The organism is Streptomyces sp. NPDC058470 (assembly GCF_042721055.1).
Taxonomy (GTDB): domain Bacteria; phylum Actinomycetota; class Actinomycetes; order Streptomycetales; family Streptomycetaceae; genus Streptomyces.
The window spans coordinates 1-55988 of sequence record NZ_JBHXMF010000051.1 but is presented as its reverse complement, the minus strand read 5'-3'; the positions used below and the strand labels follow the sequence as shown (position 1 = coordinate 55988).

At 69.4% G+C, this 55988-nt stretch carries 50 protein-coding genes, 6 pseudogenes and 1 riboswitch (1 of these 57 running past the window's edge); of the genes and pseudogenes, 29 read left to right on the top strand and 27 right to left on the bottom strand.

The features are described from left to right. Positions 1 to 380, top strand: partial view of a DNA polymerase IV gene (locus ACFWP7_RS31470; protein WP_384388251.1) — the final stretch only. Its footprint begins 991 nt before the window's first position; only the last 380 of its 1371 coding nucleotides appear in the window; its start codon lies beyond the left edge, outside the window; the stop codon is at positions 378 to 380. A gap of 36 nt (positions 381 to 416) precedes the next feature. Here ACFWP7_RS31470 and ACFWP7_RS31465 read toward each other — a convergent pair whose 3' ends face one another. Further along, positions 417 to 788: a PRC-barrel domain-containing protein gene (locus tag ACFWP7_RS31465; RefSeq protein WP_384388249.1), complete on the bottom strand. Its 372-nt coding sequence runs from the start codon at positions 786 to 788 to the stop codon at positions 417 to 419. Positions 789 to 902: 114 nt separating this feature from the next. Beyond that, positions 903 to 999: riboswitch (glycine riboswitch) on the top strand. A 183-nt stretch (positions 1000 to 1182) separates the two neighbouring features. On the opposite strand from ACFWP7_RS31465, the gene gcvP reads away from it, so the two are divergent. Then, a complete protein-coding gene (gene gcvP / locus ACFWP7_RS31460) occupies positions 1183 to 4068 on the top strand; it encodes an aminomethyl-transferring glycine dehydrogenase (protein ID WP_384388246.1) in 2886 nt (961 codons plus the stop codon). A 276-nt stretch (positions 4069 to 4344) separates the two neighbouring features. On the opposite strand, the gene ACFWP7_RS31455 is transcribed toward gcvP, so the two are convergent. Continuing rightward, a complete protein-coding gene (locus tag ACFWP7_RS31455; protein WP_384388244.1) occupies positions 4345 to 4551 on the bottom strand; it encodes a DUF5999 family protein in 207 nt (68 codons plus the stop codon). A 355-nt stretch (positions 4552 to 4906) separates the two neighbouring features. Then, positions 4907 to 5491 carry a hypothetical protein gene (locus tag ACFWP7_RS31450; RefSeq protein WP_384388241.1) on the bottom strand — a complete coding sequence of 195 codons (585 nt, stop codon included), beginning with the start codon at positions 5489 to 5491 and terminating at the stop codon, positions 4907 to 4909. Between the two features lie 543 nt (positions 5492 to 6034). Here ACFWP7_RS31450 and ACFWP7_RS31445 point away from each other — a divergent pair. Further along, positions 6035 to 7552: a glutamate--cysteine ligase gene (locus tag ACFWP7_RS31445; protein WP_384388239.1), complete on the top strand. Its 1518-nt coding sequence runs from the start codon at positions 6035 to 6037 to the stop codon at positions 7550 to 7552. Positions 7553 to 7658: 106 nt separating this feature from the next. Here the strand turns inward: ACFWP7_RS31445 and ACFWP7_RS31440 are convergent, their stop codons facing one another. Beyond that, positions 7659 to 9422 carry a substrate-binding and VWA domain-containing protein gene (locus ACFWP7_RS31440; RefSeq protein ID WP_384388236.1) on the bottom strand — a complete coding sequence of 588 codons (1764 nt, stop codon included), beginning with the start codon at positions 9420 to 9422 and terminating at the stop codon, positions 7659 to 7661. Between the two features lie 185 nt (positions 9423 to 9607). Here ACFWP7_RS31440 and ACFWP7_RS31435 point away from each other — a divergent pair, with 185 nt between their 5' ends. Beyond that, positions 9608 to 10408: a CPBP family intramembrane glutamic endopeptidase gene (locus ACFWP7_RS31435; RefSeq protein ID WP_384388234.1), complete on the top strand. Its 801-nt coding sequence runs from the start codon at positions 9608 to 9610 to the stop codon at positions 10406 to 10408. A gap of 70 nt (positions 10409 to 10478) precedes the next feature. Here the strand turns inward: ACFWP7_RS31435 and ACFWP7_RS31430 are convergent, their stop codons facing one another. The 5 genes and pseudogenes from ACFWP7_RS31430 to ACFWP7_RS31410 all read right to left on the bottom strand — a co-directional run. Next, positions 10479 to 11348 (bottom strand): PhzF family phenazine biosynthesis protein, encoded by an 870-nt coding sequence (locus ACFWP7_RS31430; protein WP_384388232.1) that lies wholly within the window; start codon positions 11346 to 11348, stop codon positions 10479 to 10481. Positions 11349 to 11496: 148 nt separating this feature from the next. Beyond that, positions 11497 to 13593, bottom strand: a complete 2097-nt coding sequence (locus tag ACFWP7_RS31425; RefSeq protein ID WP_384388230.1) for a SpoIIE family protein phosphatase — start codon at positions 13591 to 13593, stop codon at positions 11497 to 11499. A 262-nt stretch (positions 13594 to 13855) separates the two neighbouring features. Beyond that, positions 13856 to 14434 (bottom strand): annotated as a pseudogene (locus ACFWP7_RS31420) (class I SAM-dependent methyltransferase); the annotation flags it as partial. 28 nt (positions 14435 to 14462) lie between these two features. Continuing rightward, positions 14463 to 14996, bottom strand: coding sequence for a hypothetical protein (locus ACFWP7_RS31415; protein ID WP_384388227.1), 534 nt, complete (start codon positions 14994 to 14996; stop codon positions 14463 to 14465). Positions 14997 to 15175: 179 nt separating this feature from the next. Next, positions 15176 to 15703, bottom strand: a pseudogene (locus ACFWP7_RS31410) (SAM-dependent methyltransferase); the annotation flags it as partial. Between the two features lie 234 nt (positions 15704 to 15937). Here ACFWP7_RS31410 and ACFWP7_RS31405 point away from each other — a divergent pair. Next, a pseudogene (locus ACFWP7_RS31405) lies at positions 15938 to 16155 on the top strand (IS110 family transposase); the annotation flags it as partial. A 99-nt stretch (positions 16156 to 16254) separates the two neighbouring features. Beyond that, a complete protein-coding gene (locus tag ACFWP7_RS31400; protein ID WP_384388223.1) occupies positions 16255 to 16680 on the top strand; it encodes a hypothetical protein in 426 nt (141 codons plus the stop codon). 263 nt (positions 16681 to 16943) lie between these two features. Here ACFWP7_RS31400 and ACFWP7_RS31395 read toward each other — a convergent pair whose 3' ends face one another. Beyond that, positions 16944 to 17804 carry a phosphotransferase enzyme family protein gene (locus ACFWP7_RS31395; RefSeq protein WP_384388272.1) on the bottom strand — a complete coding sequence of 287 codons (861 nt, stop codon included), beginning with the start codon at positions 17802 to 17804 and terminating at the stop codon, positions 16944 to 16946. Between the two features lie 289 nt (positions 17805 to 18093). On the opposite strand from ACFWP7_RS31395, the gene ACFWP7_RS31390 reads away from it, so the two are divergent. After that, on the top strand, positions 18094 to 18555 hold the full coding sequence (locus ACFWP7_RS31390; RefSeq protein ID WP_384388220.1) for a DUF6924 domain-containing protein: 462 nt from the start codon (positions 18094 to 18096) through the stop codon (positions 18553 to 18555). 193 nt (positions 18556 to 18748) lie between these two features. On the opposite strand, the gene ACFWP7_RS31385 is transcribed toward ACFWP7_RS31390, so the two are convergent. Next, a complete protein-coding gene (locus tag ACFWP7_RS31385) occupies positions 18749 to 19159 on the bottom strand; it encodes a hypothetical protein (protein WP_384388217.1) in 411 nt (136 codons plus the stop codon). 508 nt (positions 19160 to 19667) lie between these two features. Between ACFWP7_RS31385 and ACFWP7_RS31380 the strand changes: the two genes are divergently transcribed. After that, entirely contained in the window at positions 19668 to 20312 is a 645-nt protein-coding gene (locus tag ACFWP7_RS31380) for a PadR family transcriptional regulator (protein ID WP_384388215.1), read from the top strand. A 123-nt stretch (positions 20313 to 20435) separates the two neighbouring features. On the opposite strand, the gene ACFWP7_RS31375 is transcribed toward ACFWP7_RS31380, so the two are convergent. Both ACFWP7_RS31375 and ACFWP7_RS31370 read right to left on the bottom strand, forming a co-directional pair. Beyond that, positions 20436 to 20864 carry an SRPBCC family protein gene (locus tag ACFWP7_RS31375; protein ID WP_384388212.1) on the bottom strand — a complete coding sequence of 143 codons (429 nt, stop codon included), beginning with the start codon at positions 20862 to 20864 and terminating at the stop codon, positions 20436 to 20438. Positions 20865 to 20983: 119 nt separating this feature from the next. After that, positions 20984 to 21172, bottom strand: coding sequence for a hypothetical protein (locus ACFWP7_RS31370; RefSeq protein WP_384388209.1), 189 nt, complete (start codon positions 21170 to 21172; stop codon positions 20984 to 20986). A 198-nt stretch (positions 21173 to 21370) separates the two neighbouring features. Between ACFWP7_RS31370 and ACFWP7_RS31365 the strand changes: the two genes are divergently transcribed. From ACFWP7_RS31365 to ACFWP7_RS31355, 3 genes are all read left to right on the top strand, one after another. Then, complete coding sequence (locus tag ACFWP7_RS31365) at positions 21371 to 21919, top strand: Clp protease N-terminal domain-containing protein (RefSeq protein ID WP_384388206.1); 549 nt, start codon at positions 21371 to 21373, stop codon at positions 21917 to 21919. 110 nt (positions 21920 to 22029) lie between these two features. Continuing rightward, on the top strand, positions 22030 to 23055 hold the full coding sequence (locus ACFWP7_RS31360) for a DMT family transporter (RefSeq protein ID WP_384388203.1): 1026 nt from the start codon (positions 22030 to 22032) through the stop codon (positions 23053 to 23055). Between the two features lie 206 nt (positions 23056 to 23261). Next, on the top strand, positions 23262 to 24233 hold the full coding sequence (locus tag ACFWP7_RS31355) for a DMT family transporter (RefSeq protein WP_384388200.1): 972 nt from the start codon (positions 23262 to 23264) through the stop codon (positions 24231 to 24233). Between the two features lie 73 nt (positions 24234 to 24306). Here the strand turns inward: ACFWP7_RS31355 and ACFWP7_RS31350 are convergent, their stop codons facing one another. Beyond that, positions 24307 to 24999 carry a pyridoxamine 5'-phosphate oxidase family protein gene (locus ACFWP7_RS31350; protein ID WP_384388197.1) on the bottom strand — a complete coding sequence of 231 codons (693 nt, stop codon included), beginning with the start codon at positions 24997 to 24999 and terminating at the stop codon, positions 24307 to 24309. A gap of 35 nt (positions 25000 to 25034) precedes the next feature. Here ACFWP7_RS31350 and ACFWP7_RS31345 point away from each other — a divergent pair, with 35 nt between their 5' ends. Continuing rightward, the gene (locus ACFWP7_RS31345) at positions 25035 to 26366 is read left to right on the top strand and encodes an aminotransferase class I/II-fold pyridoxal phosphate-dependent enzyme (RefSeq protein ID WP_384388194.1); all 1332 of its coding nucleotides are present in this window, start codon (positions 25035 to 25037) and stop codon (positions 26364 to 26366) included. A gap of 1 nt (position 26367) precedes the next feature. On the opposite strand, the gene ACFWP7_RS31340 is transcribed toward ACFWP7_RS31345, so the two are convergent. Beyond that, positions 26368 to 27303 (bottom strand): DMT family transporter, encoded by a 936-nt coding sequence (locus ACFWP7_RS31340; protein ID WP_384388191.1) that lies wholly within the window; start codon positions 27301 to 27303, stop codon positions 26368 to 26370. Positions 27304 to 27378: 75 nt separating this feature from the next. Between ACFWP7_RS31340 and ACFWP7_RS31335 the strand changes: the two genes are divergently transcribed. Further along, entirely contained in the window at positions 27379 to 28281 is a 903-nt protein-coding gene (locus ACFWP7_RS31335; protein WP_384388188.1) for a LysR family transcriptional regulator, read from the top strand. Between the two features lie 26 nt (positions 28282 to 28307). Here the strand turns inward: ACFWP7_RS31335 and ACFWP7_RS31330 are convergent, their stop codons facing one another. Then, positions 28308 to 28775, bottom strand: coding sequence for a pyridoxamine 5'-phosphate oxidase family protein (locus ACFWP7_RS31330; RefSeq protein ID WP_384388185.1), 468 nt, complete (start codon positions 28773 to 28775; stop codon positions 28308 to 28310). Positions 28776 to 28969: 194 nt separating this feature from the next. On the opposite strand from ACFWP7_RS31330, the gene ACFWP7_RS31325 reads away from it, so the two are divergent. Continuing rightward, positions 28970 to 29620: a cysteine hydrolase gene (locus ACFWP7_RS31325; RefSeq protein ID WP_384388182.1), complete on the top strand. Its 651-nt coding sequence runs from the start codon at positions 28970 to 28972 to the stop codon at positions 29618 to 29620. A 13-nt stretch (positions 29621 to 29633) separates the two neighbouring features. On the opposite strand, the gene ACFWP7_RS31320 is transcribed toward ACFWP7_RS31325, so the two are convergent. Further along, positions 29634 to 29789: a hypothetical protein gene (locus ACFWP7_RS31320; RefSeq protein ID WP_384388179.1), complete on the bottom strand. Its 156-nt coding sequence runs from the start codon at positions 29787 to 29789 to the stop codon at positions 29634 to 29636. A 176-nt stretch (positions 29790 to 29965) separates the two neighbouring features. Between ACFWP7_RS31320 and ACFWP7_RS31315 the strand changes: the two genes are divergently transcribed. From ACFWP7_RS31315 to ACFWP7_RS31285, 7 genes are all read left to right on the top strand, one after another. Then, positions 29966 to 30757 carry a HipA family kinase gene (locus ACFWP7_RS31315; RefSeq protein WP_384388176.1) on the top strand — a complete coding sequence of 264 codons (792 nt, stop codon included), beginning with the start codon at positions 29966 to 29968 and terminating at the stop codon, positions 30755 to 30757. After that, complete coding sequence (locus ACFWP7_RS31310; RefSeq protein ID WP_384388173.1) at positions 30754 to 31137, top strand: DUF3037 domain-containing protein; 384 nt, start codon at positions 30754 to 30756, stop codon at positions 31135 to 31137. The genes ACFWP7_RS31315 and ACFWP7_RS31310 overlap by 4 nt, the downstream gene beginning before the upstream one ends. A 194-nt stretch (positions 31138 to 31331) precedes the next feature. Continuing rightward, entirely contained in the window at positions 31332 to 32093 is a 762-nt protein-coding gene (gene fabG, locus ACFWP7_RS31305; RefSeq protein ID WP_384388170.1) for a 3-oxoacyl-ACP reductase FabG, read from the top strand. Positions 32094 to 32110: 17 nt separating this feature from the next. Continuing rightward, positions 32111 to 32872 carry an SDR family oxidoreductase gene (locus ACFWP7_RS31300; RefSeq protein WP_384388167.1) on the top strand — a complete coding sequence of 254 codons (762 nt, stop codon included), beginning with the start codon at positions 32111 to 32113 and terminating at the stop codon, positions 32870 to 32872. Between the two features lie 272 nt (positions 32873 to 33144). Next, entirely contained in the window at positions 33145 to 34731 is a 1587-nt protein-coding gene (locus ACFWP7_RS31295; protein WP_384388164.1) for an ABC transporter substrate-binding protein, read from the top strand. Between the two features lie 107 nt (positions 34732 to 34838). Then, positions 34839 to 35522 carry a uracil-DNA glycosylase gene (gene ung / locus ACFWP7_RS31290; protein ID WP_384388161.1) on the top strand — a complete coding sequence of 228 codons (684 nt, stop codon included), beginning with the start codon at positions 34839 to 34841 and terminating at the stop codon, positions 35520 to 35522. A gap of 141 nt (positions 35523 to 35663) precedes the next feature. Further along, positions 35664 to 36239 (top strand): hypothetical protein, encoded by a 576-nt coding sequence (locus tag ACFWP7_RS31285; protein WP_384388158.1) that lies wholly within the window; start codon positions 35664 to 35666, stop codon positions 36237 to 36239. Between the two features lie 61 nt (positions 36240 to 36300). On the opposite strand, the gene ACFWP7_RS31280 is transcribed toward ACFWP7_RS31285, so the two are convergent. Next, positions 36301 to 36759 carry a hypothetical protein gene (locus ACFWP7_RS31280; RefSeq protein WP_384388156.1) on the bottom strand — a complete coding sequence of 153 codons (459 nt, stop codon included), beginning with the start codon at positions 36757 to 36759 and terminating at the stop codon, positions 36301 to 36303. A gap of 225 nt (positions 36760 to 36984) precedes the next feature. Here ACFWP7_RS31280 and ACFWP7_RS31275 point away from each other — a divergent pair, with 225 nt between their 5' ends. Beyond that, positions 36985 to 37896, top strand: coding sequence for a Gfo/Idh/MocA family protein (locus tag ACFWP7_RS31275; RefSeq protein ID WP_384388154.1), 912 nt, complete (start codon positions 36985 to 36987; stop codon positions 37894 to 37896). On the opposite strand, the gene lnt is transcribed toward ACFWP7_RS31275, so the two are convergent. Together lnt and ACFWP7_RS31265 are read right to left on the bottom strand one after the other, a co-directional pair. Beyond that, a complete protein-coding gene (gene lnt / locus ACFWP7_RS31270; RefSeq protein ID WP_384388151.1) occupies positions 37814 to 39388 on the bottom strand; it encodes an apolipoprotein N-acyltransferase in 1575 nt (524 codons plus the stop codon). The genes ACFWP7_RS31275 and lnt overlap by 83 nt on opposite strands. A 143-nt stretch (positions 39389 to 39531) precedes the next feature. Beyond that, complete coding sequence (locus tag ACFWP7_RS31265) at positions 39532 to 40020, bottom strand: nuclear transport factor 2 family protein (protein WP_384388148.1); 489 nt, start codon at positions 40018 to 40020, stop codon at positions 39532 to 39534. Between the two features lie 135 nt (positions 40021 to 40155). On the opposite strand from ACFWP7_RS31265, the gene ACFWP7_RS31260 reads away from it, so the two are divergent. Both ACFWP7_RS31260 and ACFWP7_RS31255 read left to right on the top strand, forming a co-directional pair. Then, positions 40156 to 41142: an LLM class flavin-dependent oxidoreductase gene (locus ACFWP7_RS31260; RefSeq protein WP_384388145.1), complete on the top strand. Its 987-nt coding sequence runs from the start codon at positions 40156 to 40158 to the stop codon at positions 41140 to 41142. Between the two features lie 62 nt (positions 41143 to 41204). After that, entirely contained in the window at positions 41205 to 42188 is a 984-nt protein-coding gene (locus ACFWP7_RS31255) for an NAD(P)-dependent alcohol dehydrogenase (RefSeq protein WP_384388142.1), read from the top strand. Between the two features lie 45 nt (positions 42189 to 42233). Here the strand turns inward: ACFWP7_RS31255 and ACFWP7_RS31250 are convergent, their stop codons facing one another. Next, positions 42234 to 44294, bottom strand: a complete 2061-nt coding sequence (locus tag ACFWP7_RS31250) for a restriction endonuclease (RefSeq protein ID WP_384388139.1) — start codon at positions 44292 to 44294, stop codon at positions 42234 to 42236. A gap of 191 nt (positions 44295 to 44485) precedes the next feature. Continuing rightward, complete coding sequence (locus tag ACFWP7_RS31245) at positions 44486 to 46156, bottom strand: ABC transporter substrate-binding protein (protein ID WP_384388137.1); 1671 nt, start codon at positions 46154 to 46156, stop codon at positions 44486 to 44488. A gap of 263 nt (positions 46157 to 46419) precedes the next feature. On the opposite strand from ACFWP7_RS31245, the gene ACFWP7_RS31240 reads away from it, so the two are divergent. Next, positions 46420 to 48819, top strand: a complete 2400-nt coding sequence (locus tag ACFWP7_RS31240; RefSeq protein ID WP_384388135.1) for a PAS domain S-box protein — start codon at positions 46420 to 46422, stop codon at positions 48817 to 48819. A gap of 741 nt (positions 48820 to 49560) precedes the next feature. Here the strand turns inward: ACFWP7_RS31240 and ACFWP7_RS31235 are convergent. After that, positions 49561 to 49740: a hypothetical protein gene (locus ACFWP7_RS31235; protein ID WP_384388132.1), complete on the bottom strand. Its 180-nt coding sequence runs from the start codon at positions 49738 to 49740 to the stop codon at positions 49561 to 49563. A gap of 341 nt (positions 49741 to 50081) precedes the next feature. After that, positions 50082 to 50957 carry an undecaprenyl-diphosphate phosphatase gene (locus ACFWP7_RS31230; protein WP_384388130.1) on the bottom strand — a complete coding sequence of 292 codons (876 nt, stop codon included), beginning with the start codon at positions 50955 to 50957 and terminating at the stop codon, positions 50082 to 50084. A 231-nt stretch (positions 50958 to 51188) separates the two neighbouring features. Here ACFWP7_RS31230 and ACFWP7_RS31225 point away from each other — a divergent pair. Further along, positions 51189 to 51613: pseudogene (locus ACFWP7_RS31225) on the top strand (DUF6807 family protein); the annotation flags it as partial. Further along, complete coding sequence (locus ACFWP7_RS31220) at positions 51610 to 52365, top strand: cupin domain-containing protein (RefSeq protein WP_384388127.1); 756 nt, start codon at positions 51610 to 51612, stop codon at positions 52363 to 52365. The pseudogene ACFWP7_RS31225 and the gene ACFWP7_RS31220, both read left to right, overlap by 4 nt. Before the next feature lie 19 nt (positions 52366 to 52384). Here ACFWP7_RS31220 and ACFWP7_RS31215 read toward each other — a convergent pair whose 3' ends face one another. After that, the gene (locus tag ACFWP7_RS31215) at positions 52385 to 52846 is read right to left on the bottom strand and encodes a winged helix-turn-helix transcriptional regulator (RefSeq protein ID WP_384388124.1); all 462 of its coding nucleotides are present in this window, start codon (positions 52844 to 52846) and stop codon (positions 52385 to 52387) included. A 102-nt stretch (positions 52847 to 52948) separates the two neighbouring features. Between ACFWP7_RS31215 and ACFWP7_RS31210 the strand changes: the two are divergent. Continuing rightward, a pseudogene (locus ACFWP7_RS31210) lies at positions 52949 to 53574 on the top strand (beta-ketoacyl synthase N-terminal-like domain-containing protein); the annotation flags it as partial. A gap of 71 nt (positions 53575 to 53645) precedes the next feature. Here the strand turns inward: ACFWP7_RS31210 and ACFWP7_RS31205 are convergent. Next, positions 53646 to 54500 carry a TVP38/TMEM64 family protein gene (locus ACFWP7_RS31205; protein ID WP_384388122.1) on the bottom strand — a complete coding sequence of 285 codons (855 nt, stop codon included), beginning with the start codon at positions 54498 to 54500 and terminating at the stop codon, positions 53646 to 53648. A gap of 49 nt (positions 54501 to 54549) precedes the next feature. Here ACFWP7_RS31205 and ACFWP7_RS31200 point away from each other — a divergent pair, with 49 nt between their 5' ends. After that, positions 54550 to 55284: a DNA alkylation repair protein gene (locus ACFWP7_RS31200; RefSeq protein ID WP_384388120.1), complete on the top strand. Its 735-nt coding sequence runs from the start codon at positions 54550 to 54552 to the stop codon at positions 55282 to 55284. A gap of 476 nt (positions 55285 to 55760) precedes the next feature. On the opposite strand, the pseudogene ACFWP7_RS31195 reads toward ACFWP7_RS31200, so the two are convergent. Further along, positions 55761 to 55988 (bottom strand): annotated as a pseudogene (locus ACFWP7_RS31195) (transposase); the annotation flags it as partial.

Sequence of the window (55988 nt, the reverse complement as noted above, 5' to 3'; positions counted from 1 at the left end):
CCGGTGGCGTACGGCTGCTCGGTGTGGGTGTCTCAGGGCTGGCCGACTACACGCAGGAGGACCTGTTCGCGCAGGCGCAGGCTGCCGCGGGGGAGCTGGCGGCGCAGGAGCACATGGAGGAGGAGGTGGCGGAGGGGGCCGTCGAGGAGCAGGTGCCGCTGACTGAGCGGCGGTGGTCCGCGGGGCACGATGTGCGGCACGCCGAGTTCGGGCACGGGTGGGTGCAGGGCAGCGGGCTCGGGCGGGTCACCGTTCGGTTCGAGACGCCGTACTCCGAGCCCGGGCGGGTACGGACGTTCCGTGCCGACGATCCGGGGCTGGAGCCGGCGGAGCCGTTGCCCTTGGTGGCGGAGACCGTCGGCCATCACCGTGAAGGTTGAGCTGCGGGCTTTGCCTAGAGGGGGTGGAGCGCGGCTTCAGGCTTCGTCCGTGCCCGCCAGGCGGCCGAAGTCGCGGTCCGGTGCGGGAGGCGGGGATGACACGTCGAGGCCGTAGTGGTGGTAGAGCTGGAGTTCCTGCTCGGGGGAGAGGTGGCGGCCGACGCCGAAGTCGGGCGCGTCCTTGATCAGCGCCCGCTCGAAGGGGATGTGCAGCGTGCCTTCGACGAGTTCGCTGGGCTCCAGGGGCACGAAGGCGTCCCTGCTGAACAGTCCCGTGCGTATGGCCGCCCACTCCGGGACCCCGGTCGCGTCGTCGAGGTAGACCTCGTCGATCGTGCCGATCTTGGCGCCATTGCGGTCGAATGCCTTGCGGCCGATCAGGTTGCGCGGATCGATGTCGGTCTGCACGTTGCCCTCCATTTGGTCGCAACTCATCCGTAAGCACTACAAAAGAGCAGATTCAGGAAGGTGGCCACTCGAAGGCTCGGGAGTTGTCCTCGCTGGTAGGCTGGCAGCGGCTGCTGACCCTGTGCGGGAGAGTCCTCAAGACACCATCGGAGGGCGCCGAAGGAGCAAATCCTCCCCGGAATCTCTCAGGCCCACGTACCGCACGGACGAGGTCACTCTGGAAAGCAGAGCGGGTGCCGACGACGGCTCCCGCTCTCACCGACGGTGAAAGTCGGGTCGCAGCGGGCGGGCGGGCCGGTGAAACTCTCAGGTTGAGATGACAGAGGGGGAGGCCGTCGGGGTACCCGTGCCGGGGTGCCCCTCGAAGGTCGCGTCAGACCAGGAGGCCTCCGCAATGACCGCCCCTCGCATTCCGCTCTCCGAACTCGAACAGGGAATCCCCTTCGAGCAGCGCCACATCGGGCCCGACACCGAAGCCCGGGCCAAGATGCTCGCGCAGGTCGGATACGGCTCGCTCGACGAGCTCACCGCCACCGCGGTGCCCGACGTGATCAAGAACGCCGAGGCGCTGGAGCTGCCGGGCGCACGCACCGAGGCCGAGGTACTGGCCGAGCTGCGCACCCTCGCGGACCGTAACCAGGTGCTCGACTCGATGATCGGGCTCGGTTACTACGGGACCTTCACTCCGCCGGTGATCCTGCGGAACGTCATGGAGAGCCCGGCCTGGTACACCGCGTACACGCCGTATCAGCCGGAGATCTCGCAGGGCCGCCTCGAAGCGCTGCTGAACTTCCAGACTGTCGTCGCCGAGCTGACCGGGCTGCCGACGTCCGGTGCCTCGCTGCTCGACGAGAGCACCGCGGCCGCCGAGGCGATGGCGCTGTCCCGGCGCATGGGGAAGAACAAGAAGGGTCTCTTCCTGGTCGACGCGGACGTGATGCCGCAGACCGTCGCGGTCATCCGGACCCGCGCCGAGCCGACCGGCGTCGAGGTCGTCCTCGCCGACCTGAGCGCGGGCATCCCCGCCGAGATCGCCGGGCGTGAGATCAACGGCGTGCTGACCCAGTACCCGGGCGCCTCCGGTGTCGTACGCGACATCAAGCCGCTCATCGAGCAGGCGCACGAGCTGGGTGCGGTCGTCACCGTCGCCGCCGACCTGCTGGCCCTGACCCTGCTGACCTCGCCGGGTGAGCTGGGCGCGGACATCGCGGTCGGTACGACGCAGCGGTTCGGGGTGCCGATGGCCTTCGGCGGTCCGCACGCCGGGTACATGGCGGTGCGCGAGAAGTTCGCGCGCAGCCTGCCGGGCCGGCTGGTGGGCGTGTCCGTCGACGCGGACGGGCACAAGGCGTACCGGCTTGCTCTGCAGACGCGGGAGCAGCACATCCGTCGTGAGAAGGCGACGAGCAACATCTGTACCGCTCAGGTGCTGCTCGCCGTGATGGCCGGCATGTACGCCGTCTACCACGGTCCTGAGGGACTGAAGACGATCGCGCGGCGGACGCACCGGTACGCGACGATCCTCGCCGACGGGCTGAAGGCGGGCGGAGTCGAGGTCGTCCACGGTGCCTACTTCGACACGTTGACCGTGCGCGTCCCGGGCCGGGCCGCCGAGATACTGGCCGGCGCGCGCGACCAGGGGGTCAACCTGCGCCTCGTGGACGCCGACCGGGTGTCGATCTCGTGCGACGAGACCACCACACGCAGGCAACTCGCCGCCGTGTGGACCGCGTTCGGCGTCGAGGGCGATGTCGAGGCGCTGGACTCGACCGCCGAGGACACTCTTCCGACCGCGCTGCTGCGCACCGACGAGTACCTCACGCACCCGGTGTTCCACCAGTACCGCTCCGAGACGGCGATGCTGCGCTACCTGCGCAGGCTCTCCGACCGTGACTACGCGCTCGACCGCGGCATGATCCCGCTGGGCTCCTGCACAATGAAGCTCAACGCGACGACCGAGATGGAACCGGTCACCTGGCCCGAGTTCGGGCAGTTGCACCCCTTCGCGCCCGCCGAGCAGGCGCAGGGCTACCTCACGCTCATCCATGAGCTGGAGGAGCGGCTCGCCGAGGTCACCGGGTACGACAAGGTGTCGCTGCAGCCCAACGCCGGTTCGCAGGGTGAGCTCGCCGGGCTGCTCGCCGTACGGGGATACCACCGCGGGAACGGTGACGAGCAGCGCACCGTGTGCCTGATCCCGTCCTCCGCGCACGGCACGAATGCGGCGAGCGCCGTGATGGCCGGCATGAAGGTCGTCGTCGTGAAGACGGCGGACGACGGCGAGATCGACGTCGAGGATCTGCGTGCCAAGATCGAGCAGCACCGCGACGAACTGTCCGTGCTGATGATCACGTACCCCTCGACGCATGGCGTCTTCGAGGAGCACGTCGCCGACATCTGTGCCCAGGTCCACGAGGCGGGCGGCCAGGTGTATGTGGACGGCGCCAACCTCAACGCCCTGGTGGGGCTTGCCAAGCCGGGGCACTTCGGCGGTGACGTCTCGCACCTCAACCTGCACAAGACCTTCTGCATCCCGCACGGCGGCGGCGGTCCGGGCGTCGGTCCGGTCGGGGTGCGCGCGCACCTGGCGCCGTACCTGCCCAACCACCCCTTGCAGCCGGCGGCCGGGCCCGAGACCGGCGTCGGCCCGATCTCGGCCGCTCCGTGGGGTTCCGCGGGCATCCTGCCGATCTCGTGGGCGTACGTCCGGCTCATGGGCGGCGAGGGGCTGAAGCGGGCCACGCAGGTGGCCGTGCTCTCCGCGAACTACATCGCGAAGCGCCTGGAGCCGCACTACCCGGTGCTCTACACCGGTCCCGGCGGGCTCGTCGCGCACGAGTGCATCATCGACCTGCGACCGTTGACCAAGGCGACCGGTGTGAGTGTCGACGACATCGCCAAGCGCCTGATCGACTACGGGTTCCACGCGCCGACGATGTCGTTCCCGGTGGCCGGCACGCTGATGATCGAGCCGACCGAGTCCGAGGACCTGGTCGAGCTCGACCGCTTCTGCGAGGCGATGATCGCCATCCGTGCGGAGGTCGAGAAGGTCGGCTCGGGTGAGTGGGCGGCGGACGACAACCCGCTGCGCAACGCTCCGCACACCGCCGCCTCGCTCGGCGGGCAGTGGGAGCACGGTTACAGCCGTGAGGAGGCCGTCTTCCCGGCCGGTGTCTCGGTCGCGGACAAGTACTGGCCGCCGGTGCGCCGGATCGACCAGGCGTACGGCGACCGGAACCTGGTCTGCTCCTGCCCGCCGCTGGACGCCTACGAGGACTGATCGGCGGTCGGGCCTGGACGCGTATGGGGACTGGACTGGTCGGCGGTCGGGGACCGGATGCCTACGAGGGCTGATCAGCGCCAGGACCGACACCGCTACGGGGACTGATCAGCGCCAGGACCTGGACCTGTACGGGGACCGATCAGCGAGAGGGACTGGACGGCTACGGGGAGTAATCACCCTTGGACATGCGTCGGGGCCGGTTCGGAGAATGCGTCTCCGGGCCGGCCCCTCTATGTACTGGGCGGCTCTGCCGCAGCCACCCGGTTGTGCGGTTCAGGCCGCCGTCATCACGTGCTCGCTGCCCAGCGGGCGGTGCGGGGCGATGATCTGGCCGTCCGGCAGGAGCTCACCGGTGTCCTCGAAGAGCAGCACGCCGTTGCACAGCAGGCTCCACCCCTGCTCCGGGTGGTGCGCCACGAGGCGGGCGGACTCCCGGTCGGCGGATTCGGCTGTCGGGCACGGCGTCTTGTGCTGGCACATTGGTGGGATCTTTCGCTGGGTTGAGAGGTGAGTGATGGCTGTGGTGTCTGTCCCGCGGCTCGATGTGGTCATGGCCGCCCCCCGTTGATGTGTGGTTTGGAACCCAGTGTTGCCCTACGGGCGTCAATCCGCAGGGATTTAGCGGCAGCGCTCCTCACAGGTTGATGACGCATCACCCGTGCGGACGGTTCATTCCAACTGTGCCGTCTTTTCGGGTGGTTCGCGGTGGCCGGATGGGGCTAGTCCGGTCGGGCGCGGGATGTGTTTTCCCTCGTACGAGCGGTATGGGGCCCGAACGAGCGACGTGCCCCGCTGCCGGAAGGACGGCGGCGGGGCACGGACGCTGGCGAGAGTGCTATGCGGGTGAGCTGAGCAGAGGCGTGGGAGTGAGCCGGTGGGTGAGGACCGGCAGGAGCTCGGCGACGCGGTGTGGGCGGTGCGCTGCGATGCCGGGTGGGGCCGGTGCCAGCGGGACCAGGATATCGGTGGCGGCGGGGTGGCCGGTGGCGCCGTCCGCGGTGGTGTCGCCGTGCAGCCAGAGCGTGAGCATGTACAGCTCCGGCACGGAGAGCAGACGGGCCTGGTAGGACTGTTTCATGGCCTCGGCCTGTCGCAGCGCGCGTTCGGTGGCGGCGATGTACGGGCCCTCGAAGAAGCGCGAGAAGGCCCAGCCGTCGGGGGTCAGCATGGTGTCGGCCGCGGCGACCATGCGGTCGCCGCAGCGGATCAGGAAGCGCCACCCGGTGAGCCGGGTGGCGTACGCGCCCGCGGGCGTGATGCGGTCCAGGATGTGTACGGGGAGCGGGAGTTCGGGTGTGACGGGTCCCTGTGCCATACGGAGGGACGGCGTACGCGCCTCCCGGACGGCGGTGGGGGAACCGAGTGCCGTGAGGACGGAGCGCAGGGCTGGCGCGGGAGCCGGGGGTAGATGCAGCGGCATGATGGGTCGCCTCTCGTTCGACAGGCACGGTGGCGCGAGGGAGGGGGCGGACGGCGTTGTCAGCTCTCGGGGCCGAAGGGGCGAGGGATCTGGATCCGCCGACAATGTGTCGCCTGCCGCGTGGCACCTGGACAGCAGGACCTAGGACCGCGAGCGCCAACTCTCTGCCTCGTTCGCGAAGTTTATACGAGACGTGTTCACGCGGTGTTTCGTCTAGTCGTCCCACATATGAAGGGCAAGGCACTATTCGGTCGGCGAAACGAGAGGTTTATCCTGGTTCTGCGTGAAAGCGCGGCGATGACCTCGGAATGCTTCGTCGGAGCGGTCGGCCGATTCTCGTCGGCGTTTTTCACGACATCGCGTCGGACGAAACTGGGCACTGGTTCATGCCTGGTGAATGTGCCTGTGGGTACTCGAGTCCAGAGTAGCGGGCGGCGGGCGCCTCCAGGACGTTATCGATCGCGTTGCCTGGGCATTATCCCCGGTGACCCGGGACGCCAGAGGCCGGAGTATCGGCCTGCCCATCCGAGGAAGGACGCTTCGATGGGAGAGAAGGTCGAGGCAGAACTGTTCGACCTGTCCGATCGCCGGCACTATCGCGACAAGCTCCGGCAGTGTCTGACGGGGCTGGCGCGGCTGCTGGCGGAGGAGCGGTTCGATCGCCCGAAGAACCTCATGGGCCTGGAGATCGAGTTGAATCTCGCAGGGACCGACGGCACGCCCAGAATGATGAACGCGCAAGTACTCGAAAGGATAGCGAGCCGCGATTTCCAAACAGAACTCGCCATGTTCAACCTGGAAGTCAACATAGCCCCACACAGATTGGGTGGGCGAGTATTCGACCAGCTGGCCGAGGAGTTGCGTACCTCCCTCGCATACGCCCACAGGAAGGCGAAGGAAGTCGACGCCGGAATCGTGATGATCGGGATTCTGCCGACGCTCGCCCAGGACGACCTGGTCTCCTCGAACCTCTCGGACGGCGACCGCTACACCCTCCTCAACGACCAGATTGTCGCCGCCCGAGGCGAGGATTTCACGCTCGACATCGAGGGGGTGGAGCGCCTCGTCTGTACGTCGAAGTCCATCGCGCCCGAAGCGGCCTGCACCTCCGTGCAGTTGCACCTCCAGGTCACCCCGGGGCGGTTCGCCGACGTGTGGAACGCGGCGCAGGCGGTCGCCGCGGCGCAGGTCGCGGTCGGCGCCAACTCGCCCTTCCTCTTCGGTCACGAGCTGTGGAGCGAGTCGCGGCCCCCGCTGTTCCAGCAGTCCACCGACACCCGGCCGCCCGAGTTGCAGGCGCAGGGGGTGCGGCCGCGCACCTGGTTCGGGGAACAGTGGATCTCGTCCGCGTACGACCTCTTCGCGGAGAACCTGCGCTTCTTCCCGCCGCTGCTGCCCCTCTGCGACGAGGAGGACCCGCTCGGTGTCCTCGACGCCGGCGGCATCCCCAAGCTCGCCGAACTCGTGCTGCACAACGGCACGGTGTACCGCTGGAACCGGCCCGTGTACGGCGTCGCCGACGGCGTCCCGCATCTGCGCGTCGAGAACCGCGTGCTGCCGGCAGGCCCCACCGTCACCGACGTCATCGCCAACGCCGCCTTCTACTACGGGCTCGTCCGCGCGCTCGCCGAGGAGCCGCGGCCCGTGTGGACGCGGCTGCCCTTCGCGTCGGCAGCCGCCAACTTCGACGCCGCCTGCCGCCATGGCATCGACGCGCGCCTGGAGTGGCCCAGGCGCGGCCGGTACGGCGGGACGCACGAGGTCGAGGCCGTCGCCCTGGTGCGGGACGAGCTGCTGCCGCTCGCCGCGGCGGGACTGGACGCGTGGGGGGTCGAGCCCGCCGACCGGGACCTCTACCTGGGCGTCATCGAGGAGCGCTGCCGACTGCGGGTCAACGGGGCGAGCTGGCAGGCGGCGACCTTCCACCGGGCCCTGGAGAAGGGGCTCGGGCGGGATGTCGCGCTGGCCGCGACCACGCGGCGCTACGGCGAGTTGATGCATCTCGGGGAGCCCGTGCACACCTGGCCGGTGGGCTTGCCGGAGCCGGCTTCGCTGGGCTGAGGGGTGGGGGTCCTGGAGTGGTGGTGGGCGTCAGCTTTGGCTGCCTGCCTTCACGATGGCCACTTCGTTGAGCTGAGGGGCGGGGGTCCCGGAGTGGTGGTGGGCGTCACCCTTGGCTGCCCGCCTCCACGATCGCCTGGAGGATCACCGAGTGGATCTGCGACGGGTCGTTGACCTGGTGACCGGAGCCGCCGGTCGCCTCGGCGATCTCCTCGACCTCCTCCTGGTCGGCGTCCGGGCCGACCGCGATCGCGATCAGCAGCACCGGGCGCTCCGGGGTGGTGAGCTCCTGCAAGCTGGTGACGAGGGCCGAGCGTGAAATGCTTCCGGGGTCCTGGTTGACGCCGTCGGTCAGCAGGACCAGCGCGTTGAACTTCTCCTCCTCGTAGGAGGACGTGGCCGCCTGATATGCGGCGAGCGTGGTGTCGTACAGGCCGGTCGCCCCACCCGGGACGGGCTCCAGGGCGCTGAACGCGGCCGACAGTTTGTCCCGCTGGGTGCCGTCGCCCACGGCGTCGCCGAGCCGTTCGGTCGGCACGACCACCTGGTAGTCCCGGTTGCCGTCGAGACGGGTGGAGAACCTCCACAGCCCGATCTCGTCCTCCGGGGTGAAGGCGGCGAGGGCCTGTAGCAGGGAGGCCTTGGTGACGTCCATACGGGACTGGTCGGTGCCCGGCACCGGCTCGGTCATGGACGCGGAGGCGTCGACGACCGTGGTGATGCGGGCGCTCTGCACCGTGATCGTCCACATGCCGAGGGCTTCCTCGATCGCCTTCGCCGAGGCCGGTTCGGCCGCTACACGTGCGAAAGGCTGGGGGGCGCGGCCGCCCGCCGCGGAGACCAGTGCGGCCGAGGGGTTCTCGTCGTCGGTGCGGAACCCGTGCTTCTCCAGGATCTTCTGGGTTTCGGGCTCGCCCAGCAGGGCCATGAACCGCAGGGCCGCGCGGCTCTCGTCGGTGCTCAGCCGCACCTCGTCGACCAGGGTGAACGGGTAGTCGAGCTGCGGCGATCCGTCCTTGGGGTAGAAGAGGTCGAGGCTGTCGGGAGTCTCGTCCGAGGAGTTGTGGGCGAAGGCCGCCTGCTCGGAGAGGATCAGGGCCTGATTCCGTTTCGGGTTGCCCTGCTCGGTGCCTGAGGAGTCGCGGGGGAGTGTGTCCAGGACCTGGCTGTCGCTGTCGGAGGTGCGCTGCGAGAGCGCCTCGGCCATGGCGGCCGCCTGGGTGTCGCCGCCCTCGGTCTGCCCCGCCGCGGTGCTCAGCTGCGTCAGCGCGAGCAGGCCGGTCGCGCTGCGCGCCGGGTCGGCGGCCCCGAGCTTCAGGCGGTCGCTCGTCATCGCGGCGCCGGCCAACTCGGTCCAGGTGTACGTCTTCTGGGGCCAGCCCAGCGATGTGGCGGCCGTCGGGACCATCGCAACGCCGACCGGCGACGACGCGACGTTGCCGACGTCGCTCACCTGGGTCGCGTCGTTGTCCCCGGTGACGCGCTGCACCCACAGGTTCGAGTCGGGCACCCACGCCTGGACGTCGGACTTCTTGCCGGTCAGCAGCGCGTCGGCGACCTTGTACGACTCGCGAGCGGTCACCCTGACGTCGAGGCAGCGGCCGTCCGAGGTGATGTCGCGCTCACGGGCGTAGTCCGCCGTAGCCGTAAGAGCGGGGGCCAGGTCCGGGGATACGGCGATGTCGACGTGCACCGCGTCGTCCTGGCAGGAGGAGCCGAAGGAGAGCAGGCCACCGCGGGCCGCGGCTGCCGTGCCCCCCGCCACCGTGAGTACGAGCGCCGTCGCGATGGCCACTGTGCGACGGCGCGCGCGTGGTCGGGGGTCGGCGGTGCCCGCCCCGTACTCGTCGGGCAAGCTGTGACGTCCCATGAAGGTGGTGCCTCCCTGTTGAGCCTTGAGCCGTGAAACGGTCGCAAGGCAGGTAAAAGGGGAGGTACGCCCCGTACGGCGTCCGTCCCCCCGACGGCCAGTCGCGCACGATCTTCGTAACTTCTTTCGAGACCCTAGCGGGGCGAAGATGGGGAAGAGGCGGGATTACTCAACTGGAGGCGGGAGTGCAGGTGGAGGCAGTGTCGGTGGCCGATTCCTTTCCGATGAAGGGGCTGACCCGACGAATTCTCCGGGACGAGACGCTGCTCGTCCTGGGACTCTCGCTCGGTGCGAGCGGGGTTTCCGCGCTGATCAGCTTTGTCGGGTCGGCCACCAAGCCAGGGGGGCTCAAGGACCAGGCGGCCACCCTCAACGCCTCGGCCGCGCCCGGGCGTCCCTGGCTGGATCTGGCCTGGCAGCTCTTCGGAATCGCGTCGGCGCTGGTGCCGGTCGCGCTCGTTGCGCACTTCCTGCTGAGAGAGCGCGAGGGGCTGCGCGTGATCGGCTTCGACCGCACGCGCCCGTGGCCGGACCTCGGGCGCGGGGCCGTGATCGCGGCGCTGATCGGCAGCACGGGCATCGCCTTCTATCTGGCGGCCCGGGGCTTCGGCGCCAACCTCACGGTGGTGCCCGAAGCGCTGCCGGACGTGTGGTGGAAGTACCCCGTGCTGATCATGTCCGCGATCCAGAACGCGGTCCTGGAAGAGGTGATCGTCGTCGGGTATCTGCTGCGCCGCCTCGGCCAGTTGGGCTGGACGCCGGTCACCGCGCTGGTGGCGAGCGCGGTGCTGCGCGGTTCGTACCACCTCTACCAAGGCATCGGCGGGTTCATCGGCAACATGGCGATGGGCGTGGTCTTCGTCTACCTGTACCGGCGTTGGGGGCGCGTCGGGCCGCTGGTGGTGGCGCACTCGCTGCTCGACATCGGGGCATTCGTGGGCTACGCGCTGCTGGCCGGGAAGGTGAGCTGGCTGCCGACGGCATGAGCCGGCGCTGATGGGCGTGCGGGGATCGTGGAGGGGCGTACGGCAATCTCGTACGCCCCTTTCTGTGCTGTCAGGCGAGTAGCTCGCCGTCGATGACCGTGACCGAGCGGCCGCTGAGGAGCGTGCGGTCGCCGCGCAGTTCGGTGTGGACGAGGCCGGAGCGGGCGGAGGCCTGCAGGCCGGTGAGGTCGGGGCGGCCGAGGCGTTCGGACCAGTAGGGCGCGAGGGCTGTGTGGGCGCTGCCGGTGACCGGGTCCTCGTCGATGCCGACGTTCGGGAAGAAGCAGCGGGAGACGAAGTCGTAGCCCCGGGAGGGTTCTTCGGCGCGGGCGGTCGCGATGATGCCGCGCTTCGAGTATCGCGCCAGAGCTCGGTGGTCGGGGGCCAGGCCGCGGACCGTCTTCTCGTCGGCGACCTCGATCACCAGGTCGCCGATGTTCGGGCCGGTGTCGAAGACCGTGAGCGGCTCGGCGCCGAGGGCTTCGGCGACGCCTTCCGGGATCTCGACCGGGGTGAGCGGCGCGGTGGGGAAGTCCAGCGTGATGGAACCGTCCTCGTGGGGCGTGGCGATGAGGACGCCGCTGAGCGTGGCGAACCGTACGGGGCCCTCGTGGGCAGCCGTGGTGTGCAGCACGTGGGCGGTCGCCAGCGTCGCGTGCCCGCACATCGCGACCTCGGTGACGGGTGTGAACCAGCGCAGCGCCCAGTCGGCCTCGGCGCCCTGAGGAAGGCGGTGGGCGAACGCCGTCTCGGCGTGGTTGACCTCCCGCGCCACGTCCTGGAGCCAGGCGTCGTCCGGGAAGGACGGGAAGGACGGAAAGGACGGGGATGAAGATGAAGGGGATGAAGGGGATGAAGGGGCCAGGTCGAGGATGAGGACTCCGGCCGGGTTGCCGGCGAAGGGGCGGTCGGTGAAGGCGTCGACGATTCGAATCCGCATGGGAGCGACGCTAGCCGCTCCGCGAAAGGGTCGGCCAAGGCCAATTCCGTTGTGCTGGCCCGGTTTTGGGTGGGCGGGGTCGCTGGTCCGGCCGGAGTGTCCTGACGCGGACCAAGTCCGGCGGCGTCGCCGGGTTTGCACCGGCTGGTCAGTGCGCGCCGTCGGGTCCGGCGCGGGGCAGCGCCTGTTCGGTCCAGATCGTCTTGCCCGGGGCCGTGTAACGGGTGCCCCACGTCTGTGCGAGCTGCGCGGTGATGAAGAGACCGCGTCCGTCCTCGTCGACCGTACCGGCGTGGCGCAGGTGTGGCGCGGCCGCGCCGGCGTCCCGTACCTCGCAGGTGAGGGTGCGGTCATGGATCAGGCGGAGCTCAAGCGGTGGGCTGCCGTACTTGACCGCGTTGGTGACGAGTTCGCTGACGATGAGCTGGGTGTTGAAGGCTGTCTCGTCGTCCACCTGCCACGCGGCGAGCTGCCCGCGCGTGCGGTGTCGGGCGAGCGCCACGGCCGCGGGGTCGGCGTCGAGCGGCCACGCGGCGATCCGGTCCGGGGGGAAGGACCGGGTGCGCGCGACGATCATCGCGGCGTCGCCCGCGCCCAGACCTGCCGGGAGCGCGTAGACGAGGGCGTCGCAGAGGTCCTGGAGCGGGCGCTCGCGGTAGTCCGGCGCCGTCGGCAACGGCCCTGACGGCTCGGCGAGATACGCGGTGAGCAGCGGATCACTCGTGAACACCAGGACGCTGCCGTCCGGCACCTCGATGTCGACGGCGGCGAAGGGCGCGCCCTCCGTCGTGCCCAGCCGTGGCCCGGCAGGTGCGCCGGGGCCGGTGACCGTGCGGTCGGGGCGCACGACGAGGGGAGCCAGTTGGCCACCTGCCGCCATCGTGCACGTGCCGGTAAGGGGGTCGTGCACGGCGTACACGCAGTCGGCGGTGAGTGCCTCGCGGCGCAGCGGATCGCCGAACGGGAGATGTGACCGTTCGGCGGCGAGCTGTCCCGCCGTGTGGTGCAGACGGGCGAGGAGCTCGTCGGGGGCGAGGTCGAACGCGGACAGGGAGCGTACGGCGGTGCGCAGCTGCCCCATGGTCGCGGCCGCGTTCAGACCGCGTCCCGACACCTTGCCGACGACGAGGGCGGTGCGGGCGCCGGACAGGGCGATGGTGTCGTACCAGGCGCCTGGATCGGCGCCGGTGATGGTGAGGTAGGCGGTCTCCAGCGACGGGTGGGTCACCGGGCGGCGGGGCAGCAGCTGGCGCTGGACCGTGGCGGCGACCGTGTGCTCGCGTGTGTAGCGCCGCGCGTTGTCGATGCACAGCGCCGTGTGTGTGGCCAGCTCGACCGCGAGCTCCCGGTCGCCTTCGTCGAAGGGGGGAGAGTTTCCGGTGCGGTACAGGCTGACCACGCCGAGGGCCGAGTCGCGCAGTGCCAGCGGGACGACGAGGAGGGAATGGGCTCCGGATGAGTGGATGGCCTCAGCGCGCGGAGGATCGACGGAGAGCCACGGTGCGGTCGGATGGAGCGCGACCACGCGGGGGCGCAGGTCGGCCAGGGCTTGGGTGAAGGGGGTCGGCGCCGGTAGGCGGCGGACGTCTCCCACCGGATGGGCCTGCGGGGGCTGCGCTCGGCTGCTGCGGAACGCGGTGCGCATCAGGGGCGTGCTCGCGGGCAGTGGGGCCTGCGGCGGGTCGTCGCCGCGGATCACGGCCTCCACCACCTCCACGATCGCGATGTCGGCGAACGCGGGGACCACGGCCGGGACGAGCTCCTCGCCGGTCACGGCCGGATCCAGGGTGCGTCCCACCCGTCGGCGTACGGCGTCCAGTACCTCGGTGCGGGTGCGGGCCCGCTCCCGTTCGGTGACGTCGATCGCGGTGACCGCCGCGCCGAGCACGGAATGGCGCGGGCTCTCCAGGCGCAGCGCGCTGATCTCGAAGTACCGCTCCTGCGGTGGGTCTCCCTTGACGCGCGCCCTGACGACGCGCTGCAGGAGGGGGACTCCGCTGTCCATCACCTCGCGCAGGAGTGTCTCCAGGTCGCTGCCTTCGACGATGTCGTAGACATCGCGGACCGGGCGTCCTTGCAGGTCGTCCAAGGGCACGCCACGCATGAGGGGAGTGGCGGTGTTGACCCGTACCACCCGAAGGTCGGTGTCCAGCAGGTGGAGCCCGATCGGTGACTGCGTGAACAGCGCCTCCAACATCGAGAGCGCCCTCTCGTCCACTTCCCGGCCGGGATCGCTGCGCGCCACGGCGACCACCTCCGAGCTCCCTTTGCGCTTGGTCCGGCGCACGGCTGCCTCATGTCCGGGCGCGCTTCCAGCGTGCTCCGCCGTCGGCTCGACCGCACCTGCAGAGCGTGCGGGCGGCACTGACGAGGCAGATGCGGGGCGTACGGCGCCTGGGACGCTCGGGTGGCCCGGGCGACCCGCGGCCGGGTCCGCTTCGACGGTCCGGGCGACTCGGGGCCGCTGCCGATGGTCGGTGCCATCCGGTTTGCCAGGACGTCGGAGGTCCTTCAGGTTTCCGGGCCAGAAGGGTGGCGATCGTCCTTTTCGCTCCGTCGCCAGGCTCTTGCAGCAGTTGAGAGGTGACGACGAGTCCGGCTCGGCCCGACAGTGCGACGATCCGATCCGGCGGTTGCGGGTGGGACTCGTAGGACACCGGATGCCCGCCGTATGCCTGCGTCGGACGCAGATGCACATCGTCTCCCACGTAGCCGGCGATCATCAGATGGCCGCCGGGTGCGAGCGTGCGATGGAATTCGGCGAACACAACGGGCAACAGCTCCGGCGGCGGGTGATGGGTGGAGTAGTAGGCCAGGATGCCGCCGAGTGAGTTGTCCCGGATCGCCAGTGCGGTCATCGAGCTCACGGTGAAGTCCAGGCTCGGGAGGGCCTGCCGGGCGAGCTCGATCATCTTCGGGGACAGGTCGATGCCGAATGGGTGCATCCCCAGGTCTGCCAGATGCGCCGTGACTTTGCCGGGGCCGCATCCCGGGTCTGCGACCGGACCGCGGTCGGCCGCCCGCACGACCTCGGCGAACGCGGTCAGCATCGCGCGTGACAACGGATCCAACTCCGCCGGGTCCTTGTCGGGTCCCAGTCGGTCCAGCCCACAGCTACTTGGCGGGTGCCGTCGAGTGAGTGGAAGGAGAGGGTGCGGTAGCCGGGAGCGTCGCCGCCGTGGCCCGCGATGGTGCCGCAGGGGAGCGTCGCTTTCTCGGGGCCGTGGCCCCAGCCGTCGCCGCCGTGTCGGTGGTCATGTCGTGCAGCTCGGCCGGACGCAGGAGGTCATCGCTGAGCAGGGTGCGGAAGAAGTGGTCGAGGTCGACGGTGGTGGAGATGATCTCGTCGGCAGTGCCGGCGACGGACATGTTGACGGTGGTGTAGCCGACCGGGACAGGTGTCCCGTCTCCTTTCTCCAGCGGTTCGTAGCCGTTGGAGTAGGGGCCGGTGTGGAAGGGCGAGGAACCCGGCAGGCGGGTGTCCCGGAGTCCGGGGGCCTCCGGTGCGAAAGCGGCCGCCGACGGGGGCGGGTGTCGGCCGTTGAGCCTGGACCTGCCGCTGCTGCCGCGCCATACGGCGCTGCCCTGCCGGACCTCGGCGACCGCGCCGGTTGCCGTCACCCGGTCCAGCGCCGCCTGTAACGCCATTCCGTCAGGTACCACGGCGGCCGCGGCGGCTGCACCGCTCGCCGTGGGAGCCGGCGCGCACACCGTCAGGAGTGCTCGCACCTTGGGTGCCGCCAGGCCTTTCCCCGGGGGACGGGTGAACGTCCTGTGACAGTGAACCTTGACCGATTGCCACGAAAGTTTGACCGCCTGGAGGCGCTCTACCGCAGGACCGCCGAGATCAGTCCGCCGGGCCGCTCCTCGCGCTGCGGAGGGGTGCTGATCGGGCGGCCGTAGGCGGCATCGCGCTCGCTCAGGGTGTGGCTGTCGGCCTCCCAGCCGTGCCCGGCCAGCCAGCCCACCGGGTCCTTGGGCATCTCCGAGAGCCACATGGACGCCGCCGATCCCGGCTCGGCGTCCGAGCCGAAGCGCTCGATCACGCCGCGCGAGCCCAATGTCAGCCCCATCCGACTGCCTGCCGCCGACTGCGCGCTGATCCGGGCCAGCAGTAGTTCCACCGCGTCCTCGGGCAGATAGATCAGTAGTCCTTCGGCGATCCAAGCGGTCGGCACGGTCGGGTCGTGCCCTGCGGCGGCCAGCGCGCCCGGCCAGTCCTCACGCAGATCCACCGCGACGGTGATCCGCTCGCAGCGTGCGACGGCCCGCTCCTGGCGCAGCACCGAAGCCTTGAAGTCCAGCGGCACGGCGGTGTCGACCTCGAACAGCCGGGTGCCCTCGGGCCAGTCCATGATGTCATCGGCGGTGGAGAAGGGGTTCGCGGGAGGCTGTCCGAGCTGTTGACGACGTGCTCGCCGGTGGCATCGGTCTGAGCATGTCCGGCGTGCTGCTGAGAGCATCGGGCCGTCGCAGACGGGCAGATGCGTGGTCGGGATGGATCAGATGGATCGGGCCGGTCTGCTTCGGTCAACCACTTTTCTTCGTGTTTGAGGTAGTTGGCCCGTCGGCAGGCGGATGAACCCAGGCAGCGATACAGCCGCAGGCTTCAGCGCGTCCTCGACACCTCCGCGCTGTTCAGCATCCGACGCTGCGACGAGTCCCGCGGTTCTACGACCGTAAACGAGCCGAGGGCAAGCGCCATACCCTGGCCGTCCTCGCCCGCCGCCGCGTCAACGTCCTCTGGGCCCTCCTGCGAGACGGACGGTGCTCCCACCCCGCACCACCGATGTCAGTTGCCGCATGACGCCCCTGCCTGCGATCCGTGCCTCCCGGACAACCTGGTCGTCAGATCCCGCCGAGTGCGGCAGGATCAGCCGGATCGATGCCGCAGGGAGAGAGACCAGTGATCACTGCCACTCTGGGAGTGAAGCTCGCATCGCAGTGCGAGAGCTGCGGTGGCGAGCTGGTCCGCGACGTCGGTCAGTTCATCGACCGCGGTCGGTTGTGGTGGGGTGTTGAAGGGCAGTGCCAAGCCTGCCCGAACGCATGGTGCGAGATGGACACAGGCCCAGCTCCCGATGACATCAGGCAGGCCCTCCTGATCAAACACGGGCCCGCTCGGCTTCACCTTGCGGACAAGGAGGCAAGCCTCGTTCCCGTGCTGCGGGCCCTGCGCGAGATGCAGCACCTCTCGCTGGGCGAAGCGCGGCTCATGGCCGCCGACCTTCAGGAAGTCGGCCTGGTCGGCACGTCCGTGGAAATGGCCTACCTAGCTGAGGGACTACGCAACCGGTCCGTCACGGTGACCATCACCCCGTTGCCTACCTGACCGTTGCTGAACCTGACCGGGATTGTTGTGCCGGGTCACGATAGTTGGCACTGATCGGGCTGTGTGACCTGGGGCTTCCAACGGCCTGGCCACGCTAGTTGGCACCGTCTGGCCAAGATTCTCGGCATCTGTAATGAATTGCGACATTTGTTGGCACCGGCGCCATGGTTCAGCGCGGTAGCGAGGCCGGCGCGCATGGGGCTGCAACAGCGACAGTCCCGTCGCTTGGTTCCTTGCCGCTTGCACGTGCCCTTCGGCGATTTCTACAGGCCGCTCAGCCGCGTGTTCATCGTGTCGAGGTTCGGCCAAGGAGGACCGTCGTGCAGTGCGCGCAGGAGTTCTTCTCCGAATCGCATCCCGTTCGGAAACTGGTCGCCAAGCTCCCAACGCCACGCGGCGACCATCGCGAGGACGAGCTGGCGGCACTCGTCCAGCAGCCCTTGGTCGACGTTCGGGTAGTGCTCGCAGACCGGCTCGGGAACATGGGCGAGGTCGAATTCGACGGGTCCGCGGCAGCACGTCTCAAGGTCGATGAACAACGGGCCGTTCTTCGTGCTGAGTACATTGCCTGGATGCGGCTCGCCGTGGAGCAGTTGTTCCGCGGCGCCGCGCTCGTCGATCGCTCGTCGCAGGCTTGCCAGCCTGTCGCTGAGGAAAACGCGGTCTGCGTCGGCGAGCTCCGGCGAGCGATCCGGGTCGGCGACAACTTCTTCCGCCTCCATGATCCGGTCCGTGAACCTCGGGCTCGGCACATCGACCTTACGCATGCCGGCGTGCAGCTGTTCCAGCGTCTTGGCGTAGTCGACTGGTGGGGTGTGAGGTGTCACGGGTTCGTAGTAGGTCCACAGCGTCACTGCGAAGCCATCGCGCGTGTACACACGCGGGTCCGCCCGAGGCTCCAAGGGGCACACCGGGCATCCGACCTCGGCGAGCCGCTGAGCGAGCTCGACTTCGAACTGTGCAACCTCTTGTCCCACAGGGGCGACCCGGGCAAGGACGCCGCATGGCGTCAGCCGCAGTGCCAGCTTGTTCGAGTTGTGGAGAACGATCGCGTCGTCGGTCGGCAGGTCGAGCGATGCGGCGACCGAAGTCGCAGCCGCGATCGCACGCGTGACGTCGGTCATCTCCACCCGCGAATCTTGGCATAGATGAGCGAGGACGGTGCCAACCAGCGTGGCCAGGTGCCAACCACCGTGGCTCGGCACATGGGTTGACAAGCGACATTAGGAATCGGTGGCAGGAACGAACCGGTGGTCAAAGTTCAGTGGCAATCGAACGAGATTCGCTGCCACAGCCCAGTCAAGTGTCCCGTCTCAACGAACCTTGACGGATCTCATCGGAGCTTGGCCGACTGTCGGCATGGGCTGGCATCTTGTACGCCGTACCCCCACCCAATGGATACCGGAGTCCCCCATGCTGCCCTCTGTTACCGACCGCCAGGAGTTCGCCGCGCTGGTCATCAGGACTGACTTCGATGACGCGGCGGCCTGGCGGGCCGTGTGTAGGGAGTTGTCGAGGCCGTGGGGCGACGGCGACTACGAGCCCGCCGTCCACGTCATCGATGATCCGGCCTGGGCCGGTGCCACGGCCGATGACGTGATCGCTGCCGTATCCGCGGACAAGGACTTGAGCGTCGTCTTCCTCGCTGACCGGACCACCATGCGGGGCAACGACCACGCGCTGCTGGCGGTGGCGGTCCTGACCAGAGAGGAGTGCCAGAGCGATGAGGAGTTCGAGGCCTACGGTGGATCAGTACGCGCCGCCCCCATCGGCATCCACGACATCCACGCGAACCTGTCGATCGCCAACCTGGACTTCGCCGACGTCGTCGATGCCGCTCAGAGCGACCCTGCAGGAGTCTTCCGGTCCTTCTAGGAACTCACCACAGCCGCGGCCACACATCAATGAGACTGATCGAGCTTCGCTGAGACGGGACGCCAATGTCCCGCCTCGGATGATCTGGTCCCCAGACAGCGCTGTGACCTGCTGTGACCAGTTCACTTGAGACGACGGGTTACCGGAAATCTCAGTCGATCTGGCCCCGGGAGCCTGGATGGCGAGTGACATCTCAGTTGATCGGGTCCGGCCGTGCTGCTTCGAGGTGATCCCCGGTTACATCCTGCGCTTCTCTAGCTGCGTCCGGCCGCCGCCAGGCATCAGCCGATCGTTTGGGCCCGCTGGCGCTGGCGCTGGTGTCGAGGTCACGGTACAGGTGCACGGGGGGATCGCCCTCAGTGTCGCGGGCATGTGCGTCCGGCGCTGTTCCGGGAAGGACAGCGGGTGTAGGGGTGCTTCGCTGGAAGCGGATGGCGATCAGTTTGATCGGTGTCCAGATCAGCCAGCCGACGCAAACGAGCAGGTCCCACACCAGCGCGCCGAAGAACACGGTCATCCAGGGGACACCGGTGATGAAGCCTGCGAGCCCGCCGTTCGCGACTACGGCGGGGAGACCCGGGATCCAGAGCCAGCGGTAGGACATGCTGGGGCCGCTCTTGGCGACGCGGCGATGATGCCTATGAGTGCTGGCGGAGATGGAGAACGGTCCAGGCAGTGATACGTGCAGCCTCATGATTCCTCCAAGGCAGCGCGGGGGCCGTCGAAGATGGCCTGAGCGGCCACGGCTGCCTTGGCGTCCAGCTCGCGCAGTTGCCCTTCTATTGTGCGCCTGTAACCAGCCCCGGGAACGCGCGTGGGCTCTTGTGCCACGTCCAATAGGCCACTCCAACGGCAGCCGCTCCGCCGGTGTTGGCAGACCTCCCTGGCTCCCACCCGTCGAGAGTCGGTCGGCCTCGATGAAGCATCGAACGATCTGGTGGCGGACCCGATCACCTGAGACATCAAGCGAATCGGACCCGTTCACTTGAAACGGGGGCCAAATCGACAGAGACGGGACAGCCAAGTTGATGCCGGGCAGAGTTGTCAGAGGCGCTGTTCCGATATATCGTTGACGCATCGCGACTGATCAACGATGGAATGGAGTGATTGCGATGCGTTCCCACGGACAGGAGTTCGGATACGAGCGTGGACAGGGACAAGGCGGGTCGGGCCCTCGGGGTCGGGGCGGCCCCGAGGGACGGCGCAGGGCTTTCGGGCCCTTCGGGCCGGGTGGTCCCGGTGGCCCCGGCTTCGGTGGACCGGGCTTCGGCGGTGGTCCCTGGGGCGGACGTGGCGGCCGGGGCGGGGGGAGGGGAAGGGCGCGGCGCGGCGACGTGCGCGCGTCGATCCTGGCTCTGCTCAAGGACCGGCCCATGCATGGTTACGAGATGATCCAGGAGATCGCCGAGCGTAGCGGCGGGGCGTGGAAGCCCAGCCCGGGTTCGGTGTATCCGACCCTTCAGCTGCTGGAGGACGAGGGCCTGATCACCAGTGCGGCCGAGGGCGGCAAGAAGCTGTTCTCGCTCACCGAGTCCGGCCGCACCGCGGCCGACGAGGGGCCCGACGCGCCTTGGGAAGAGGCCGGGCGCGGGGTCGACTGGGAGGCGCTGCACGAGATCCGGCAGGCCAGCTTCGGCGTCATGGAAGCCTTTGGGCAGGTCTGGAAGACCGGCAACAAGGCCCAGCGCGACAAGGCGCTGGCGGTCATCAACGAAACCCGGAAGAAGCTGTACCTGATCCTCGCCGACGAGGACTGACGGGGATGACGAGGACTGGCGAGGGCTGGTCGGGTCGACGGTAGCTTGTTGCCGTGTCCTCAAGGCGCCCCGTGGAAGCCTTTCCGCGGGGCGCTTCTCCGTGTGTGGTCGGCCGTTGTGCGCTCAGGTCACCAGCCCGGCGAGCTTGCGCAGCGATTCGTCGAGCGCGGCCGTCGCCGAGTCCTTGAGCTTGCCGGCCATCAGGGAGACGGCCGCGCCGGTGAACTCCCCGTCGATGCGTACCGTCGTGGCCTCGCCGTCGGGGGTCAGGGTGTAGCGGGTGGTGACGTTCACCGCCATCGGGCCCTTGCCGCTGATGGCCAGCGTGCGGGCGGGTTCGAGTTCGTCGATGGTCCAGTTGACCTCGGCCGGGAAGCCCATGAGCTTCATGTTCTCCTCGAAGGTGGCGCCGGTCTCGAGTGAGGCGGGCCCGCCCTTGGGGAAGCTGGTGTGGGTCGAGTTCCACTCGCCGTACGAGGAGAAGTCCGTGAGCTGCGCCCAGATCTTCTCGGCGGGCGCCTCGATGCGTGCTTCCGCGCTGACTTCGGCCATGCGGCCACCCCTTTGTGTCGGGTGCTGCGCCCGGCGCAGCTACGGTGTCGCGGAAGGTAGCCGCAGGCACCTCAACATTCAATACTGATGAACCGTCAGAAATTGACGGAGTGCAGGTCTCAGCCCACCCGCTCTATCTCCGCCGCGTCGAACAGGTCCCACGCGCGCGGGAAGGGTCCTTCGTCGTGGCAGTGCCACGCCTCCCAGAACAGGTCGGCGAGCAGCGCGTCCTCAGGGGCGTACACCCGGTACACGTACTGCCTGCCGTCGACCGCAGGCAGGGCCACCAGCCAACACCTGCTCTCCATGTTCCTGAGGGACGAGCGCCGGAGCGTCCCGGTTGCGCACGGGGCGCGAAGCGAGAGGGTGCGCGCCCCAGGGGATGAATCGGCGCGATGTCATCCGTAAGGAGGAGAACTCGCGCATCCATGCCCACCCTGTGTCGGACGTGAGAATGCTGCCCGCCGGGGATGACTCCGCTCGCAGGGGCTGATGGGGTAGGGGTTGTGCCATCCCGTATCCCTCAACAGCCCGCCGCCGAGAGCGGCCCGCACCGAATCGAACTCGATGCCAGGCTCAGCGCCGAGCTGGCTTCGATGGTCTCCGGTGCGCGCAGGAGAGCGCTGAGGGACGGCGACAAGCAGATCGACACGGCCCATCTGCTGCACTCACTGCTGGAATCCGATCCCGAGGTGCGCGCGGTCTTCGACAGCGGACCGCAGGTCGCCCGGCTGCTCGGCTACCTGGTGCAGCGCAGCATCGGCTACGGGCTGCGCTGGCAGAGCACCGTCGAGGACTCCGGTGCCGTACCGATGGTGGCCGAGGCGGGCTGGTCCCCGGCGGCGGCCGGTGCGATGGAGGACGCGTGCGAGCGGGCCGTTCTGCGGGGCGACGAGCAGGCCCGCGGTGTCGATCTCCTTGCGGCGGTCCTCGTCGATCCCGAGTCCCGGGCCGTCGAGGTGCTCGGGCGTGCGGGCGTGGACGCCGGGGTACTGCTCGTGCGGATCCATGCCGGGTTCGAGGAGTACGTCGGCGGGGGCGACGTGGGGTCTTGAGTCCGGGGTTGGCCGGTTGCGGCGCGGCGACGCCCCGTCGTTGAGGTCGACGTCCAGACGTTGGGACAGGTGTCATCGGGGGTGACGCTCATGTCGCCGCCTGTCATCATGTGTCAGTGCATACGTCTCAGGGCAGTCAGGGCAACCGTGGGCGGGGTGTCGGCCTGGGCCTCGCGCTGGCGTCCGCGGTCGCCTTCGGCGGATCGGGCGTCGCGGCCAAGCCGTTGATCGAGGCGGGTCTGGATCCACTCCACGTGGTGTGGCTGAGGGTCGTGGGCGCCGCGCTGGTCATGCTGCCGCTGGCCGTACGTCACCGAAGCCTGCTGCGCAGCCACCCCGCGCTGCTCGCCGGGTTCGGACTGCTCGCCGTGGCCGGTGTGCAGGCCTGCTACTTCGCCGCGATCTCCCGGATCCCCGTCGGGGTCGCGCTGCTCGTCGAGTACCTCGCGCCGGCGCTAGTGCTCGGCTGGGTGCGGTTCGTGCAACGCCGGCCCGTGGCGCGCGCCGCGGCTCTCGGGGTCGTCCTCGCGGTCGGCGGCCTCGCCTGCGTGGTCGAGGTGTGGTCGGGGCTGAGCTTCGACGTCGTAGGACTGCTGCTCGCGCTGGGTGCCGCCTGCTGTCAGGTCGGCTATTTCGTCCTGTCCGACCAGGGCAGCGACGCGGGGGACGAGGCCCCCGCCCCGCTCGGCGTCATCGCGTACGGCCTGCTCGTCGGCGCCCTCGTGCTGACCGTCGTCACCCGTCCCTGGAACATGGACTGGTCCGTGCTCGGGGGCACCGCGGAGATGGACGGGACCGCCGTTGCCGCCTCCTTGCTCCTGGGCTGGATCGTGCTGATCGCGACCGTCGTCGCCTACGTCACCGGAGTGCTCTCCGTTCGCAGGCTCTCGCCGCAGGTCGCGGGCGTCGTGGCCTGCCTCGAAGCGGTCATCGCCACCGTCCTTGCCTGGGTACTGCTCGGCGAGCACCTCTCGGCGCCGCAGATCGTCGGCGGTGCCGTGGTGCTGGTCGGCGCGTTCATCGCACAGTCGTCGGCGCCGGCCAAGGCCTCCGACGGCGCGGTCGCCGGAGGCCCGGGCGACGACGGTCCGGACGGCTCCGAAAGGGAGTTGTCGGCCCGGGGAAGCGCCGTCTAGGGTGGCGATCATGCATTCGGACGCACTCGTTCTTCCGCCTCCGGCCGCCTGAGGCGGGCCTCCGGAGTACACCGCCCGGCCGATCCGCCGGGCACAACGGTGCTGCCCGCAGACGAAGTCCGAGGACCCTCCCGTTCGCCGGTGCCTCCGTGCACCGGCCGTGACGTGGTCCTTCCTGAACTTCTGCGTATCTGCGGAGAGAACACGTGTCGAATGCCGTTTCCGGCCTGCCCATCGGGCGTGGCCTCCTCTATCTGATCGTCGCCGGTGCCGCCTGGGGCACCGCCGGCGCCGCCGCGTCGCTGGTCTACCGGGCCAGTGATATGGGGCCGATCGCCCTTTCCTTCTGGCGCTGCGCGGGCGGACTCGTCCTGCTGCTCGCCGTACGCCTGCCGCGGCGGCGGGTCAGGCCCTGTGCGCGGGAGCCGTTCCACCGCAAGATTTTGCGGATCGGCGTCACGGGCTTCGGGCTGGCCGTCTTCCAGACCGCCTACTTCGCCGCAGTCGAGGCGACCGGCCTTGCTGTGGCGACCGTTGTCACGCTGGGCGCCGGGCCCGTACTCATCGCACTCGGGGCGCGGCTGACCATGGGTGAGCGGCTCGGAGCCGGCGGTACGGCCGCTGTCGCCGGAGCGCTGTGCGGGCTCGCGGTGCTGGTGCTCGGCAGCGGAGATGCGACGGTGCGGCCCTACGGGATCGTGCTCGCGGTCGTGTCCGCCGCCGGGTACTCCGTGATGACCCTGCTCACGCGCTGGTGGGGGCGCGACGGCGGGGCGGACGCGTCCGGTACGACCGTCTGGGCCTTCGCTGTGACCACCGCCTGCCTGCTGCCCTTCGGCCTGGCCGAGGGGCTGGTCCCGCACGCCGCCCAACCGGCGCATGTCCTGGCCCTGTTGGCGTACATCGCCGCCGTTCCCACGGCCCTGGCATACGGCCTGTACTTCGCCGGGGCCGCTGTGGTCCGGTCCGCGACCGTCTCCGTGGTGATGCTCCTGGAGCCGGTGAGCGCCGCCGTGCTGGCCGTCGCCCTGCTCGGTGAGCAACTCACCACGGCGACGCTCGCGGGCACCTCGCTGATGCTGGGATCGGTCGCCGGGCTCGCGGTGGCGGAAGCGCGGAGCGCGGCGGCCGTACGGCGTCAGCCGGAAGGGGGGCTGGGGGAGAAGGTGCTGATCTGACGTGACTGCGGGGGAGGGAGTCGGCGCGGAGCATCGGCGCTACGGGGGTCTCCGCCGGGTTCGCTCATCGGCATCACAGTGATGCCAGGTAGTCCGGCACCTCGATGCCGGAGGCGAGGTCCACGGAGGGGATGGGGGCGCCGTATCCCCTGGTCAGGGGGAGTACCCCGGTCCAGTGGGGGAGGGAGAGGTCCTCGGGCTCGTCGTTCGGGCCGCCGGTGCGGAGCTTCGCGGAGACCTCGTTCAGGTCGAGGCGGATCACGGCGGTGGCTGCCAGTTCCTTGGCGTTGGCGGGGCGCGAGTCGGCCGAACGGCCTGGCACGACATGGTCGACGAGTGCGTCCAGGGCCGTCCGCCGCTCGTCGGGGTCCGTCACCTCGTGGGCGATGCCGTGCACCACCACGGAGCGGTAGTTGATCGAGTGGTGGAAGGCGGACCGGGCCAGTACCAGGCCGTCCACGTGCGTGACGGTCAGGCAGACCGGCAGCCCGGGATCGGCCTGACCGGTCATCCGCAGAGGGCGCGAGCCCGTCGAACCGTGCACGTAGAGGCGCTCGCCGACGCGTCCGTAGAGGGTGGGGAGCACGACAGGGGCGCCGTCGCGGACGAAGCCGAGGTGGCAGACGTACCCCTCGTCGAGTATCGAGTGGACCAGCTCACGGTCGTACGCGGCGCGCTTCGCGGAACGGGTGGGGACGGTCCGGTCGGTCGGGGTGTAGGCGGCGGGTTGCGGCGTCCCAGGCTGAGTGCTCGTCGTCTCCGGCATTGCGTTCTCCATTGTACTAGTGCATAGTGTTGTTTGTGCTAGGAGAGTATCGGATTGAAGGTCGTGGCGCAGCTGAGATTGCCGCCAGCGTCGAGCGTGCGGTGGGGTCGGGGACGCTGGAGCCGGGGCAACTGCTGCCGCCCATGCGGGAGTTGGCGGCACAGCTCGGGGTGAATCCCAATACCGTCGCGGCGGCCTATCGCACGCTGCGGGAGCGCGGGGTGATCGAGACCGCGGGCCGCCGCGGCAGCCGTATCCGCTCCAAGCCGGCCACGACAGGGCGCGACTACATCCGGGTCGACGTGCCCGACGGCGTACGAAATCTGGCGGACGGGAATCCCGATCGCGCGCTGCTGCCCGGCCTCGCCGAGGCGTTCGCGGTGGCGGCGGAGCGGTCGGACCGGGAGCCCGTGATGTACGGGGAGGCGGCTGTCGAACCGGAGTTGGTGCGGCTCGCGCGCGCCGAACTCGACGCCGACGCGGTGCCCGACGGCCCTGTCGTCGTCACCTCCGGATCACTCGACGCCATCGAGCGCGTGCTGGTGACCCACCTCAAGCCCGGGGACGCGGTCGCCGTCGAGGATCCCGGCTGGGGCAGTCTGCTCGACCTTGTGCCGGCGCTCGGGCTGCGTGTCGTCCCCATGGGTGTCGACGACGAGGGCCCGGTCCCGGACGAGGTACGGCGCGCACTGGACGCCGGCGCCCGGGCCCTGATCGTCACGTGCCGTGCCCAGAACCCGACCGGAGCCGCCGTGACCGCCACGCGCGCGCGTGCCCTGCGTTCCGTGCTCAAGAAGTACCCGCACGCCCTCCTCGTCGAGGATGACCACGGACACCGGATCGTCGACCTGCCGCTGCATCCGCTGGCCGGTACGACCCACCACTGGGCGCTGGTCCGCTCCGTCGCCAAGGCGTACGGGCCCGATCTGCGGCTCGCCGTGCTGACCGGGGACCCCGTCACCGTCGACCGCGTGCACGGGCGGCAGCGGCTGGGTCCCGGCTGGGTCAGTCATCTGTTGCAGCGCGCGGTCGTGCAGCTGTGGACCAGCGGTGCGGTGGACGTACGGGCCGTGGCGGCGTCGTACGAACGGCGACGCGACGCGCTGATCGGCGCGCTCGAAGAGCGGGGTGTCGCGGCGCGGGGGCGCAGCGGGATGAATGTGTGGGTTCCCGTTCCGGACGAGACCGGGGCGGTCGCGCGGCTGCTGCACGCGGGCTGGGCCGTGGCGCCCGGGGCGCGGTTCCGGGTGAGTGCATCGCCCGGTCTGCGGATCACCGTCTCCACTCTCACGCCGGGCGACATCGAGCCGTTGGCGGACGCGGTCGCCTCCGCCGTCGCGCCCGCGTCCGCTCGCCATTACGCGTGAGTCATCGGCGTGCCCCGGACTGGGTGAGCGCCGCCCCCGCCAGCACGACGACCGCGCCGACCGGTGTCGACCAGGCCAGCGACTCGCCGAGGATCGCGACGCCCGCCGCGGCGGCTATGACCGGGATGAAGTACGTGACCATCTGGGCCGTCGTCGGGCCGACCTCGGAGACCAGGCCGTACTGGATGCGGACGGCGAGGCCCGTGCCGAGGGTGCCCAGAGTGGCGATCGCGAGCAGCGGGACGAGCGGGAAACGGCTCGGCAGGGTGGTGAAGAGCGGGGTGATGAGCGCCAGTTGGACGGTGGCCAGCAGCAACTGGGCGCCGGTCATCGACAGGTGCGAGTGGCCGGCGCCGGCCAGCGTGCGGCGGACGTAGATCCAGCCGATCGGGTAGCACAGCGAGGCCGTCAGGGCCATCGCCGTGCCCGTGGCGTCCAGGCCGTGGAAGCCCTGCCAGGCGCCGAGGACCGTCAGTACGCCTATGAAGCCGATGCCGAGACCGGCGACCCTGCGCCGGGTCGGCCGGTCCTCGGAGAGGGCGACCAGGGACAGGGCCATGCCCCAGAGCGGCGAGGTCGCGTTGCAGATGCCCGCGAGGGTGGAGGGGATCGTCAGCTCGGAGTAGGCGAAGAGGGAGAACGGCAGCGCGTTGAGCAGGAAGGCCGCGACCGCGAGGTGCACCCAGGTCCGCATGCCGCGCGGCAGCCGCTCCCGCTTCACCGCCATCGCCGTTGCGAGGACCGCGGTCCCGAACACCAGCCGCCCGAGCGTGACCTGGAACGGCGCGTAGCCCTCCGTGCCGACCTTGATGAGCAGGAAGCTGAAGCCCCAGATCAGGGAGAGGACGCCGAAACGGACCCGCCAGTCGAGAGCGGCATGGCGGCGGGGGCTCTTGTCGGTCGGGGGGACGGTGTGGGGAGTGGCGACGGCGCTCATGGAGCCAACGATGGGGCTGCACGACCTCGTAGCACAAGCGAGATTTCTCGTCCTTTATCTCGTAGCATTGCTTACGTGTTGAATCTGGAGCGCCTGCGTACTCTCGACGCCCTCGCCCGGCACGGCTCGGTGAGCGGTGCGGCCGACGGGCTGCATGTCACCACGTCCGCCGTCTCCCAGCAGATGTCCAAGCTGGAGCGCGAGGTGGGGCAGCAGCTGCTCGCCAGGAACGGGCGCGGGGTGCGCCTCACCGACGCCGGGCGACTGCTCGCCGACCATGCCGCGCGGATCCTGTCCCAGGTCGAGCTCGCGCAGTCCGACCTGGAGGCGCAGCGCGGGCAAGTGGTCGGCGAACTGCGACTGGCCGCGTTTCCGACGGCCGCGCGCGGGCTGTTCCCCGCCGTGCTCGGTGCGCTGCGGGCCGAGCATCCGGGACTGCGGGTGAATTCGCGGGAGCTGGAGCCCGAGCACGGGGTCGCAGGTCTGGTCCGGGGCGACATCGACCTGGCCGTCGTGCTCGACTGGTACAACAAGCCGCTGCCCGTGCCCGAAGGGCTCGTCAAGGCCACGCTCCTCGACGATCCCGCGGACGTCGCCATGCCCGAGGGGCACCCGCTCGCCGACCGGGACACGGTCGACCTGGAGGACTTCGCGGACGACGAGTGGATCTCCTGGCCCGAGGGCGAGTTCTGTCACGAGTGGCTGGTGTACACGCTGCGCGCCAAGGGGATAGAGCCCCGAATCGCCCATCTCGCCGGTGAGCATCACACCCAACTCGCCTTGGTCGCCGCCGGGTTGGGCGTGTGCGTCGCGCCCCGCCTCGGTCGCGATCCGATGCCGGCCGGGGTGCGTGCCGTGCCGGTGCGCCATCGCGTCCACCGGTATGTGCACGCGGTGTGGCGCGAGGACGCCGACCGGCGGCCGTCGATCAGGGCGGCGGTGGAGGCGCTGAGGAGGGCGGGGCGGGCGGTGGCCTGAACTGGACGGGGATGCCAGGACTTGCGTTACAGCGCGGCGAGTTTCCGGAAGTCCCAGGAAGCGATCAGGTCCGGCGTCAGCCGCATCCACGCGTGCCTGCCGTCGTGCGGCAGCTCGTCGAGGCCGAAGTTCTTCCTGGCGAACAGGCGTTCCACCGCGGTGAGTTCGGCGCATGCCTCGCCCGTACGGGGCACCTCGCCGACGAACTCGACGGTGCCGGACAGCTCGGCGCCGCGCAGTTCGTCGTACTCCTCCCCTGCGTCGACGACCACGGCCACGCGCGGATCGCGGCGCAGGTCGGCCCAGCGTTTGCTGCGGGTGATCGAGTACAGCCACAGCGAGGTGCCGTCCCAGACGAACCAGAGGGTGCTCGCGTGCGGGGCGCCGTCCGCGGAGACGGTCGCCACGCGGCAAGTGCGCCGACTGGTCAGGAACTTGTCCAGCTCGCCGGGCGTCATCATGATCCTCCGGCCCCGGCGCTGAGTGACGGCCATGCGGTCCCCTCTTCTGTGACGTACCCGGCGTACTTCTCCGGCAGACATGGCGCGATTTCGTACCTGACGGAACCAGACGGAATCTGACGGCACGTCAGGAAAGCATGGGCTCTCTTCCGTCCTGGCGCAATGGTGGTTAGTCTCGCCCGCTCCGACAGTCTCGCCGCTCCGACCACCCGCGACCAGGGGGAGCCATGCCGTCGTACGAACAGCTCAGTGAACTCCTCGACCCCGTCACCACCGTGCTGCTCACCGTCGAGTGCCAGCAGGGTGTCGTGGGGCAGGACAGCGCGCTGCCCGAACTCGCCAAGGAGGCACGGTCGTCGGGGGCGCTGGCGAACGTCGCGCGGCTGGTCGCCGCCGCGCACGAGAGCGGGGTGCAGGTCATCCACGCGATCGCCGAGCGGCGCCCGGACGGCCGGGGCGCCAATCGCAACGCGAGGCTGTTCCGCGCGGCCGAGCGGCTCCCCGTACAGCAGTTGACCGGGACCACGGCGGTGCGGATCGTGCCGCCCATCGAGGTCGCCGAGGAGGACCTCGTCGTACGGCGTCTGCACGGGCTGTCGCCGATCACGGGCACCGATGTCGACGCGCTGCTGCGCAATCTGGGCTGCCGCACCCTGGTCGTGACGGGCGTCTCGGCCAACGTGGCCATTCCCAACACCGTGTTCGACGCCGTGAACCGCGGCTACACGGCCGTGGTGCCCGCCGACGCCATCGCGGGGGTGCCCTCCGACTACACCCCCGTGATGATCCGTAACACGCTTTCCCTGGTGGCCACGATCACCTCGACCGACGACGTGCTGGCCTGCTTCAAACGGCCGCGTCGCCCGCCACGGGCGTGAACTCCGTCCCGGCTCACGCCAGGGTGGTACCCGCGGCAGCGACGGAGCCGGAGGACTCGGTCTCGGACCCGCACGCGGCCGGCGCGAAGGCGATTCCCGCGGCGCCCACCGCTGCCACGACGGTGCGGCGGGACGGCGCAGAGACGGGCGGAAGCGATTCGCTGGTCATGCGGACTTCCCCTTTACGGTACGAAATCGATCCGCACGGGAGTACGGCCCGGCCGCGGCGCTGTTCAGGGCGAGCGGTCATCTTGACGCGATCGAGATCCCGGGGCGCCGCCTTGTCACGATCCAGGGCAGGTGCGCTGGGGATCGTAAAGATCAGCCGCCGGATAGCCTGGGGAAATGCTCACAGAAGTGATCGCGACCCGCTACATCACGCCCCTGCGTGAGGGCGGTTCCCTGCCCGGGCTCGTCGAGGCCGACGACCTCGGGACCTACGTCATGAAGTTCACCGGCGCGGGGCAGGGACGCAAGACGCTGGTCGCGGAGGTCGTGTGCGGTGAACTCGCCCGTCGGCTGGGCCTGCGTGTGCCCGGGCTCGTGACGATCGGCCTCGACCCGGTCCTGGGGCTCGGCGAACCGGACCAGGAGGTCCAGGCGCTGCTGAAGTCGAGCGGCGGCCTGAACCTCGGGATGGATTTCCTCTCCCGCGCGATCGGCTTCGACTCCCTCGCGCACCGGGTCGGCCCTGAGGAGGCCGGGCGGATCGTCTGGTTCGACGCGCTGGTCAACAACGTCGACCGCTCCTGGCGCAACCCCAACATGCTGGTGCAACGCGGCGAGCTGTGGCTCATCGACCACGGCGCCACGATGATCTGGCACCACAACTGGCCGGGCGCCCAGGCCTCCGCCGCCAAGCCGTACGACGCCACCGACCACGCGCTCGCGCCCTTCCGGCCGGACATCGCCTCCGCCGCCGCGGAACTGGCGCCCCTGGTCACGGAGGAACTGCTCGCCGAGGTGACCGCCGAGATCCCGGACGAATGGCTCGACGGGGAGCCCGGTTTCGACACGACGGACGCCCTGCGGCGGGCGTACGCCGAACCGCTGCTCGCACGCGCCGCCGCCGTCCATGAGCGCATCAAGGGCATCGATGTCACCGAGGGTGTCGGCGGAATCAAGGGGGCCAAGTGAGCGAGCGGGACGTCTTCGAGTACGCGGTGCTGCGGGTGGTTCCCCGGGTCGAGCGCGGTGAGTGCTTCAACGCGGGCGTGCTGGTGTACTGCCGTGCCAAGTCCTTCGTCGCCGCCCGCACGCATCTGGACGAGACGAAGTTGCAGGCGCTGGATCCGGAGGCGGACGTGGCGGGCGTACGGGCCGCGCTGCGCGCTGTCGAAGGGGTCTGCGCGGGAGGAGAAGCGGCAGGTCAGGCGGCACACGACGATGCCGGGAGGCGCTTTCGCTGGCTGATCGCGCCCCGCTCCACGGTCGTCCAGCCCGGGCCCGTGCACACGGGGCTCACCGCGGATCCGGAGGCCGAGGCGGAGCGGTTGCTCGCACTGCTGGTCAGGTAATGGATCACACGCACGCGGTGTGGCGTTGACACCGGGTGCCAGGGCTTCTAGCGTCACGTCTACCGAAGGTACTAAGCGGTCGCTCACCGGACGGGCGTACCGTGTGAGCCGCAGGGCAATCCAGGCCGCAGGGCCTTTCAGGCAGCAGGACAAGTTCAGGCCGCAGGGCTTTTCAAGGGCGAGGAGAACCAGCAATGTCCACCACTGAGCAGCGCGTCGCCGTAGTCACCGGTGCCGCGCGCGGCATCGGTGCCGCGACCGCCGTACGACTGGCCGCCGAGGGCCGCGCCGTCGCGGTGATCGACCTCGACGAGGCCGCGTGCAAGGACACCGTCGAGAAGATCACCGCCGCCGGTGGCAAGGCCATCGCGGTCGGCTGTGACGTCTCCGACGAGGCCCAGGTCGAGGCGGCTGTCGCGCGGATCGCCGAGGAGCTCGGTGCGCCGACGATCCTGGTGAACAACGCGGGTGTGCTCCGCGACAACCTGCTGTTCAAGATGAGCACGTCCGACTGGGACACGGTCATGAACGTGCACCTGCGCGGCGCCTTCCTGATGGCGAAGGCCGTTCAGAAGCACATGGTCGACGCGAAGTTCGGCCGGATCGTCAACCTTTCCTCCTCGTCCGCGCTCGGCAACCGCGGCCAGGCAAACTACTCCGCCGCCAAGGCCGGTCTGCAGGGCTTCACCAAGACGCTCGCCTTCGAGCTCGGCAAGTTCGGCGTCACCGCGAACGCCGTGGCCCCCGGCTTCATCGTCACCGACATGACCGCCGCGACGGCCGCCCGCATCGGTATGGGCTTCGAGGACTTCCAGGCCGCCGCAGCGACCCAGATCCCCGTGCAGCGCGTCGGCAACCCGGACGACATCGCCAACGCCATCGCCTTCTTCACGGGCGAGGCGGCCGGGTTCGTCTCCGGCCAGGTGCTGTACGTCGCCGGCGGACCGCTCAACTGAAGCCGGGGGAAACGGACATGACCACACTCCCCGAACTCTCGGGCAAGGTCGCGCTCATCACCGGCGCGAGCCGCGGCATCGGCTACGGAGTCGCCGAGGCAGTGATCGCCCGCGGAGACCGCGTCTGCATCACCGGCCGCAACGAGGACGCCCTCAAGGAGGCCGTCGAGGCACTCGGTGCCGACCGCGTCATCGGCGTCGCCGGCAAGGCCCACGACGAGGCCCACCAGGCCGTCGCCGTCGAGCGCACCATGGAGGCCTTCGGCCGCGTCGACTACCTGGTCAACAACGCCGGTACGAACCCGGTGTTCGGCCCCATCGCCGACCTCGACCTCAACGTGGCGCGCAAGGTCTTCGAGACCAACGTCGTCTCGGCCCTCGGCTTCGCCCAGCGGACCTGGCACGCCTGGCAGAAGGACAACGGCGGAGCGATCGTCAACATCGCCTCCCTCGCCGGCATCTCCGCCTCGCCGTTCATCGGCGCGTACGGCATGAGCAAGGCCGCCATGGTCAACCTGACCCTGCAACTGGCGCACGAGTTCGCACCCAAGGTGCGGGTCAACTCGATCGCGCCCGCCGTCGTCAAGACCAAGTTCGCGCAGGCCCTTTACGAGGGCCGTGAGGAGGAGGTGATCGCGGCGTACCCGCTCGGCCGGCTCGGTGTCCCCTCCGACATCGGCGGCGCCGCCGCGTTCCTCACCTCGCAGCAGTCGGACTGGATCACCGGTCAGACGCTGGTGATCGACGGCGGCATCTTCCTGAACGCCGGGGTGGGATGACGGCAGCGCCGGGGCGCCGTGCCTTGACACGGACGGCGCCCCTGTCGACGTAGAGAACGCGCCAGTGTCGACGAAAGAAATCGACCCCCCGCGCCGATGTACAAGTTGACAGAAATCGCACCCGCGTCAACGCATCGCGGACGCACATCAGCATGACAACGTAGTCACATACATGCTGATCAAGTGCCCTGCCGGGAACACGGTTCCCCCGGCGGGGTACTGCGGTATGGTCTGCCGTCGTCCCTTGGTACGGCAGATCGAGGAGCGTTCGCGTGTTCAACCGGAATCGGAACCGATCGCTGCGGCAGCTGGCGACGCTCACGTCGATATCCCTGGTGGCCGGATGCGGCGTCCTCTCCTCGGGCGCGCCGGCGGACGAGGGGCCGATCGTCGTGGGTACCACCAGCGCTCCGAGCACGCTGGATCCGGCGGCCTCCTGGGACGGCTCCTGGGAGCTTTTCCGCAACATCTACCAGACGCTGCTGAGCTACCCCAACGGCTCGGTCGAGCCCGCGCCCGACGCGGCCGAGAGCTGCAGGTTCACTGACACGTCGAATCGCACCTACAGCTGTCGGCTGCGCGCGGACATGAAGTTCTCCGACGGGGACAAGCTCGACGCCCGGGCGGTCAAGTACTCGATCGACCGGATCAGGACGATCGGTGTCGTCGGCGGTCCCGCGGGGCTGCTGGGCAGCCTCGACCGGGTCCAGGCGCTGAGCGACCGTGAGGTCGTCTTCCACCTCAACAAGTCCGACGCGACCTTCCCGTTCGTCCTGGCCACCCCCGCCATGTCGATCGTCGATCCCGATGACTACCCCGTCGACGCCCTGCGCAAGGACGGTCAGGTCTCCGGCTCGGGGCCCTACACCCTGCGGTCCTACGAAGAGGGCAAGCAGGCCGAACTCGTCAGCAACGACCGCTACAAAGGCTTCGCCGACCGCAAGAACGACGCGGTCACCATCCGCTACTTCCAGGACTCGGCGCAGATGGTCGCCGCTCTCCGCGACAAGGACATCGACGTCACCTTCCGCGGCCTCGCTGCCGCGGACATCGTCTCCCTACGCGGACAGGACCCGGACAAGAGCATCCAGCTCATCGAGGGCGCGGGCGCCGAGATCAGCTACCTGGTGTTCAACCCGAAGGACCGGTGGGCCGCGATGCCGGCCGTCCGCAAGGCCGTTGCCCAGATCGTCGACCGGCCGGCGATCGCGAACAAGATCTACAAGGACACCGTCGAGCCGCTGTACTCCATGGTCCCCAAGGGGCTGACCGGGCACACAGTGGGCTTTTTCGACGACTACGGGTACCCCAGTACGTCCAAGGCCCGGCAGATCCTCCTGGAGGCGGGCATCACCGAGCGCGTCCCGCTCACCTTCTGGTACACGACCGACCGGTACGGCTCCGAGACGGCCCCCGAGTTCCGGGAGCTCAAGAGGCAGTTGGAGGGATCCGGCCTCTTCACGGTCACCCTCAAGAGCCGTCCCTGGAAGACGTACGAAGAGGGCTACCGCAAGGGCGAGTACCCGGTGTTCGGGCGAGGCTGGTTCCCCGACTTCCCGGACGCCGAGAACTTCATCGCACCCTTCGTGGGCGAGGAGAACGCGCTCGGTACGCCCTATCCGTCCCCGTACATCACGAACAACCTGCTTCCCGAGTCGCGCCGTGAGACCGACCGCGGAGCAGTGGTCAAGGAGTTCGAGGAGGCCCAGCAGATCCTCGTGGACGACGCCCGGCTGCTGCCGTTGTGGCAGGGCAAGCAGTATGTGGCCGCGAGCGAGGACATCTCGGGCGGCGAGGTCGCCCTGGACCCGTCGACGATCATGACGATGTGGGCGCTGTACCGGAAGACCAGCTGGTAGCGCGGGGGCTCGGACCCGGTTGTGGTGCGAGGGGTCCGGAGCAGGTTGTCAGTGGGCGGCGGTAGGTTCTGTGCTCCGGAAGTGACCGCACATCGGAGGAAGTTGACGTGACCGATATCGCCATGCTGCCCGAGTCCTGGCGCGACGTCCTGGGCGACGAGCTGCAGCAGCCCTACTTCAAGGAACTCACCGAGTTCGTCGAGGAGGAGCGTGCGAAGGGCCCCGTCTTCCCTCCCAGGGAGGAGGTCTTCGCCGCTCTCGACGCGACGCCGTACGAGCGCGTGAAGGTGCTGATCCTCGGTCAGGACCCGTACCACGGCGAGGGCCAGGGGCACGGTCTGTGCTTCTCCGTCCGCCCCGGTGTGAAGACCCCGCCCTCACTCCGCAACATCTACAAGGAGATGAAAGAGGAGCTGGGCACCCCGATCCCGGACAACGGCTATCTGATGCCGTGGGCCCAGCAGGGCGTCCTGCTGCTCAACGCGGTGCTGACCGTGCGCGCCGGCGAGGCCAACTCGCACAAGGGTCAGGGCTGGGAGAAGTTCACGGACGCGGTCATCCGCGCCGTCGCCGACCGGCCCGACCCGGCGGTGTTCGTCCTGTGGGGCAACTACGCGCAGAAGAAGCTTCCGCTGATCGACGAGACGCGGCACGTGGTCGTGAAGGGGGCGCACCCCTCGCCGCTGTCCGCGAAGAAGTGGTTCGGCTCGCGTCCGTTCACGCAGATCAACGAGGCCGTGGCCGTCCAGGGCCACGAGGCGATCGACTGGCGGATTCAGGACCTCGGCTGACGGGCCCTGGGGGCGTCGCCGTGCCAGGACCGTCACCGGCCTGGCCCAGCGGAGTACGGAGGCGCCTGAGCGTGATTGTCAGTGGCTGCCGTTAGCGTCGTTGGCGTCGGGAGGATCAGTGACGAGCCTGTGGAGGACGCGGTGGCGGAGCAACAGGAGCAGGCGGCGCCGGATGCCATGATGACCCGGATCGGGCAGGCCGTCATGTTGCACCACGGCGGTGACCGCGAGGAGGCCCGGGGCCGCTTCCTGGACCTGTGGGCGGAGATCGGCGAGGACGGCGACCCCCTGCACCGCTGCACGCTGGCGCACTACATGGCCGACACGCAGGACGACCCCTCGGACGAACTCGCCTGGGACCTGCGGGCGTTGTCGGCGGCCGAGGAGCTCACCGACGGACGGATCGCCGAGCACCACGATTCGCTCGCGGTGCGCGCGTTCTATCCGTCCCTGCATCTGAATCTCGCCGCCGACTATGTGAAGCTCGGCCGAACCGAGGCCGCCCGCACCCATCTGCGCCGGGCGCGCGGTGCGGTCGGCGCCCTCGGGGAGGACAGCTACGGGGACGGTGTCCGGGCGGCGATCGGCCGCCTGGAGCTGCGGCTCGAGGGGGACGGGACCTCGGGGTCGGGCGAAGGACCCGGGTCACTGGGCGGCCCCGGCTCCTCGGGTGGGCCCGGAGGGGAGACGCTGGGGCCGCCGAGACGGCGATCCTGAAAGGGGGACGACTGGACTTCGGGGTGCGCGGGTGAGGGCGTACCGGAAGGCGCCGGTTCGGTCAGCGGCCGTACGTCCCCTGGCAGATGACCGCCTCCGGGCTGTCCGCCGTCCAGCCTCCGTACTTCCTGCCCAGGGCACACACGTCCGTGGTCGTCGGGACCTCCGGGACCACGGGCAGGACGGTGATGTGCGGGTCGGGGCGCGCCGGCTCGGGATGAGGGGCGGTGCGGGGCCGGCGTGGAGCGGGCGGTGGCGCGGCGGGCGGCGGAGGGGCCGCCCTGCGCGGTGCGGGCGGGCTGGGGGAGGGTTTTCGGGACGGACCGACGAGCTCCAGCGCCTCCCGCGCCGGTGCCTGCACGACCTGCGGCTCGGCCCTGCCGTCCGGACGTGGCACGGAGGGGCCGGCCGGTGCGGGCGGAAGGCCGGAAGAGGGGGGCCGCTGGACGGTCACACAGCCGGAGAGGGCGGTGACGGCCACGGTGACCAGGAGCGTCGCGGTCGTGGTTGATCGATGCACCCGCGCAACTCTGCTGTGTCGGAACCTCTTTGGGGAGCGGACAAGCGGAGGATGCCCCGCACGGGTGATCCTTCCGCTCCTCCGGAGGGCGCCCGCATCCGTGAGGTGACCCGGCGGCCCCGAGGCGTCCGACCCGACAGCCGTATGCTTCCCGACGAGGCCCGGCGAGGTCAGAAACCCCGAAGTACCCCAGAACGCGCAACGCACCCCTTGAGGAGACCCCCCGTGAAGGTCGGCTGCATCGGACTCGGTGACATCGCGCAGAAGGCGTATCTGCCGGTGCTGAGCGTGCAGCCGGGCGTCGAGCTGCATGTGCAGACCCGCACGCCCGCGACGCTCACCCGGGTCGCCGACAGCCTCCACCTTCCGCAGGCCCAGCGCCACACCGACCTGGCGGAGCTGCTGGCCCAGGATCTCGACGCCGCTTTCGTGCACGCGGCCACCGTGGCGCACCCGGAGATCGTCACGCGCCTGCTGGAGGCCGGCGTACCGACGTACGTGGACAAGCCCCTCGCGTACGAACTCGCCGACTCGGAGCGGCTGGTGCGGCTCGCGGAGGAGCGGAACGTCAGCCTGGCGGTGGGCTTCAACCGGCGTCACGCGCCCGGGTACACACAGTGCGCCGACCACCCGCGGGAGCTGATCCTGATGCAGAAGAACCGCATCGGGCTGCCGGAGCGGACCCGCACCATGATCCTCGACGACTTCATCCATGTCGTCGACACCCTGCGGTTCCTGGCGCCGGGGCCCATCGACGACGTGACGGTACGCGCCCGTGCCGAGGGCGGACTGCTGCACCACGTCGTACTGCAGCTCGCCGGGGACGGCTTCACCGCGCTCGGTGTGATGAACCGGCTGAGCGGTTCGGCGGAGGAGATCCTCGAGGTCTCGGGTCAGGACACCAAGCGGCAGGTGCTCAACCTCGCCGAGGTGATCGACCACAAGGGGCAGCCGACCGTGCGGCGGCGCGGGGACTGGGTACCGGTGGCCAGGCAGCGCGGCATCGAGCAGGTGGTGCTCGCCTTCCTGGACGCCGTGCGCGCGGGCAAGGTGCTCAGTGCCCGGGACGCACTGGCGACTCATGAGCTGTGCGAGCAAGTGGTACGTGCAGTGGAGGAGCAGGCCGCCGCAGCCTGAACGCGCGGGTGCCCTCCGCCGCGCACAGGAGCGCCAGCACCAGCAGGGACGCGTGCACAGGCCAGTCGCCGAACCTGACGTACGGCGTGACACCCCGCGCCACCGGCACCTCGTACACCATCGTCGTGCTCGCGTCGGTCCCGAGCCAGGAGCCCACGCGCTCGCCGCTCGGCCCGTAGACGGCGGACACACCGGTCAGTGTCGCGTGCACCATCGAGCGGCCGGTCTCGGCGGCTCGCAGCGCGGCGAGCGAGGCGTGTTGCTCGGGCGCCCAGCTGTGCTGGAAGCTCGATGTCGACGATTGTGCGAGGAGTACCTCGGCGCCGTCCTGGGCGAGATGGCGGCTCATGTCGGGGAACGCCGACTCGAAGCAGACCATCGGGCCGACCCGCAGCCCGTTCCCGACGTTCATCACCACCTGCTCGGTGCCCTGCATACGGTCCTCGCCCGCCGCCTTGCCCACGGACGTCGCCCAGCCGAGGACGCCGCGCGCGGGAACGTACTCGCCGAAGGGAACCAGCCGCATCTTGTCGTACCGATCGCCGGTCGGTCCCTGGGGGCCCACCAGGACCGAGCTCTTGTAGATGCCGGGCCGGTCGGAGCGGCGCGCGTCGACGTTCACCAGGACGTCGGCGCCCGTGAGCCGTGCCAGCGTGGCGATCCGGTTCGCCAGGTCGGGCCGGTCGGCGAGGTCGAAGCCGACGCTGCTCTCGCCCCAGACGACGAGGTCGAGGTCCTGTCCGGCGAGCGTGCGGGTGAGCGCCTCCTCGCGCGCGAAGCGCTTCTCGATACTGTCCAGCCCGTCGACGACACCGGGTTGTACGACGGCGATCCGGACCGTGCCTTCCACGTCGGGGCGCGGCGACCATGCCCAGGCCGCCGAGGTCGCGGCGGCGGTGGCGACCAGGCCGGCCACCGCGGGTATTCGGGCCCGGCGCACCGAGACCAGTACGGCGACGGCGACGTTGACCGTCACCACCAGGAAGCTGAGCAGCCACACCCCGCCGACCGAGGCGAGCCGTAGCGCGGGCCCCACCTGCCACTGGCTCGACCCGAGCAGCCCCCAGGGGCCGCCCAAGCCCTGCCAGGACCGGACGAGTTCGACGATCAGCCAGCCGGACGGCAGCACCACGAGCGCCGCCGCGACCTGCCCGGGTGAGGGCGCACCGCCGAGGAACCGCCGTACGAGCCAGCCCCAGGGGGCCCACAGCGCGCCGAGCAGTGCGGCTATGGCCACCGTGAACACATTCAGGCTCGGCAGCAGCCAGTGGTGCACGGCCAGCATGAAACCGAGCCCGCCGAGCCAGCCGTCGTAGGCGGCCCGCTTTCCCGTCGGGGCCGAGCGGACCAGCAGGATCCAGGGGACGAGGGCGACGTACGCGAACCACCACAAGGAGGGGGCGGGGAAGGCGAACACGGGCAGCGCGCCGGCCGGCGCGGCGAGGATGCCACGTCGCCAGGGGGAGGCGAGCCAGCGCTCGGGCCTGGTCATATGGCGCCTCCCCTCCCCGGTGCGTCCTCTCAGTGTGAGCGTTGGGGGCGATCTCCGACAGGGGGTGTCGGGTCGGGGTGCGGCTGTTCTCGGCCGGGGCGCTCGGGTGACTGCCGTTCAGAGTCGTTGAGGGGACGGCGCGGTCAGCTGGTGGCTGCGGGCTCCTGACGTGCCGGCGAGGTGCGGCGCCACTTCTCCTGGACGACCACCTCGCGCAGCCGCCAGCCGTCGTACGTACGCACCAGTGCGAAGGCATAGCGGCCGCCGCACACGAAGTCCGGCGCGGTGGAACCGCTGTCGTCGGCCGTGAACCTCATCGGGTTGATGTAGTCCGCCTGGATCCGGGCCGTGTCGCCGGTGTCCTGATCCAACTGCCCGAACCGCACACGCCGGTTGACGATCAGATGCTGGCGCATCGGAAACGGGTCGATGCTCTGGGAAAGCCATCCCGCCACCTGGTCTGCGTCCCCCTCGATTCCGCCTGCGGAGCGGTAGTCCGCACGTCCGTCCGGTGCGAACAGACCCCGATACCCCTCCCAGTCGCCGTCGTCCACTGCCACCGCGTACTCGGTGACGAGTCCGTCCACGGCGAACCGGTCCATCACGGTCGCGAGCTCCACACGCTGCGTCATTGGATCAGTGTTGGCTACGGGACGTGCCACGCCAAGGGGCTAAGCGGTGATATTCAGCGGTCATCGGGTTCGGTGGCCGATCAGCCCTGCGCGCAGCAGGGGTTGGGCCTGGTGGACGTTTCCTATACTGACCGCATGATCACCGTACCGGTCAGCGCGCTCGAAGTGGCCATGGTCCAGACGGGCGCCCGAGTGGCGGACACGCTGCGAGACACCACCGAGTTCGCCCGACGCCTTGAGGAACTCGGTTATCTGCGCCTCTGGTACGCCGAGCATCACCACTCACCGGCCATCGGAGCGTTCCCGCCCGTCGTCCTGACCGCCCACGCGGCCGCGTTGACGTCGTCGATCCGTCTCGGCTCCGGGGGCGTTCTCGCTCCGAACCACGCCCCGATCATGCTGGCCGAGCAGTTCGGCACGCTGGCCGCGCTGCACGAGGGCCGGATCGACCTGGGCATCGGCCGTGGACCGGGTACCTTCGACGACTCCACGGCGCGGGCTCTGCGTCGTGGGGCCGGTCCGACAACGGACGACGAGTACCGCGACGACGTGTCGGCGACTCTGCGTTTCCTGGTGGACGAGGTCGCGCTCGACCCGCTCCCGGAGCCGTGGCTGCTGTCATCGAGTACGGCCGGTGCCGCGCTCGCCGCGGAACTCGGACTGCCGATCGCCTTCGCCCATCACATCCGGCCCGACAACACCCTGGCCGCGCTCAACCACTACCGCGAGCATTTCTCCCCCTCCCGCTGGTGCGCGCGCCCGCGCGTGCTGATCTGCGTGGAAACGGTGTGCGCCGACACGGAGGAGGAGGCCACCCGGCTTGCCGGCCCGATGGTCGTCGTCAAGGCCGCACTCCTCAAAGGACGGGGCGATCTCGCCTTTCCCACGCCCGAGGAGGCGGCGACCCACGCGTTCACCGAAGAAGAGGCGCAGGCACTGACGGGCTTCCGCGCCCAACAGGCATACGGCTCACCCGACACGGTTGCGAAGCAACTGGCGAACCTGGTCGACGTGACCGGTGCGGACGAACTCATGCTGGTGACGCCCGTCTACGCGCTGGCCGACCGACTGAGGTCGTACGAACTCGTCAAACAGCACGTCGTTCTGCCGACGGCGTCATAGCTGGGCTTCCTGTCCTCACCGACAACCCGAGCGTTGCCCGACATTGCCGCTAAGGTCCGATCATGAAGGCAGCTGTGCACAACCGGTACGGGCCGCCGGCCGTGGTCCGGATCGCCGAGGTGGACACGCCCTCGATCGGTGACCACGACGTGCTGGTGAAGGTGCACGCGACGACGGTCAACAGGACGGACTGCGCCTACCGGGCGGCCAGGCCCTTCTTCGTACGTATGCTCACGGGCCTTGTCCGGCCGCGGCGTACGGTGCTCGGGACCGAGTACGCGGGGGTGGTGGAAGCGGTCGGGAGCGATGTCACGTCCTTCACGGTCGGCGACCGGGTGTTCGGATACAACGAGGGCGCGTTCGGAGCCCATGCCGAGTACCTGGCGGTGCCCCAGGACGGGCCCGTCGCGACCATGCCGATGGGCGTGACCTTCGAGGAGACCGCTCCCGGGACAGAGGGCTCGCACTATGCGCTGGCCTTCATCAGGAAGGCGGACGTCCGAGCCGGGCAGGACGTCCTCGTGTACGGCGCGACCGGCGCCATCGGCTCGGCGGCGGTGCAACTTCTGAAGCATTTCGGGGCCGCCGTGACCGCGGTGTGCGGCACGGCGCACGTGGAGCTGGCGAAGGGCCTGGGCGCCGACCGGGTCGTCGACCACATGACCCAGGACTTCACCATGGACGAGCAGCGCTACGACGCGGTGTTCGACGCGGTCGGGAAGAGTACGTTCGCCCGCTGCAGGCGACTGCTGAAACCGGACGGGATCTACCTGTCCTCGGAGCTGGGCCCCTGGTGCCAGAATCTGCTTCTGCCGTTCGTGACGCCCCTGCTCCGCGGCAGGAAGGTGAAGTTCCCCTTTCCGAAGCAGGATCAGGAGATGATGCGGTTTTTCGGGGACCTGATCGAGGTGGGTGAGTTCAGGCCGCTCATCGATCGTCGGTACCCGTTGGAGGAGATCGTCGACGCCTATCGGTATGTCGAGACCGGGCAGAAGACCGGCAACGTCGTGATCACTGTCGTGAACACCGGTGTACCGGAGAAATGACCCTGGCGCGGGATCTGTTCGTCGGACGTCCGGACTCGGGCCGAGCTACTCGACGTCGATGCCGTAGTCCTGGACGAGTTGCTCCAGGCCGCCCGTGTAGCCCTTGCCGCCGAGGACGAACTCCCAGTCCCCGTTTGACCTTCGGCGGAAGGAGCCGAGTACCAAGGCGGTTTCGAGCGGTCGGCCGTCGGAGACCTCAAGCCGTCCCAGCTCGGACATCTCCGGATCGAGGAGCCGGATGCCGGCGTTGGTGAAGCCGGAGAGATCGGCGTCCGGGTTGACCTCCGGGTCGATGGCCGCCACAAGTACGAACCGATCTGACTCCGCCGGGAGTCCGTCGAAGGAGACGCAGATCGCGGCCTTGTCAGGCTCTGTTGCCGGCAGGACACGTACGGAGCCGTCGGGTGTCTGTGGGTTGTTGAAGAAGACGAAGTGATCGTCGCTGAGGACGCGGTTGCCGTGGCAGACGAGGGCGCACACGTCCAGGGCGACGCTTCCGGTCCAGGACATGCCCAGCACGTTGTAGTCGTCGGGCAGTCGAGTGGGTGGATTCGACGGCGTCGGCCGCGGCGCGGCCGGCCGGCCGCCCTCACCCAGTCGCCCGCGCAGCCCATGACGATGCAGCAGGTCGACCAGCTCACCGCCCGCGATGAGTTCCAGCGGCTTGCCATTGGCGAAGGTGTGCGAGCCGGGGCCGAACCCCGACGTCGTGACAAGGACGCCCTTGTTGGCGCCCGCGTCCTGCACCGTTCCGTACAGGTCACGTACGGCGGTGGGTGGCACCGTGTTGCGGTAGCGCTTCACCTGAACGACGATCTTGCCGCCTCGGATCGGTGTCGGATCCAGCGCGTCGACGTCCACACCGCCGTCGTTGGAGCGCTGGGTCGTCACCGCCTGCATTCCCATGGCCCGGAAGAGCTCGGCGACGAGACCCTCGAAGGCGACCGGATCCATGTCGTACAGGTCCGGTTCCTCATCGCTGCCGTGGGCGACAACGCGGTTTCCGACCTCTTGCGGCCGCCGGCTCGGCCGTACCGGAGTGAGTTGGTCGGGCCGGGGCGAGAGCTGGCCTCGCAGCCCGTCGGCCAGGCAGCTGCTCGCGTCCACCTGTGCCAGGTGCAGGTCACGGAACGAAGAGCGCGAAGCCATGACCGTCGCGAGGAACATCTGGCCCGGCCGGCCCGTCGTGGGGTCGTGTCCCTCCACGAACCCGTTCAATGCCACTGACTCAAGGGCACCCAACTCATCCGCGGCGTAGAGCTCGTTCAGGACCAGCAGCATGCACTGTGCGAGAACCTCCCCGTACAACGCGCGGCGCTGGCCTGCCGGGCGGGGGGTCTCCTTGTCCTGGTCCGTTCCGGACATGTACCGAACGGACTTGACCTCAGGGACGATGCTGTAGGCGGGCAACTCCCAATCCAGCACCAGCTGTCGGGCTGCGGGGTCGTAGGCCGCCGCGACCTGACGCGGGAATCCTTCGGGCCATGCCGTGGAGGCGTAGAGAGCGGCGGAGAAGTACTCGACCACGGAATCGGGGTCCAGGCGCCTCACGCCTTCGGTTGTCGCGACGACGCCGGCGTTGTGGGCCCGTACGTCCGCCAGTTGGGCATCGGCCCACTGGCGGTACTCCCGCTGGTAGGACGCCAGTTGTTGCTGCCGGCTGGCCTCCGCCGTCTGGGCGGCGTGCCAGTCCCGCTCGAAGCGTGTCCGTGCCTCGGCCTGCGCCTGGGCCCGGCGACTCGCGGTCCAACCGCTCTGCGTCTGGTACTGGTTGCAGTCCGGCATGGGCACGGGATGCGCCAAGGGTCCTGGAGCGAAGGGCTGGATGTCCTCAGGTCGCGTGAGCGAGGAAGCCCGGAAGGCCGGGGCGTGACAACCCGCAGCGAGCAGGCCCTGCAGTGACGCGACCTGCGCGTCCAGTTCCTCGGTGCGGCGCAGGGCATCCGCCTGCCGGTACTCGCGGCGGGTCTGGGCAGCTCGGCGCTGGTAGGCCCGCGCCTGCTGAGCTTCCTGTCTCCGCTGTCTGGCTTCGGCTTCCAACTGGCGCTGCTGCTGCCGTTGGACCTCAGCCCACACACCGACATAACCAGTAGAGCGACGACTCATTTGCTGCAGGCCCTCCCCAGGACGTTGGCAGCCGAAAGGCACCTTGGTTGTCCCCACAACCAGCTGTGACGGGACGACTCTATCCAGCAACTGCGGTCACGCATATCCATTCGTCAAAGGCCGGCGGCCTGAGTCGACCCCGCAGGTCGAGTAACCGGGGAGGGGCCAATCGGCAGTTGGCCGTTCCGGCATCAGTTCGTGTAGTCGACCTTGGACCAGTCGACCCCCTCACCCGCGTACCAGTTGATGCCGGTCACGTCCCTGCGCGTGCCCACCTGGAAGCCGGGCTGCGCTATCCAGAGCCAAGGGGCGTCATTCGCGATGATCCTGGCGCAGCGCTTGTGCTCCTCGACCCGCTGGTCCCAACTGAGTTGAGGCAGACCTGCCTCGGCCAGGCAGGCGTCGGTCCTCGCGCTGCTGTATCCGCCCCAGTTGTTGGAGCTCTTCGACTGGTAGAAGACTCCGAGCGCGTAGGCGGGGTCCGGCGAATCGGCCCCGAAGCTCTGGAAGAACATCGGCCGCTTGCCACCGAACAACGCGCGCGTGTATGTCGAGGGCGGGAGTGCTTCGAGTTCCAGTGTCACTCCGACGTCTCTGAACGCGCTCCGGAGCTCGGCGCCGACCGGCTCTCCGAGTGGCTCCGCGGTGCTGTAGGCCAAGGTCGTGGTGAACCCCTTCGCATGGCCTGCCCCCCGCAGCAGTTCGCGTGCCCGTTCGGGGTCGTAGGTGTACGGGTGGAAGTAGGGGTCGAATCCGGCCGCGTGATCCGAGATGGGGCCGTGGGCCGCCCCGGCGAACCCTCGGTAGACCTTCTCGATGATCCGCTGATAGGGGGTCGCGTAGGACAGGGCCTGGCGGACCCGGACGTCGTCAAGTGGTGGGTACTTCGGGTTCATGGGGCTTGAGTGGATGACATAGCCCTGGAAGTTCCAGAGGTGCATGACCTTGCTGCTCTTCAGCGTTTGCATGTCCGCGGGCGACAAGTACTGAGCAACCTGAGCCTCTCCGGTCATCAGCGCGTCCAGGCGGTCGGACGACTTCGGCACCTGCTTGAACGTGATCTGCTCGATCGCGGGAGGGAAGGGATGCTCCTTGTGGGCCTCCCAGACGACCTGGTGCCCAGGGCTGAGCTCGGCGAGTTTGAACGGACCGAAGCCCACGTCGTGGCCTTTCAGCCAGCGCTTGGCCCAGGGATCGCCTGAGGACGCATGGCTTTTCGCCAGCTTGGAGTCGACCATCGCACGCCAGAACTCGCTCATCGTGAGAAGCAGGTCGGGCCCTGGCTCCGCCAGCTCGATGCGGACCGTGTAACGGTCGAGGACCTTCACATCCTCCGCTCGCTCGATGGTGGCGAGGGTGTTGTAGAAGCTCGTGATGCCGTCGACCGCGAAGCTTCGGTCGAAGGTCCACTTCACGTCGTCGGCCGTGAACTCGTTCCCTGCGTGGCTCGGCCAGTCCTTTCGCAGCGAGAACGTGTACGTTCTTCCGCCGTTGGTGACCTCCCAGCCCTCGGCCATGCGCGGCTCCGTGATGTCCTGGAAGTCGCCGGCCTGCCACGCGAGGTCGAAGCCTCCAGGCTCGCCGGGAGCGGGGATGGCCTTCCAACGGGTCAGACGGTCGTTCAGGTTGAAGACGTGGTCGTACACCTCCTTGCCGAACACGAGCTCCCAGTCGAGGCTGGGAGGCGTTGTCGCCGCCGCGACGACCAACTGCTTGGACGGTGTGGTCCGGCTGCCGCAGCCCGCGACCAACGATCCTGCGAACGGCATCCCCACCACCGCCGCAGCGGACTCCAGGAACGACCTCCGGGTCACCGCACGGCGGAAACCGCCGGTGGGCGGGCCATTGGGCTGGTCCGTCATCGAACCTCCTCGCCCGGGCATTAAGGACGATGACCATCCGGACGGGAGGGGGTTCGGCGCGCTACGCTCCGCCCGGCGAAGCCGGTTGGTCCCCGACGGCACCTCCGGTTCAGGAGCACCGCCGAGAGGTCGAATCCTCGCTCTGGGGCCCCCTCTTGACCGATTCCGTCACGCTAGCGCACCGTGCACCGACGTCCAAGAACGCGTCTTTCTCTGGCAGCGCCGAAGGAGGAGACTTGTCTCGTTCCACACCGGAGTTGAGCATGCGGCCTCGGCAGATTCTCACCGTAGCGATGGTCCTGGGGTTGACCGTTGCCGGCTTCTTCGGTGCTCGCCTGCTGGGCGAGCGAGACGCCCAACGCGACTCCCACCACCGCGCCGAACTCGCCGCCGCGCAGATTCGCGAGCGCGTCGAGCAGGGCTCCTCGCTGGCAGAGAGCCTCCGCCGGTTCATGGCGAGCGCCGCCGGGACCCGGATCACAGGCGGAGAGTTCGAAAGCAACGCATCCAGATGGCTCGGCCCGGCAGGCTTCCCCACCGCCGCGTGGGTCGAACAGATACCCGCTTCGCGCCGTGCCGCCTACGAGCGCCGGATCGGCCATCCCATCGTCACCCGCGACCCGCATCTCCGGGTCGTGCCCGTCGGACCGCAGCCCTCGTATCTGCCGGCGACCCTGGTCTCCGGCACTCCTCCGGTGACGGTGCCCGGGATCGATCTCGGCAGCGAACCGGGCGTGGCCGAGGCGGTGACCCGCGCGAGCGGGCTCTACGAGGCAAGCTCAACCCCTCTGGCAACGCTACGAGACGGTACGAGGGGGCTGTTTCTCATCAGGGCCGCTCCGCGCGTCAGCGAGGCAGGCGTCGAACCCGGGTTCGTGATGCTGTTCGTATCAGAACTCTCCCTGCGCACAGCGACCACGGACACGGTGCCGCTGCAGCTCACCGTAGGCGGCACCTCCACCGGAGATCTTGGTGGGGCGAAGGCGGTGCACAGCACCTTCATGAAGGCAGGACAGCGGTTCGACGTCGCTGCGCCGCAGGAGTCGGTGCACGGCGCCGCCGCGTTCCTGCCCTGGATCATCCTTGCGGCAGGCCTCGTCCTCGCGGCCCTCGCCGGGGTGCTCGGGGTCAACGCGGCGCGGCGAGCCAGGGCGCAGGGCGAGCTCGACCGCATTTTCCGTCTCTCCTCCGATCTCATCGCGGTCGCCGATTTCGACGGACGTCTCACGCGAATCAATCCGGCCGTGGAACAGATACTCGGATACAGGGTGGAGGAGTTCCTGGCGCGGCCGTACATGGAGCTCATCCATCCGGATGACCGTGAGAAGACTGCCGCACAGTGGGTCACGATCTCCCAAGGGAAGAAGATCACGGCGTTCGAGAACCGGTTCGTTCGTAAGGACGGCTCGTACCGAGTACTTGAGTGGACATCGACTCCTGTTCTCGAAGAAGGGACCATGTACGGGATGGCGCGCGACGTGACAGATCGTCGGCGGGCCGAGAGCGAGTTGAGGCGGCTCGCAGGTGAGCAGGCGGCGCTGCGGCGCGTGGCGACCCTTGTCGCCAGGGGGGTGCCGCCGGTGGAGGTCTTCGCGGCCGTCGCCGTGGAGGGGGAGCGGCTCCTCGACGCCCAGGCCACAGCGATCGGGAAGCTCGAGCCCGACGGGACGATGGCCATCGTGGCCAGCAGCGGTACCGCACGCGACTTACTCCCGGTGGGCAGTCGTCTGAAACTTGAGCCGGTGTTGGCATTGACCGAGGTGGTGCGGACCGGCCGGTCGGCTCGCGTCGACGACTTCAGCCGCGCGTCGGATTCCGTCAGGCGCAGGGCGCAGCGGTTGGGGATTCGTTGTTCCGTGGCGGTTCCGATCATGGTCGGAGGCGCTCTCTGGGGAGCGATTGCCGCCGGTACGAGCCGTGACCGGTTTCCGGACGACGCCGAGCAGCGCATGACCGACTTCACGGAACTGCTCGCGACCGCCATCGCCAACGCGGACAGCCGCGCCGAGCTTGCCGCCTCGCGCAGACGGATCGTCGCGGCGTCCGACGCGGCTCGCCGTCGGATCGAGCGGGACCTTCATGACGGCACGCAGCAGCAGTTGGTCTCGCTCGTGCTGGACGTGCGCGCCGAGGAGGCGAATGTTCCTCCTGAGAGGAACGATCTTCGCGCCTCGCTTTCCCGATTCGCGACGGGACTGGCCGCCGCGATCGACGATCTGCAGGAGATCTCGCGTGGGATCCACCCCGCGATCCTTTCCGCGGGCGGTGTCGGTCCGGCCCTGCGGACGCTCGCGCGCCGATCGGCGATCCCCGTCGAACTCGATGTCGCGACGAAAACGCGGCTCCCTGAACCGATCGAGGTTGCGGCGTACTTCGTCGCGTCGGAGGCCTTGGCCAACGCGACGAAGCATGCGCGAGCGTCGCACATAGAGGTTTCGCTCGCGCTGCGCGACGGCGGCCTACTGCTGTCGATTCGCGACGACGGCGTCGGCGGAGCGGATTCCAGCCGGGGCTCGGGACTCGTCGGCTTGCAGGATCGAGTCGAGGCGCTCGGCGGGACGATCAGGATCACAAGCCCGGACGGTGGCGGAACATCGCTCGTCGTCACGCTTCCGTTCGACATTGAGCCGCCGCGGACGGAAACAGGCGGCACCACGGAGTAGCGGTGACGTGGGGACATACGGGCCGAGGCGAGAGCGCGACGCGGCTGCCTGAAGGGACCCAGGGGAGTGCAGCCGCAGCCGGGTCCGAAGGTGCTCCAACTGATCTCCAGGGCGCGAGGCAGCGGCCCGGAGCCCAGCGGCCGGGCTGATCGTGAGCATCTGCGGTGCGACACCGCTCGCAGCGGAGATCCACAGCCTGCTACGTGCGGAGAAATCGAGCGCGAGGCAGCGCTGTCGAGCGCCGCCGCCATGCCATCGGACGTTCGCTGGCGCGCCCGCGGCGCCTTCGGTCGTCGCCGTCGGGCCTGCGGCATCGTGGGGCTGACGGCATCGTGGGGCTGACGGCGGCGTGTCCGCGGCGCTGTGGGCCGGTCGCCGTCGGGCCTGGGGCGCCCTCGATCCGTCGCAGTTGTCCGCGGCGCCGTCGCGCCGTCGCAGTTGTCCGCGTAACGCCTTCAGGCGGCGGCTCATTGGATCCGGCGCGAGCACGGGCGGGAGCGCCCGCGCCCGGGGGCCCGCCCGGGACTCCGACTCCAGGCCGGCTCGGCGATCGGGCTTCGTCCCCAAGCCGGCTCGGCGACCCGACGCCGACCCCAAGCCAGCAAAGTGACCGGACTCCGGCCTCAGCCCCCTGGGCGATCGGACTCCGGCCTCAGCCCCCTGGGCGATCGGGCTCCGATTCCAGGCCCCCTGGGCGATCGGGCTCCGATTCCAGGCCCCCTCGGCGACCGGGCTCCGTCCTCAGGCCGCCTCGATGATCTCGCCGCGTATCGCCTTGGCCCACTCCACGACCAACAGCTCGTACTCTGCTCGCTCCTGCGCCGAAAGGGAGCCGCCCGCGCGCATCCACAGCGCGCGAATCTGTTCGTTCACTGCGGCGGCAGACCGCACGGAACCAGAGGCCACGAAATTGGGGGACATGGCTGCAAGACTAAGGGCAAGGACTGACAGTGCGCTACCAGACGGCTACTCAGCTCGTATGTGGTTGGTCACGACCGACGCGTTCACGGCCGCTCGGCCCAGGTCGGAGACCAGTTCAGCAGGGGCCATCGAGCTGCCCAACTCGTCGCGGAGCGGGGTGAGATGCCAGGTGGAGTGAGCGGTCGGCGCGGTGACGCCCCGCCGTGCGGAGTTCCCTTGCCGAGGAGGGCCGGTGCCGCCATGACGGGCGGTACCTCGTCGGCCCGCGCACCGGGCTCCGGGTGCCGGGGAGTTGGGCCTCGGCGCGCCGACCCCGTGCCGGCGTGCCGGAAGCGAGGTCGTCAGCCCGCCGACTCCGCGGCGTGCGGGCTGAGTTGCCCTGTCGTCACCAGCGCGATGATGACGATGCCGAGCGCGATGCGGTAGTAGACGAACGGCATGAAGCTCTTGTGCGAGATGAACTTCATGAACCATGCGATGACGGCGTACCCGACCACGAACGCGATGACCGTCGCGAAGATCGTCGGGCCCCAGGAGACGTCGCCGCCCTCGCTGGCGTCCTTGAGCTCGAAGACCCCGGAGGCGAGTACGGCCGGCATGGCGAGCAAGAAGGAGTAACGGGCCGCCGCCTCACGGGTGTAGCCCATGAACAGGCCACCGCTGATGGTCGCGCCCGACCGGGAGACGCCGGGGACCAACGCCATCGCCTGGCAGAGGCCGTACAGCAGGCCGTCCTTGGTGTTCAGGTCCTGAAGTGTCTTGCGTTCCCTGGCGGCCCGGTGCTTCCCGCCCGTCTCGTCACGGGCGGCGAGCCGGTCGGCGATACCGATGACGATGCCCATCACGATCAGCATCGTCGCGGTGATCCGCAGATCGCGGAACGGCCCCTCGATCTGGTCCTTGAGCGTCACCCCGAGCACACCGATCGGAATCGAGCCGACGATCACCAGCCAGCCCATCTGCGCGTCGTGGTCGCTGCGCATCGCCTTGTTCACGAGCGAGCGGGACCACGCCGAGATGATCCGCGCGACATCCTTGCGGAAGTAGATCAGTACCGCGGCCTCGGTGCCGAGTTGGGTGATCGCGGTGAAGGCCGCGCCCGGGTCCTCCCAGCCCGCGAAAGCCGCCGTCAGCCGCAGATGCGCGCTGGAAGACACGGGAAGGAACTCGGTCAGCCCCTGGACGAGTCCGAGGATGAGGGATTCAAACCAAGACATGAAGTTACGTGGTCCCCGTACTGATCGTGGAGGGGCGACGGGCGCACCGCGCCGCTGATCGCGGTGATCACGGGTGGTGTTGAGGGCAGCGTAGCGTCCCCGTCCGACAGTCCTGCCACAGGGGTTTGGTAGGCGGAGTGCACAGGAGGCTCCGGAGGCCGGTCCGGGGGCTGGACGACCGCGTTGCAGGTGTTGCCCTGCGGCTGGGCCGACGCATACGTTTCAGCGGTGCCGCTGCGCTTCGGCAGTCCGACCACTGGGGGGCGCGAAATGGCAGGCTGTACGGGCCTGTTCTGTCGGGGGCCGCGGTCCTTCCGGGACGGGCGGGTCATCGGCCCCACTCCGAAGGGGCGGAGCTGATGGGGCGGCGGGCACCCTGGCTCGCGTACTCGGGCGGACACGACGGCTCCGACGGACACGCGACGCTCGTCTTCGCGCATGTCCCTGAGAACGACCACTCCGGGGAGGCGGGAGCCCACCAGGCCCACTGGTTCGTACGCAACGAACCGTTCGCCACCGTCGCCCCGTCGCTCGCCTTCCACGACGAACTGGAACTGGCACCCGACACGCTCACCCGCCGCTACCGGGTCGTCGTGGCCGAGGGGGTCCGGGAGCCCGAGGAGGTCGCGAAGTACCTGGAGGAGCACCCGTGGTGAGCTCGCGGAGTGCACCGGGCGAGGTGGCCTTCAGGGGTTTCGCCGGGCTCCCGGGAGCCGTCGCCGTCTCGCACCTGTGCGTCTACGACTGGCCCGCGGCCGACGGCGTCCGGGGCGGAACTCCCCATGTACACCTGACCTGTTCGGAGGCGTACGTTGTCACCGGCGGGTGCGGCGCGGTGCAGACGCTGACGACGTCCGGGTACGAGGTCACGCCGCTCTCACCCGGCACCGTCGCGTGGTTCACGTCCGGCACCATCCACCGGCTGGTCAACGAGGACGATCTGCGCATCACCGTACTCATGCAGAACAACGGGCTTCCGGAGGCAGGCGACGCCGTGCTCACCCTGCCCCCGCGCTACCTGACCGACGCGGATACGTACGCGGCCGCGACGGTCATCCCGGCCGACGCGCCCGAGGAGGAACGGGAGCGGGTGGCCCGGGCCCGGCGTGACCTCGCTGTCGAGGGCTACCGGGCGCTGCGCGACGCGGTCGGGCCCGAGCCGCTCGCCGCGTTCCACCGGGCCGCCGCCGCGCTGGTCCGGCCCCGGCTCGCCGAGTGGCGCGAGCGGTGGCAGCGGGGCGCCGAGGCGGCAGCCGCGGCCACCGGGCAGCAGCTCGACCGTCTGGAGCGGGGCGACACGTCCCACCTCGGCGACGCCCTCGTACGGGCTGAACATCCGTCCGCGCTCGGCCGGTTCGGGATGTGCGGACGGCTCGACGTCTACGACGGCCAAGAGGTGAGCCGGTAGCCGGACCGGCAGTCGTCCGCTACGCCACCGCGGGCCCTGTCACCGTCCAGCCCGGGGCCTGCGGGCGCGCTGTCAGGTCGTCGTGTTCGACTTCCTTGCCGCACTCCCTGCAGACGACCTGCGGGACCAGTTCACTGCCGCAGGTGTGCTCCAGCACCATGGGCCGGAAGCCGTCCTCCTGGAGATGGCGGTCGCCCCACGCCATGAGCGTGAGCAGGACGGGCTCCAGCTCCAGCCCGGCCGCCGTGGGCCGGTACTCGTAGCGCTTGGGGCGATCGCTGTACTCGACCTTCTCCAGCACGCCGGCGTCGACGAGCCGCTTCAGCCGGGCGGTCAGTACGTCGCGCGGGGCGCCGATGTTGCGGACGAGCTGGTCGAAGCGCGTGACGCCGAGCGACACCTCGCGCAGCACCAGCAGGGAGTACTTCTCGCCGACCAGGGCGAGCGTGGCGGCAATCGAGCAGGGGCGGGCGTCCTTCATGCGACCAGTCTAATGGGTGGGTTGGTTGTTCCAACCCACTGAGCTACTCTTGGGTCACTTGATGAGTTTGGAAAACAAACTCTGTGGGTTTGGAGATCAGCCATGCGTGACGCCGTGATCGTCGAAGCCGTACGCACCCCCGTCGGCAAGGGAAGCCGAACGGCTCCCTCGCCCACGTCCACCCCGTGGAACTCCTCGCCCACACGCTGCGCACCCTCGTCGAACGCCCCGGAGTGGACCCGGCGCTGATCGACGACGTCATCGGCGGGACCGTCGACCAGGTCGGCGAGCAGGCCATGAACACCACCCGGTACGCCATGCTCTCCGCCGGCTTCCCCGACACGGTGCCCGCGACCACGGTGGACCGCCAGTGCGGCTCCTCGCAGCAGGTCGTGCACTTCGCCGCGCAGGGCGTCATGTCGGGCGCGTACGACGTGGTCGTCGCCTGCGGCGTGGAGTCGATGAGCCGTGTACCCATGTGGTCGAACGTGCCGGCGGGCAAGGATCCCTTCGGACCCGGGGTCGCCGAGCGCTGCCCGGAAGGCCTCGTGCCGCAGGACATCAGCGCCGAACTCGTCGCCGCCAAGTGGGGCATCTCGCGCGAGCGGATGGACGCCTTCGCGGTCGGCTCGCACCAGAAGGCGGCCGCGGCCTGGGAAAAGGGACTCGTCGACGCCGAGGTCGCGCCCCTGGAGGGGGTGGCCCGCGACGAGTGCGTCCGGCCCGCTAGGTCCTGTCGTCACCTTCCCGTCGTCGCCCGGAGGGCGTCGCGAGGCAGACGGGAACGCGACGACAGGACCTAGCGGCCGCGCAGGTGGTGGCGCTTGCGCCAGGCAACCACGACTCCGGCGAGGGCCGGTACGGCGATGAAGGCCATCGCGATGAGGAAGGCGGGCGAAGTCGGTGCCGAGGCCTGGGCTCCGGCGACGACGTACGCGGCGGTGTTCGGGATCGTGCCGAGCGCCGTCGCGAGGAGGAACGGCAGCCAGCGCATGCGGGAGACGGCCGCGCAGTAGTTGGCCGCCCAGAACGGGATGCCCGGGAACAGCCGGGCCGCCATCATCGAGCGGAAGCCGTGGCGGCTGAGCTGCCCGTCCGCCGCCGTCAGCCAGCGCCCGCGCAGCAGCGGGCGCAGCGCGTCCTGCCCGAGCAGCCGGCCGAGCCCGAAGGCCAGTCCCGCGCCGAGCACACTGCCCCCGACGGCGGAGGCGAGGCCCAGCTGGGAGCCGAAGAGGGCGCCCGCCGCGAGGCTCAGCAGGGGCCGTGGCACGAACGCGACCGTGACCAGCCCGTACGCCACCGCGAAGGCCACGACCGCCGCCGCACCGTTGAGCTGTGGCGGCCAGCCGTCGGAGAGCAGCCGCTGTGGTTCGAACAGCAGCACACTCGACGCGGCCCCCGCGAGCAGCACCGCCAGCAGGGAGAGCCGCGACCAGGGCGAGAGCAGGGCTCTCGTGCAGCGCGCGACCAGACTGGCGGGTCTGACGATCAGGCCCGTGGATGCGCCGACGGCGATCTCCGTGGAGATGGCGAGTTCCTTCGCGCCGGAGAGCTCCGTGGAGATGACGAGTTCTCTCGCGACGGCGAATTCCGTGGCGGCGGCCGGGGGGGTGGCCGTGGCGGTGCCCCCAGAGCGGGTGGTGGCATCGAGCATCCGGCGACACTAGCCGACCGAGATGTGTGATCGCCGTATGGTTCGCCTCATGGGCGTCACAGCTTCCGGAACGTCAGGTGCACCGTTCGAGGTGCCGAACAGCGTCCTGGCGGACACCCTGTTGGAACGGCTCACGGCCACATACGCCGCGGCGGCCGATCCGAAGCGGGCCCAGTCGATGCGCACGTACATGAAGGACATCGCGCCCTTCCTCGGTCTCACCACACCCGAGCGGCGCGCCCTGTCGCGCACGGTCCTCCTGAATACCGCACCTCCCGACGAGGCCGACTGCGTCGCGGTCGCCCTTCGCTGCTGGACGCTGCCGGAGCGCGAGTACCACTACTTCGCCGTCGACTACCTGCACCGTCATGTGAAGCGCCTGTCCTCCGACTTCCTGCCGGTGGCACGGCACCTCGTCTCCACGGTCTCCTGGTGGGACACCGTCGACGCACTCGCCTCCCACGTGGTGGGAGGCCTGGTGGCCGCCGACCCGAAGCTCAAGACCGACATGGACACGTGGATCGAGGACGACGACCTGTGGGTCGCGCGCACGGCCCTGCTCCACCAGCTCCGCTACAAGGACGCCACCGACACCGAACGCCTCTTCGGGTACTGCGTCCGCCAGGCCGGGCACCCCGACTACTTCGTCCGCAAAGCGATCGGGTGGTGTCTGCGTGAGTACGCGAAGACCGACCCGCAGGCGGTACGGGACTTCGTGGCCAGGGAGGGCGGGCGGTTCGCGCCGCTGTCCGTTCGTGAGGCTCTGAAGAACGTCGGGCCCTGAAGCCTCCTCACGCACCAGCGGCAACACCCGCCTCCAGGCTGCGGAAAACCATTCGACGTGGGCAGACGCGTCGGCGAAGATCTCCTCATGTTCCGGTACGCCTTCTTCCTCGCAGCATCCGCAGTCGCGGATGCGCCGAAGGCTGCCGTCCCGATCATCGTGGCCGCCGTCGACGGCGCCCGAAGCTGACCCTTCCCGGATCGTCCGGCGGACCCCGCAGGGGGAGGGTCGGCAAGTCCTCGGGGTCCCCGTCCCGGCCCGTATGCGCCGGGGCCATCACTCAGCTCCGCTGACACTGAAGAGGCTTCGAGGTACAGCCATGCCCAAGACGGCTTACGTGCGGACCAAGCCGCACCTGAACATCGGCACCATGGGTCACGTCGACCACGGCAACGCCATGGTTAGCGTATCCACCCCCTAACGAGCTCGTGCATGGTTGGCGGTGAGACGTCGAGGACTTCGGTGGGGCCCGGGGTTCACATCTGCTGAGCCGATGTCAGGTCCGCGGTCTGCTGGTGGGACAGCAGGCCGGCGATGGCTTGCACCGTGTCGCTCATGTGCTCGCGGCGGCCGAGGTGGCGGGCCAGTGCCCGCCAGTTCTTGAGATGTGCGATGCCGTGCTCGACCCGGATGCGGCGTGAGGAATGCTCCTTGCGCTGGCGCTCGTACATCTCCTCGTACCAGTCCGGGGGGTTCTTCTTGAA

Bases quoted from the DNA above. Each gene is read 5' to 3' on its own strand.
- gcvP (WP_384388246.1), top strand. From the start codon at position 1,183: ATGACCGCCCCTCGCATTCCGCTCTCCGAACTCGAACAGGGAATCCCC.
- ACFWP7_RS31455 (WP_384388244.1), bottom strand. From the start codon at position 4,551: ATGTGCCAGCACAAGACGCCGTGCCCGACAGCCGAATCCGCCGACCGG.
- ACFWP7_RS31450 (WP_384388241.1), bottom strand. From the start codon at position 5,491: ATGCCGCTGCATCTACCCCCGGCTCCCGCGCCAGCCCTGCGCTCCGTC.
- ACFWP7_RS31445 (WP_384388239.1), top strand. From the start codon at position 6,035: ATGGGAGAGAAGGTCGAGGCAGAACTGTTCGACCTGTCCGATCGCCGG.
- ACFWP7_RS31440 (WP_384388236.1), bottom strand. From the start codon at position 9,422: ATGGGACGTCACAGCTTGCCCGACGAGTACGGGGCGGGCACCGCCGAC.
- ACFWP7_RS31430 (WP_384388232.1), bottom strand. From the start codon at position 11,348: ATGCGGATTCGAATCGTCGACGCCTTCACCGACCGCCCCTTCGCCGGC.
- ACFWP7_RS31415 (WP_384388227.1), bottom strand. From the start codon at position 14,996: ATGGCGTTACAGGCGGCGCTGGACCGGGTGACGGCAACCGGCGCGGTC.
- ACFWP7_RS31395 (WP_384388272.1), bottom strand. From the start codon at position 17,804: ATGACCGACGTCACGCGTGCGATCGCGGCTGCGACTTCGGTCGCCGCA.
- ACFWP7_RS31390 (WP_384388220.1), top strand. From the start codon at position 18,094: ATGCTGCCCTCTGTTACCGACCGCCAGGAGTTCGCCGCGCTGGTCATC.
- ACFWP7_RS31385 (WP_384388217.1), bottom strand. From the start codon at position 19,159: ATGTCCTACCGCTGGCTCTGGATCCCGGGTCTCCCCGCCGTAGTCGCG.
- ACFWP7_RS31380 (WP_384388215.1), top strand. From the start codon at position 19,668: ATGCGTTCCCACGGACAGGAGTTCGGATACGAGCGTGGACAGGGACAA.
- ACFWP7_RS31375 (WP_384388212.1), bottom strand. From the start codon at position 20,864: ATGGCCGAAGTCAGCGCGGAAGCACGCATCGAGGCGCCCGCCGAGAAG.
- ACFWP7_RS31370 (WP_384388209.1), bottom strand. From the start codon at position 21,172: ATGGAGAGCAGGTGTTGGCTGGTGGCCCTGCCTGCGGTCGACGGCAGG.
- ACFWP7_RS31350 (WP_384388197.1), bottom strand. From the start codon at position 24,999: ATGCCGGAGACGACGAGCACTCAGCCTGGGACGCCGCAACCCGCCGCC.
- ACFWP7_RS31340 (WP_384388191.1), bottom strand. From the start codon at position 27,303: ATGAGCGCCGTCGCCACTCCCCACACCGTCCCCCCGACCGACAAGAGC.
- ACFWP7_RS31330 (WP_384388185.1), bottom strand. From the start codon at position 28,775: ATGGCCGTCACTCAGCGCCGGGGCCGGAGGATCATGATGACGCCCGGC.
- ACFWP7_RS31325 (WP_384388182.1), top strand. From the start codon at position 28,970: ATGCCGTCGTACGAACAGCTCAGTGAACTCCTCGACCCCGTCACCACC.
- ACFWP7_RS31320 (WP_384388179.1), bottom strand. From the start codon at position 29,789: ATGACCAGCGAATCGCTTCCGCCCGTCTCTGCGCCGTCCCGCCGCACC.
- ACFWP7_RS31315 (WP_384388176.1), top strand. From the start codon at position 29,966: ATGCTCACAGAAGTGATCGCGACCCGCTACATCACGCCCCTGCGTGAG.
- fabG (WP_384388170.1), top strand. From the start codon at position 31,332: ATGTCCACCACTGAGCAGCGCGTCGCCGTAGTCACCGGTGCCGCGCGC.
- ACFWP7_RS31300 (WP_384388167.1), top strand. From the start codon at position 32,111: ATGACCACACTCCCCGAACTCTCGGGCAAGGTCGCGCTCATCACCGGC.
- lnt (WP_384388151.1), bottom strand. From the start codon at position 39,388: ATGACCAGGCCCGAGCGCTGGCTCGCCTCCCCCTGGCGACGTGGCATC.
- ACFWP7_RS31265 (WP_384388148.1), bottom strand. From the start codon at position 40,020: ATGACGCAGCGTGTGGAGCTCGCGACCGTGATGGACCGGTTCGCCGTG.
- ACFWP7_RS31260 (WP_384388145.1), top strand. From the start codon at position 40,156: ATGATCACCGTACCGGTCAGCGCGCTCGAAGTGGCCATGGTCCAGACG.
- ACFWP7_RS31255 (WP_384388142.1), top strand. From the start codon at position 41,205: ATGAAGGCAGCTGTGCACAACCGGTACGGGCCGCCGGCCGTGGTCCGG.
- ACFWP7_RS31250 (WP_384388139.1), bottom strand. From the start codon at position 44,294: ATGAGTCGTCGCTCTACTGGTTATGTCGGTGTGTGGGCTGAGGTCCAA.
- ACFWP7_RS31245 (WP_384388137.1), bottom strand. From the start codon at position 46,156: ATGACGGACCAGCCCAATGGCCCGCCCACCGGCGGTTTCCGCCGTGCG.
- ACFWP7_RS31240 (WP_384388135.1), top strand. From the start codon at position 46,420: ATGCGGCCTCGGCAGATTCTCACCGTAGCGATGGTCCTGGGGTTGACC.
- ACFWP7_RS31235 (WP_384388132.1), bottom strand. From the start codon at position 49,740: ATGTCCCCCAATTTCGTGGCCTCTGGTTCCGTGCGGTCTGCCGCCGCA.
- ACFWP7_RS31230 (WP_384388130.1), bottom strand. From the start codon at position 50,957: ATGTCTTGGTTTGAATCCCTCATCCTCGGACTCGTCCAGGGGCTGACC.
- ACFWP7_RS31215 (WP_384388124.1), bottom strand. From the start codon at position 52,846: ATGAAGGACGCCCGCCCCTGCTCGATTGCCGCCACGCTCGCCCTGGTC.
- ACFWP7_RS31205 (WP_384388122.1), bottom strand. From the start codon at position 54,500: ATGCTCGATGCCACCACCCGCTCTGGGGGCACCGCCACGGCCACCCCC.
- ACFWP7_RS31200 (WP_384388120.1), top strand. From the start codon at position 54,550: ATGGGCGTCACAGCTTCCGGAACGTCAGGTGCACCGTTCGAGGTGCCG.